The organism is Streptomyces sp. NPDC047042 (assembly GCF_040644035.1).
Taxonomy (GTDB): domain Bacteria; phylum Actinomycetota; class Actinomycetes; order Streptomycetales; family Streptomycetaceae; genus Streptomyces.
Genome location: NZ_JBEYVP010000013.1, coordinates 57,284 through 114,954, shown reverse-complemented (window position 1 = coordinate 114,954; position 57,671 = coordinate 57,284). Strand labels below are relative to the sequence as shown.

Genomic DNA, 57,671 nt, shown 5'->3' with positions numbered 1-57,671 from the left:
GTCCGCGCGGTGAGCGCATCCTGGACGACTCGTTCCTGCTGATGTTCAACGCCTCGTCGAAGACGCTGGAGTTCGTGGTGCCGGTCAACCACGGCAGGCAGTGGGAGGTCGTGGTCGACACCGCCCGCCCGGAGGGCGTGGCGGCGGGCACGGGCGCGAAGGTGAAGGCGGGCGACCGGCTGACCCTGCTGGACCACAGCCTGACGGTACTGCAGCGTCCGACCTAGCCGGAGCGGGCGCGTACGGGAGGCGTGCGGGGGAGCCGCGTGCCGGAGCCGATGACAGGAAAGGCGGCGGGGCGGGTACGTAGGTTCCCATGACACCTGAGCGTCCTGACCCGGTCGTGCCCACGGCCACCTACCGTCTGCAGCTCCAGCCCGCGTTCCCGTTCGGCGAGGCGGCACTCGCCGTGCCCTATCTGGCCTCGCTCGGCGTCTCGCATCTGCATCTGTCGCCGTTCCTGGAGTCCGTCCCGGGGTCGACGCACGGCTACGACGTGGTGGACCACGCGCGCGTGCGCGGTGAACTCGGCGGCGAGGAGGGGCTGCGGGCACTGGCGGGCACCGCGCGGGAGCACGGCCTCGGGCTTGTCGCCGACATCGTGCCGAACCACATGGCGATGTCCCCGCGCCACAACCGCCCTCTGTGGGAGGTGCTCCGGGAGGGTCCCGGGTCACCGTACGCGCGGTGGTTCGACATCGACTGGGAGGCGCAGGGCGGCCGGCTGCTGCTGCCGGTGCTGGGGCAGCCGCTGGGCGCGGAGTGGGACCGGCTGGAGGTCGAGCGGTGGCAGGACGCGCACCTGGGGTACGACGGTCACGTCCTGCGCTATTACGACCATGTCCTGCCCGTGCGTGAGGGCACCGAGAACCTGCCGCTGGCGGAGCTCGTCGACGCGCAGTGGTACCGCCCGGCGTGGTGGCGGCTGGCCCGGACCGAGCTCAACTACCGGCGTTTCTTCAGCATCTCGGAGCTGATCGGGGTGCGGGTCGAGGATCCCGAGGTGTTCGCGGCGACGCACGGGAAGCTGCTGGAACTGCTCGACGACGGGGTGCTGGAGGGGCTGCGGGTCGACCATCCGGACGGTCTGGCGGACCCGGGCGGGTATCTGCGCCGGCTGCACGAGGCGAGCGGGGGCCGCTGGACGGTGGTCGAGAAGATCCTCGCGGACGGCGAGCATCTCCCGGCGGACTGGCCGGTCGCGGGCACCACCGGCTACGACGCCCTGCGGCACCTGGACGGCCTGTTCACGGACCCGGCGGGCGCGGGTGAACTCCTCGGCCAGTACCGGCGCTTCGCCGCCCCTCAGGCCGACCGGGGCGGGCACTGGGAGGCGACGGTACGGCGGGCCGCGTACAAGGTGGTGACGCATGAGCTGGCCACCGAACTGGACCGGCTGACCCGCGTGGCGAACCGTCTCTGCGCCGCCTCCCCCGACCCCGCGCTGCGCGACCGGGCGCCCTGGGCCCTGCGTACGGCGCTGTGCGAGCTGCTGGTCCGGCTGGAGGTCTACCGCCCGTACACGCCCGGGGACACGGCCGCCGTGGTCACCGAGGAGGCCGCCGCGGAGGCCCGGCAGGCCTTCGTCGTGCCGGAGGAGAGCGAGGCCGTGGACGTCGTACGGGACCTGCTGCTCGGGCGGCACGGGGAGGGGCCGGAACAGCGGGAGTTCCGGGACCGGTTCGCGCAGACGTCGTCGGCGTTGCGGGCCAAGTCCGTGGAGGACACGGCGTTCTACCGCTACGTTCCGCTGCTGTCGGCGACCGAGGTGGGCGGCAGTCCGGGCAGCCCCGCGGTGTCCCCGGCGGACTTCCACGCCTACTGCGCGCGCGTGCAGCGCGACTGGCCGGCGACGGGGACGGTGCTGTCGACGCACGACACCAAGCGCAGCGCCGACGTACGCGCGGCCCTGGCCGTGCTCACCGAGTGCCCGCAGCGCTGGGCCGACGTCCTGGCGGAGGTCACGCGCACCGGTGCGGGCGTGCCCGACGCCCAGCTGGCGTGGGCGGCCTGGCAGACGGCGTTCGGCCTGGGCCCGGCGGACGCGGAGCGCCTCCAGGGCGCCCTGCTGAAGCATGTCCGGGAGGCGGGCCTGCACACCGCCTGGACGGAGCAGGAGCCCGCGTACGAGGAGGCGGTGGCGGCGTTCGTGGCCGCGGGCCCGGGCGGGGCGCCCGGCGAGCACGTGGCCGCGCTGCGGGGCGAACTGGAGCCGTACGTCCGGGCGAACGTCCTGGGCGCGGCCCTGGTCCATCTGACGATGCCGGGCGTACCGGACCTCTACCAGGGCACGGAGAGCGAGTACCGGGCGCTGGTCGACCCGGACAACCGTCGCCCGGTCCGCTTCCCTCCCGAGGCGCCCGGCGCGAAGGACGAGCTGACGGCGACCGCGCTGCGGCTGCGTGCCCGGCGCCCGGCGGTGTTCGGCGACACGGCGACGTACACGCCGCTCGTCGCCGAGGGCCCGGCCGCGGCGCACTGTCTGGCGTACGCGCGCTCCGGGGAGGTCGTCACGGCGGTCACCCGGCTTTCCCTGCGGCTGGCGGACGCGGGCGGCTGGCACGACACGCGGCTGGCGCTGCCACCGGGCCGGTGGGCCGATCTGCTGGCTCCGGAGCGGGAGTTCACCGGGCACGCGCGCGTGGCGGAGCTTTTCACGCGGCTGCCGGTGGCGCTGCTGGAACGGGTTGGAGAGGAGTGACGGCAGGGTGTCGGCGGGAGTGGCGGCGGGGGCGCGAATATCTCTCCGCACGCCCCCTGTACGCGCTCCGCGCTGGGCTCGTGGCGGCGTGCACGCCCGGCGCTCGGGCGTGAGCACCGGCGCGTGGTGGTGAGCCGCGTCGCGTTCTTCGCGCCCCGGCGGACGGCCCGCGTACGGGCCTCGAAGGGCGGTGTGCGGCCCGTCCCGCGCAGCCGAGGGCCCTGTTGACCGTTCCTCCGGCCGTGCCCGTCCTCACCCTCGGCGGTGGAGTGCTCCTTGGCGCCCCCTGGAGCCGCCCCCACTACCTTCTTGACAGTTCCTGGACGCCATGGGGTACTGCGGATTGCGACGCAGGGTGGACCAGACGGGGGTGAGTCTCCTGCCGGAGCTGCGCTACCCCAGTGTGAACGAACTCGTCTCGTCCGCCCGGGCGCTGGCGGCTCATCGGCCGGGCCTGTGCGCCTTCAGACAGGTCGGCACCTCCCGCGCGGGACGGCCTCTGCACCTGCTGTCCGTGGGCCACGCGCGACGCGCCGTGCTCGTCGTCGCGGGCGCCCACGCCAACGAACCCACGGGGGGCTCGACGCTCCTGGCGCTCGCGCAACGAGCCGTGGACGACCGTGAGTTGCGTGCCGGTACCTCCTGGCACTTCCTGCTGTGCGCGGACCCGGACGGGGCCAGCCTGCACGTCACACCGGCGCCGCGCAGCCTGCTCGACTACCACCACGGCTTCTACCGGCCCGCCGGGCCCGAGCAGCCGGAGTGGTCGCCCTCCGTGCTGCCGCCCGACCGGCTCCCACCGGAGACCCGTGCCCTGACCCGGGTCATCGACGAGGTGCGGCCCTATCTCCAGGTCACCCTGCACGGCACCGACGTGGGCGGCAGCTGGGTGCAGCTGACCAAGGACGTCCCCGGGCTCGCCGAGCCGTTCGCCAAGTCGGCGGCGGAGCTGCACATCCCGGTGGAGACGGGCGCCTCGGACGCGGCGGGCTGGCCCGCGTCGGGACCGGGCGTGCATGTGATGCCGGCGCCCGGCTCGGACGCCGCGTATCCGAGCATGCCGGACGACGCCCGGCACAGCACCTGGTACCACGCCCACCGGTACGGCGGGCTGACCGCGGTCGTCGAGGTGCCGATGTGGGCGAGCGACCTGGTGGACGACCCTGCCCCGCATCCCGCGCCGGCGGCGGCGATACGGCGACTGGCGGACCGGCTGCTGCGGGACGGGCACGAGGTCGAACGGGTCCTCGACGACGCGCTGCCCCGGCTGGCGGGCGCCGAGGGGCCGCTGCTGCGGGCCGCCCAGTGGGCGCTGGAGCTGGTGCCCGGGCTGGCCGCCGACTGGACGTACACCCCGCCCGCCGACACGACGATGGCCTACGTCGGCAGTGTCGACGCCTTCGGCCGCCGGCTGCCCCTGCGGGCCGCCGCGATGCTGCTGCGCGTCCTGCTGGAGACCGACGACCGTGCGGCGCCGCGCCTCGAACACCTGGTCGCGACCTGGAGCGAGGCCTTCATGGACCGCTTCCGCGCCCGCTGGGTGCCCCTGGAGCATCAGGTCGAGCACCAGGCCCGCACGGTGATCGCGGCGGCGCGGCACGCGCGGTAGGGGCCCCTCGGAGGGACTGGGCGAAGCCGTTCACCTCGTCCCTCCGATGGGCCCCCGGAGTGCGCCTACAGCGCGAAGACCGCGCCGGTCCGCGCTCCCAGTTCGCACGCGTTGGAGAACGTCTTGTCGTACTCCCGCGCTCGGCCGTTCCACTCGCCCCGCGCGTGCACGGTGACGGGTGAGTAGAGCATCGGGCAGAGGATTTTCCGCGGCGGGATGGAGCCGATGTCGCCGTCCGCGCGGGCGAGTTCCGCGCAGGCCCGGGCGGCGTGCGCGTGCCCCTGGGGCGGGTCGCACAGCACGAGTGTGCGGCGGGTGTCCGCGGAGCCCGGCTCACCCTTGGTGACGCTGACGTAGAGCCAGTTGTCCTGGACGTCGTGCTGGGAGAGCGCCTGGGCGGGGGCGGAACCGGCGACGAGGAGGCCGACTGCCAGCAGGGCGCCGCGTACCGCTCGCGCGGTCCTGACGGTCCTGACGACACGTACGGGCTTGGTCGTGCCGGCGGTTGCGATCGTGTGGGTCATTCCCTGTGCATCGGCAGCGCGGCCCCCGCACCGCAGTCCGACTCACCCGAACGGGAGCCCACGCGCGCGCGTGGCTGCCGGTTCGCGCGCTTCCTCACTCCGCCGAGAGCCTGAACGCCATGTGCCCGAAGCTGATCTGGTCGCCGGCCCGGACGACGGCCGCGCCGATCACCCGGCGGCCGTTGACCGTCGTGCCGTTGGTCGAACCGAGGTCGCGCAGCACCCACAGGCTGCCCTGGTGCCGGAGTTCGGCGTGGACACGCGAGACGGTCTCATGGGTGAGCCGCAGGCCGTTGGCGGGGTCGCGCCCTATGCGCAGCGGGTGGCCGTTGCCGGGGTGGGGCAGCAGCAGCTTGGGCAGCCGCTCGGCCTGCCAGGCCCTGCGCAGCCGTACCGTGAAACCGGAGACCGCTTCGACCGTCCCGAACACCAGTCGGGACATCCGGCTCTCGGTGGGCAGGTCGGCGGTGAGGACGGCCAGTTCGTCGGAGCGGCGGGCGACGAGCGCGAGCTCCATGCGCCGGATGAACGTGTCGTGCGAGAGCCGGCCCAGCGCGACCCCGTCCCGGAGTGCCTTCAGCGCCCGGTCGCGCTCCGCGTCGGAGAGGCGAGCCGGATACGTGTGGAACTCGAAGGACGACGTCACGTTCGTGATTGTCGGGCAGCACGCGCGGGGTGTCCAGAAAACGCGGAAACGGCGGCCGGCGGGCCGACCTGACGACACCTCAGGCAAAGATGAAGATTCAAGCACGGAGAGTCGGTGTTTGGAGCACCATGGGACGGGCTACCTCCCGGTGGGCACAGTCACGCAGACGAAGGGGATCCGTCCGTGCACTTCGAGGTGTGGGCTCCGCAGGCCAGTCGTGTGACACTCCGGTGCGACGGCGCCACGCGCGCGTTGGAACGCGATCCGGAGCGTACGGGCTGGTGGTCCGGCGAGGCCGAGGCGGGCGACGGGTCCCGTTACGGCTTCGCCGTGGACGACGGCCCCGTCCTGCCCGACCCGCGCTCACGCCGTCAGCCGGACGGCCCGGACGGGCTGAGCGCCGTCGTCGACCACGGGCGCCACACCTGGCGCACCGACTGGGCGGGCCGCGCGCTGCCGGGCGCGGTCCTGTACGAGCTGCACGTCGGTACGTACACGCCCGAGGGCACGCTGGACGCGGCGGCGGAGCGGCTCGGCCATCTGGTGGAACTGGGTGTCACCCACGTCGAGTTGATGCCGCTGTGCCCGTTCCCGGGGCGGCACGGCTGGGGGTACGAGGGGGTGTCCCTGTGGGCCGTGCACGAGCCGTACGGCGGCCCCGAGGCCCTGAAACGCTTTGTCGACCAGGCGCACGCGCTCGGCCTCGGTGTCGTCCTGGACGTCGTGCACAACCACCTGGGGCCGTCCGGCAACTATCTGCCCGCGTTCGGCCCGTACTTCACGGACACCCATCAGACGCCCTGGGGCTCCGCGGTGAACCTGGACGCGCCCGGTTCGGACGAGGTGCGCGCCTATCTGCTCGGCAGCGCGCTGGCCTGGCTGCGCGACTACCGGATCGACGGTCTGCGGCTGGACGCGGTGCACGCGCTGCGGGACACGCGCGCGTGCCACTTCCTGGAGGAGCTGTCGACGGCCGTGGACGCCCTCGCCGCCGACCTGGGCCGCCCGCTGTCCCTGATCGCCGAGTCCGACCTCAACGACCCGCGGCTCGTCACCCCGCGCGCGGGCGGCGGCCTCGGGCTGCACGCGCAGTGGAGCGACGACTTCCACCACGCGCTGCACACCGCGCTGACCGGCGAGTCGCAGGGCTACTACGAGGACTTCGCGCGGGCCCCCTTCGCCGCGCTCGCCAAGACGCTCACGGGCGGCTACTTCCACGACGGCACGTACTCGAGCTTCCGGGGCCGTCTGCACGGCCGCCCGCTCGACCGCACCGGTGTCGCCGCGCACCGGCTGCTCGGCTACACGCAGACCCACGACCAGATCGGCAACCGCGCCCAGGGCGACCGCCTTTCGGCCTCCCTCTCCCCCGGGCTGCTGGCCTGCGGCGCCGCGCTGATGCTCACCGGGCCGTTCACGCCGATGCTGTTCATGGGCGAGGAGTGGGCCGCGGGCACCCCGTGGCAGTTCTTCACCGACCACACGGACGCGGAGCTCGCCGAGGCCGTACGGCGCGGCCGGCGACGGGAGTTCACCTCGCACGGCTGGGCCGAGGAGGACGTGCCGGACCCACAGGACCCGGCGACGCGCGACCGCTCCTGCCTCGACTGGTCGGAGCCCGGACGTGAGCCCCACGCGCGCGTGCTGTCCTGGTACCGGGACCTGATCGCCCTGCGCCACAGCCAGCCCGACCTCACGGACCCGGATCTCTCGGACATCAAGGTCGCCCACGACGAGGAGGCCCGCTGGATCGGCTTCCGCCGGGGCGACGTACGGGTGGTGGCGAACCTGTCCACGAAGTCGGCGGCCATCCCGCTCGGCCCCCGCCGGGCGCTGGTGCTGGCCGCCTGGGAACCGGTCGAACTGCCGGGCGCGGACGGCCTGTTGCATGTCCCCGGAGAGTCCTGCGTGGTGCTGGAGCAAGGATGAGGTGAGCCAAAGGGGGCCGGACTACTCCTCGTCGCCGTCCTCCCGCAGCTCGGTCACCCGTTCCAGCAGGATCGCCTCCCACGCGCGCCGCAGCTGGACCCTGAGCACCGGCAGGGGGCCTGTCTCGCGGCGCGCGAGGCTCTCGGCCAGCCGGAGAACCGTGTCGCAGCGGGCGAGCCACAGGCCGCGCAGGCAGGGACGGGCCGCGTAGCCGGCGAGGGTGGCGGCCCGTACGGCAGCGGGCGAGCCGACCGCGAGGGCGAGGCCGGCGATGTCCTCGGCCGGGTCACCGACGACCGCGTCGGTCCAGTCGACGACGCCACGCACCCGGCCGTCCGCGCTCACCACGAGGTGGCCGCCCCCGAGGCCGTGGTGCACGAGGACCGGCGTACCGGCCTGCGCTGCGAGCTGCGTGGTGGCGGACGGGGTCAGCTGCTGGAGGAGCGAGGGGTCGAACTCGTCGGCCGCGGCGAGGCGTTCGGCCGCCTGCGCGGCGGCTCGGCGCAGCGCCTCGAGGGAGCGTGGCCCGACCCGCGGCACACCGAGCGTCTCCGCCTGGCGTACGGGGACCTCGCGCAGCCCCGTGAGCAGCGCGGCCAGGTCGGCCTCGCCGACGGCGGAGATGTCGTGCTCCTCGGCCAAGCCGCCGGGCGGCCTCGTGTCCAGCGTGTAGGCCAGCCCTTCGGCCCACTCGCCGTGCGCCACCGCGCCGGGGACCGCGACAGCGATGTGCGGGCGTACGAGGTCACGCAGGCGCAGTTCGCGGCGCAGTCGCGCGGAGGCCTCGCGGTCGGGGGCCAGGCGCAGTGTGTGCCGGGAGCCCACCCACCAGGTGGACGGGTCGCCGGTGGGCCGGATGTCGGGTCCGGTGCCGGTCGGGCTCGGGCCGCCCGGGCCGGCGGTGCCGTCCGCGAGCAGGGAACGGACCAGTCGGCGGACCGTGTCCGCGGTGGGTGTCGGTGCCTGGGTCATCGTCGCGCCGCTGTCGTCCGGGGGTGGGGGCGGAGGGGTCGGGCTGTTCGGTCAGTCCACTATGACCAGCTCGCGGGTCGTGTTGTTGAGGCGCCGGCCGCCGCCGTCGGTCACGGTGACGATGTCCTCGATGCGTACCCCGAAGCGCCCGGGCAGGTAGACGCCGGGTTCCACGGAGAAGCACATGCCGGGGACGAGGGGCAGTTCCTCGCCCTCGATCATGTACGGCGGCTCGTGCGTGGTGACGCCGATGCCGTGACCGGTGCGATGGATGAAGTACTCGCCGTACCCGGCCTCGGCGATGACCGTGCGGGCCGCCCGGTCGACGTCCTGGCACGCGGCGCCGGGCCGCACGGCGCGGAAACCGGCTTCCTGGGCCTCGCGCACGATGTCGTGGACCCTGCGCCGCTCGGCGTCCGGTTCGCCGACGTGGACCGTGCGGGAGGTGTCGGAGCCGTAGCCGTGCAGCAGCCCGCCGAAGTCGAGGACGACCATGTCGCCCCGCTCGATGACACGGTCACCGGCCTCGTGGTGCGGATTGGCGCCGTTGGGGCCGGAGGCGACGATGGTGAAGTCGACCTGGGAGTGCCCGAACCGCCGCAGCAGATCGGCGACGTCACCCGCGACGTCACTCTCCCGGCGTCCGCCGAAGGGAACCTTCCGGATCTCCTCGTACGTTGCGTCGGCAGCCGCGCCCGCGGCTGCCAGGTGGGCCAGTTCCGCCGCGTCCTTCACCGCGCGCAGCATCGGCAGTCCCTCGGTGAGGGAGATGTACGAGGTGTCGGGCAGCGCCCGCTGGAGTGCCAGCAGGTGCAGTGCCCACGCGTTGTCGCTGACCCCGAAGCGGCCTGTCGGCTCGAGGAGGGACGCGGTGGCCGCGTAGGGGTCCTTGCCGTCGGTCCAGTCGCGCAGGGTCAGGGCGGGCGCGCCCACCGCGTGTGCCGCGTCCGGGGCCTCCAGCGCGGGGACCACCAGGACGGGGTCCTGTCCGGCGGCCAGTACGAGCAGGGTGAGGCGCTCGGTGACCGCGGTGGGCGCGTAGCCGGTGAGCCACACGAGGTCCGGTCCCGGCGCCACCAGGAGCCCGGCGAGCCCCGCGTCCTCGGCCGCCCGGGCGGCGCGCCGCATCCGGGCCCGGTAGTCGTCGGCGGTGAAGCGCGCGGGCCTGCTGCCGGTCATCCGGGCCTCCGTGAAAGGGCGCGAGGGGCTACGGGCAGCATCCTGCCCGGATGCGCGGGGCGGCGCGAGCCGGTTGACGACGGTAACCACCTTCCTCCCGCCTTCCTCACCTGCCTCCACCCTCTCAACTAACGGTTGGGAGTTGAGCAACCATTAAATCTAATGCTTAGATCTCCTCGAACCATTAACCGAGGAAGGGAAGGCCATGCTCGTACTCGCCCACATCAGCGATCTGCACCTCGACGGGACCGCACGCTCCACGGCCCGCGCCGAACGGGTGCGCGACCGGCTGTGGGAGCTGCCGGGACGCGTGGACGCCCTGCTGGTGACCGGGGACATCGCGGACCACGGCACGGAGGCCGAGTACGAGGAGGCCGCGCACATCCTCGGCCTGCGCACCGGCGACGCGCCCTTCCCGGTGCTCACCTGCCCGGGCAACCACGACAGCCGCGCGCCCTACCGCAAGGCCCTGCTCGGGCTGCCCGCCGACGACGGACCGGTCAACAGCGCGCACGTCTTCGACGACGGCGCCGTCCTGATGTGCGACTCCAGCGTGCCCGGCAGCGACGCGGGCGCCCTCGACGACCAGACGTACGACTGGATCGAGGGCACCCTCGACGAGCTGGACGACGGCGTCCCGGCACTGCTCGCCTTCCACCATCCGCCGGTCGCCCTGCACCATCCCCTGCCGGACGCCTACCAGCTGGCCCACCCAGGCCGACTGGCCGCCCTGATGGAACGCAGGCCCCGGATCGCCGGGCTGATCACCGGGCATGCGCACACCCCGGCCGCCACGACCTTCGCCGGCCGCCCGCTGCTCGTCGGCCCCGGGGTGACGTGGACACTCCGGCTGCCCTGGGAGGGCGAGCAGATGGCGGACCGGGACGCGCCGGTAGGCCTCGCCTTCCATGTACTGACCGACGAGGGACAGCTGACCAGCCACTTCCGGGTGGTCGTGTGAGGGGTTGCGGTGAGGCGGGGGTCGGTCAGGTCACGGGGGCGGTCAGGTGACGACGCCCGGGACGGCGACCAACTGCTGGTAGCCGCCGCTGCGGTGCTGAACCGTGAGGGTGATCTCCGCCCCGGGCCGGGCGCGGCCGACCGCCCGGGCGAGATCGGCCGCCGAGTCGATCCGGGTCCCGCCGAACGCGAGGATTACGTCACCCCGCACGAGGCCCGCGGTGTAGCCGGGGCCGGGGACATGGACGCCGACGAGCAGGGCTCCCGCCTTCGCGGCGTCGACGGCCTCCAGACCGAGCGTCGCGGTCACGGCGGGCGGCGCGGAGGCCGGGCTCGCGCCGCCCGAGGGCGACTTGGCGGGTCCCGCCCCAGACGCGGACCCGGACCGGGACCCGACGCCCGGCTCGGCGGGCGTTCCGCCGGGCGCGCCCGGCCCCTCCCCCGGCTGGCCGGTCCGCCCGCCCTGCCCGGCCTGACGCTGCAGCTCCGCGAGCTTGCTCAGGCCGATCCCCGTGGCGCCGAGGGTGCCGAGTCCGGCGCCCGCGAGAACCAGGACGGTCCCGATGAACAGGCCGAACAGCAGGGTCGTCAGCCGTCGTCCGCGTCGGCGCGCGGCATGCGGGCGCCGGGACGGGCGGGATGTGGTGCCGTCGGCCGGTTCCCGCCCGGGCATCGGCTTGGGACGCAGCGCAGTCTGTTCCATGGTTCGTTCGCCTCCGGCAGGTGCTCTACCCGGCGCACCGGCGTACGACGAGCCACGAACGAGTGAGACTGACAGGGCGTCGGACATGGGCAGCTCTCATCGCATAGGGCGGAGAAGGTCCGTAAACCGCCGACGGGAGCGGATCATCCCGTTGTCAGTGGGGGCTGTTACGTTCTGCCGCATGACCGATCACGCCCTGCGGCTGCTGCGACAGAGCCGTTCCGCCGCCGAACTGGCCGCGTTCCCGTTCGAGTTCGACCTCGACCGCGCCGATCACGCGGAGGAGGTCCGCCTCGCCTCGGGCGGACCGCTGACGCCAGTGGCGGGTGACGGCACGGGCGGTACCTATTTCCTGTGCGCGGACGGGTCCGTGCTGTACGCCGACTCGGAGGGCTCGGCCGGGATCATCGCCGCCAGTGCCGACGAGGCGCTCGAGACGGTGATCGGCCTGCCCGGCTGGCACGACTACCTGGACCTGTCGCCCGCCGACGGTACGGAGAAGATCCTCGCGCGGATCGCGGAGACGGAGGAGGAGATCCGCGCGGACTACGACATCGACGCCGAACGCGCCGAACTCCGGGCCCAGTTGGGGCTGCCCGAGCGCTCCCCGGTGGAGCTGATAGGCATGCTGCACACGGCTCTGCTGCGCACCGAGCCCGACTTCCTGCTGCTCAACGCGGAGGAGGGCGGTGCGTACGAACGACTCGACCGGCATCCCCGCCCGCCGCTGTGGGAACCGGTACTCGCGCAGGGCCGGGCCGATCTGGCCGCACTGCGGGCGGGCGAGGGCCCTGCGGCGTGGGACGCGGTGGCCCGGGACCCGCTGCGCCGCCGACTCGCCCTGCGCGCGGCGCAGTTCGACCGCGCGGCCGACGACCTGGGCCTGCTGCGGCAGCTGGTGAGGTACGAGGCCCAGGCGTCGATGACGGACGAACTGCGCCTCGGAGCCGTCCTGGTGGGCCTGCACGGCTTGGCCGAGGACCTGCCGCTGCTGCACGAGGTCCGGGACACGGACTTCGACACGGTGTGCGGTCTGAGCGACCTGCCGGGTCCAGGTGACTCGGGCGCCGATCTGCGGCGGTGGGCGCTGGAGACGGACGCCTCGATGTTCGGCACGGACCCGTCGGACGAGCCGGTGTTCACCTGGACGGACCTCGCCCGCGACCAGGGGATGACGGAACTGGCCCGGGTCGCCCTGATCCGACGGCTGGACGAGATCGAGTTGGGGCAGCACCTGCTCCGGCGGCCCGGTGGGGCGGCTGACGCCCTGGACACCTCCCCGCTGCGTGCGCTCGGCCGGGGTTTCGAGGAACTGGGAGACACGTTCCAGGCGTTGCGCGCCCAGCGTCTGTTCGCGGCCCTGCAGGACACGGCGTGGGCCCGGGTGTCGGCCCGGCTGACACAGGCCCGCCTCGAACGGGAACTGGGCCTGCTGTCCCAGGCCACCGCCACGCTGGCGGCCCTGCGCGCGGTCCTCACCGACCCCCGGGACACCTCCCTGCGGCTGTGGCACGGGGTGAACCTCGGCCGTTTCATCGCCGAGGAGCACTACGCCCTGACCCGCGCGCTGGCCGACGCGGACCTCCCGGAGGAGGCCCGCGCCCTGCTGACCGCCTCGGACGCGATACTCGGCGAGCTCTCGGGGAACGCTTCGATGGGCGTCCGGGAGCTCGCCGAGGACACGGCGGAGCGGGTGCGCGACCTCGGCTGACGGGAGACGCCCCGGACATCGCCGGGCGGCCTCCGAGCGGGCGGGCGTGCGAGCGTGCGGGTCAGCCGAGCATCAGTGCCGAGCCGCGGTCCGGGAGGAAGCCGTGGGCCCTGCTTGCCAGGTGGTCGGACTTGTAGCGAGGGACCTGCTGGTGCCAGTTCAGGATGCCGGACAGCCAGTTCCGCAGCTCGGCCACATATCCGTCCATGGTCGCGCGTGCCTCGTCCGTGAGCTTGAAGTCCTCGTACAGGACCGGGAACTCGTGCGCGGCGACATGCTCGAACTGCTGCATGCGCTGGGTCATCAGGTCGTGGATGATGCCGAGCGCGGTCGGGTAGTCGCAGCCGAAGAAGTTCTGGACGACGAGGATGCCGTTGTGGATCTCCCCCTCGTACTGGATCTCCTTCTGGTAGGAGAAGACGTCGTTGATGAGCATCGCGTAGTCGGAGGCGGCCTTCTCCAGCGACTGGACGGGGCCGCTGCGGTAGATCTCCGGCGGCACGGTCCGGCCGTGGCCGATGCGGCACAGGCTCATCGTGAGGTCCGAGCCGAAGGTGGCGCGGCGCATCTCCAGATAGTCGATCGGGTCGGGGATGCGGTTCTGGGACTGGTTGAGCAGTTCCCACACCCAGCTCTCGGTCATCACGTCCACCGCCGCGCGGAAGGTGCGCCGCTGGTCGGGGGTCATCGTGACCGTCGTGCGCCGCCACAGGTCGATGAGGCCGCGTTCCATGGCGTTGACCGGGACGGGGAAGGCGTCGCCCTCGATGGGCATGCAGGCGGAGAGACGCTCGGTACACAGACGGGCCGCGGCCAGATCGCGGCGGTGGCCGAAGACCAGGGGGTAGTAGTCGTCGCCGTAGGTGCCCCAGGCCAGCCAGGCGGAGCTGAGGTCGAGGGCGTCGGCGGTCGCGTCGGGGTGGATGCCGGCCGCGCACAGCGGCAGGTCGGCCGCGGCGAGCTTGTCCTCGTCCCAGACGCCCTCCTGGAGCATGCCCACGCTGTGCGTCCAGCTGGTGAGACGACCGCGGGCGCCGTCCAGGTGCGGACTGAGGTTGAGCCGGAACGGCATGTAGAAATCGGGCAGTTGTGAGGGGCCGACCTGCTGGTAGGGCACGTGCGTGTAGGCGCGCATGCGTTCGGCGCCGGCCGAGGCCAGCAGCGCGCCGATGTTGGCGGCGGACGTACCGAACCCGCCCATCGCGAACGGCCGCGACTCCTCCAGCGCGCCTTCGTTCATGTACCGGCTGGAGCGCAGGTGCCACTCGTGGCCGCCCGACTGCCAGTCCTGCAGTCCGCGCGTGTACGCGGCGACCGCGCCGATCTCGTCCGGCGTGAGTCCCTTCTCCAGGGCCAGCCCGGGCACCTCGGTGAGCGCGGTGTGCTCGAACTGGTGGAGCCGCGAGGTGAGGATGTCGTTGACGGTCTCGGCGGCCTCCTGGGTGGTGCACCCGAAGAAGGTCTCCAGGACGAGCACACCGTTGCTGAGCTCGCCCTCGTCCTCGACCTCCCGCTGGTAGGAGAACAGGTCGTTGCGCAGGTGGACCCCGTCCGAGAAGGTCTCCATCAGTACCCGCAACGGCCTCGACTCCGCGACGGACGCGGGCACTTCGGCCGTCGCGTACTCCACGAGCCCGGCCGACCAGGGCGCGCCGCCGACCTTGCGGCGCATCTCGATGTACTCGACGGGGTTGGAGACACGTCCCTCGTTGATATTGGAAAGTTCCCACATCGACTCGTTCAGCAGATGCTCGGTGGCGACGGAGAACCGCCTGCGCCAGTCCACCGACATCGCCGGAACCGTGCGCGCCCAGAGGTCGGCGAGGCCCGCCTCCACCGGGTTCTGCGGCTCCGGTACGGGCGTCGAGAGGTCGAGCGGCATGAAAAGGGGCAGCCGGTCCAGATAGGCCTTGCCGCCGTCGCGGTCCTGGCTGCGCTTGAACACCTCCAGGAAGTGGTCGTCGAAGAAGAACACCCACACGTACCAGTCGGTGATCAACGAGAGGGCGGGCCCGTCGCAGTCGGGATGCGTGTACGCGCACAACAACCCGTAGTCGTGCGCGTCCAGATCGGACTGCTCCCAGACGCCTGAACCCTCCAGCATTCCCATCTCCCGTGCCCAGACGGTCGAATGGGCGCGCGCCTCGTCCAGATGCGGGTTGAGCCGCGCGGGATACGGCATATAAAAGTGCGGGAGTACGAACGGCTGTGTCATGGGCGGGGCCCTACCCCTGCACCGGACTCACCATCCGCCCAGCCGCACATGATCACACCATCGCGTGAATCAGGACCGATTCCGGGATTCCGGACGGGCGTTGTGAGTTCACTCAACATGCGATCACTACGACGACACCTGAATCACCGCACGGGTTCCGCTCGTGCGCCAGCGCTGCCCCTCCGCGGCGACGAGCGCCGCCTCCGTCCGGGCGTCGAGACCGACGATCACATCCGACTTCAGGGTGCGCAGGGCGGCGACCGGGCCGGGGAAGTACGCGGTCACGTCGGCGAACGGCGTGGTGGGGGGCCTGAGGCGGTCACCGACCAGGCGACGGTAGTTCAGGTCCCCCTTCATCAGGGTGACCGTGGCCGACGCGAACTCCTCGCGAAGATCGTCGGGCATCTCCGTGTACGCCAGCGGGCCGCAGGAGAAGGGGTGGGCGCGCACCACGAGCCGGCCCTCGGCCATCGCGGACCAGAGGCGACGGCCGTACGCGGCGGCCTCCCCCGGCGCGCGGGTCAACCGGCGCAGGGCGTCGACAACATCGGCGGTCGTCGCGTCGGAGACGAAGTACGGGTGTGGTTTGACGTGCAGAACCGCGTGCCCCGCGTACCCCCGGGTGAGCAGGTGGTCCAGGAGCAGCAGGTCGGGGACGAGTTCGCGGCCCGCGTTGTCCGCGACCAGACACACCGTGCCGGCGGCGCGCCGCGCCGGCCCGAGCAGCGACCAGAGGGCCTCGCTGTCGTCGGCGACGAGTCCTGCCGCCTCTTTGCCCTCGTCCGCGCCGGAGAGCCTGAAGCCGAGGTCGGCCCGGTTGCCCCACAGCGACCCGTGGAGCAGGGCGCGCGCCTGCTCCTCCTCGGGCCGGCCCACGAGGTCGTCGAGCGCGGCGAGTTCCTCGTCGGTCTCGGGGGCGTCCAGTTCGGCGAGCTTGAAGGGGCGGAAGGGGTCGATCCCCCGCCACGCGTCCCCGCTTCCCTCGCTCCTCCCGCTTTCGTCTGTCGCCCCGAAGTACCCGACCGCCTGGAGGAGTTGGCGGTAGAAGTAGCCCTCCGCCCACAGCCACGGCACATCGAACCAGGACTGTCCCGCGTACTCCCGGGTGCCCCACTCCTCCCACTGCTCCCGGTCCTCGGCGCCGGCGGGGAGCGGTTCGACGGCGCCCTCGGTGCAGTTCTTGAGGAGCGCGTCGAGCGCGCGGTGCTGCTCGGGGCCGTACGGGAAGGCGTCCCGCACCTTCCGGATGAGCGCGGGGTGCCGCTCGGCCAGCACACTCCAGGGGAACGAGCCCGGCTCGTTGCCGAGGATCACGGGCGGGGACACGGAGTCGGAGGCAGGCATACGCCTCACCGTACCGTCAGCGAAAAACGCGGCCGGGGACATCGACACGCACAGGCTTCACGCACGGGCGTCACGCACGGGCCGCACGCACAGGTTCACTCACGACCCTCACGCGCGCACCGCACACACGAGCCTCACGCGCGGGCAGGCGGCCCGGGACCCCCCGCCCGGCCCGCATGCGGGCGCAAGCCCGCGCACCGGGGTCGGACGGGACCGCCCTTCCCACCCGCCTCACGCCACCGCCCGTATCTCCCGCTCCAGTTGGGCCACCAGGCTCAGATACCGTGCCCGCCTCGGCGTGGGCACCAGTGCCCGGATGGTGAGCCGCCACATGTCCGCCGTCCGCCGGGGCTGGCGCGCCACCGGCTCCACCGCGCGGCTGACCACACGGCTGCCCACGAAGAAGCTGACGAGGGAGTGCGCCATCGCCTCGACATCGACGTCCGGATGCACGTCGGCCTCCCTGACCGCGCCGATGAGTTTGCCGGAGGCCATCTCCGACCACTCCCGGAAGGGGTGTCGCAGCGGCGGCCGTACGGCGACGTCTCCGGCGGCCAGACGCAGACCCGCCCGGGCGATCGGACCCTCGACGGCCATCCGCGTGATCCCGAAGGTGACGCGGATCAACGCTTCGAGCGAGGTGTAGCCGCGGCCGTCGATGTCTCTGGCCATCCGCCGGGAGGTCCGGGACTGGATCTCCAGGATGATGTGGGCCAGGTCCTCCTTCGCCGCGAAGTGGAAGTAGAGGGCGCCCTTGGTGACATGGGCGTGCTCGACTATGTCGCTCAGGCTGGTCGACTCGTAGCCGTGCCGGTCGAACAGGTCGGCCGCCGCCGTGATGATCGTCGCGCGGGTCTGCTCGGCGCGTAATTGCCTCGCCATCGCCGTCCATCCCTCCCCAACGTCCCGGTGCTCCCGAACTCCCCGAAGAAAAACGGGATATGCCGTTTGTTTCTTACTCCCCGTACAAGATAGCCGACCGTTCCGCAGTGCCCACCACACACTCGAAAACCGTGCTTCCCTCCTGCGTTCCCACCACCTTCAGGGTGCCGCCACCCTCGTCCGTCGACTCGATCCAGGTGGGCAGGTCCAGTTCGGCGAACTGGTGGAAGGTCGTGTCGAAGGACACGGGTATCAGGCCGCTGTCGGGGCCCGTCCGGGCCATCGCGGCCTGGCGGGCGGACTCGAGGAGCAGCATGCCCGGTATGTGGTCAAGTGGGTGGTCGAAGAAAACGGCATGACCGGTATCAACTCGCAACTGCCAGTGAGCTTCCGCCTGTTGGGGTGGTGCCAGCACCACATCCGCCGCGGATTCCCGGCCGACGTCGGCGGCGAGGAGGCCCGGCGGCACGGGCAGCGCGGTGACCGTGTCCGCCGTACGGCCGCCGCGCAGCCGGCTGAAAACGGCGCCGCTGGTGCAGGTGAAGGCGACATCGGCGTGCGCGACCCGTCGGCCGTCAAGCCGTACGTCGGCCTCGTAGCGGGCCGAGACAAGACGCTTGCCCCGGTGGCGGATGTCGGAGAAGGTGATGTCGACGACGGGTTCGGCCGGAACCGGCCCGACGCCCAGGTACTCGGGGACGGTGGTGATCCGGAACTCCTGGAGCACGAACTGGTGGTCCAACGGCACCTGGTACTCGGTGTGGTTGAGCAGGGTTCCGGCCTGGCGTACGGTCTCCACGACGAGCAGCGGATCGTATGCCGTCCGATCGGGCGACACGTGTAAACAATGGGCACGCGGCCATTGCGCGGAGACGCTGAACCGGTCGGTCCCTGTTCGGGACCAACTGGTCGGGAACGTCTCGGCGATCGCCGCGCGGTGCACCAGCTGACGCGGAACACCAGCCGTCATGGTCGGGATTTCGGCAGACTGCGGCACTGGAGGCAATGTCTCTCCCTCGGTCCCCTTGTGGCGTGGCAGACGGAAAGGCGCCCGCTTCGGTGAGCGATAGAGTACGAGGCGACCGGTTTGTTTTCAACGAGATGAGCCGGTCCGGCCCTATGATCGGCGGTTCCGGCGCACCTGACCCGCGCCGCACACGCCAGTACGACACCCAATTTCGGCACCGGCACGGACACCGGTCAACTGGGCGCCAGGGAGGGGCTCTTATGGCGAAGCAGGAGCGCGCCATCAGGACGCGCAGGGCGATCCTGGAAGCCGCGGGCGCGGTTTTCGACGAGCACGGCTACACCTCCACGACCATCTCGATGGTGCTGGAGCGGGCCGAGGTGACCAAGGGCGCCCTGTACTTCCACTTCCCTTCCAAGGAATCCCTGGCGCAGGCGGTCCTCGACGAGCAGGTGCCGTTCGGCAGTGTGCCGCCGCAGCCCTGCAAGTTGCAGGAGATCATCGACATGACGTTCGTGGTCGGCCAGCGACTGCGGACCAACTCCCTGCTGCGGGGCAGTGTTCGGCTGGCCGTGGACCAGGAGACGCCGAACCACGTCGATCACTCGCAGCCCTTCAGGCAGTGGTCGGAGCGGCTGACGTCCCTCATGGAACAGGCCCGTGAGCAGGGGGAGTTGCTGCCCACGGTGGATCCGCCGGAGACGGTGGACCTGCTGGTCGGCGGTTTCACCGGCATCCAGCTGATGTCGCGGGCGATGACCGACCGGGCCGATCTCGGCCACCGGCTGTCCGTGCTGTGGGCGCACATCCTGCCGAGCCTGGCGGTGCCGGGGCTGCTGCTCGGCCTCGACAGCAGGGCGGACCGGGGTTCCCGTGTCCTCGCCGTGCCCGACTCGCTCGATCTGAAGGCGTCGTGATCCTGCTGACCGGCGCGACCGGCACCGTCGGCCGGCTGGTCGCCGCGCGCCTTCCCGCCGCCGAGCCCGTACGGCTGCTGGCCCGTGACCCGGCCCGCGCCGCCGCGTTCGCGGGCCCGCACGCCGAGGTGGTGGGCGGTGACTTCGAGGACCCCGCGAGCCTGCGCCGGGCGCTGACCGGCGTACGGTCGGCGCTGCTCGTCACCGCGGATCCGATGACGCACGTACACGACGAGAACTTCCTCCAGGCCGCCCGGGACGCGGGAGTTCACCATGTGGTGAAGCTGACCACCCTGTCGGTGACCGAGCCCGACGCGACCGACCTGGTGACGGAGTGGCAGCGGGAGAACGAGGGGCTGCTGCGCGGGTCCGGCCTGTCCTGGACCCTGCTGCGACCGCGCGCGTTCATGTCCAACACACTGGGCTGGGCCCGTTCGATCCGGGCCGAGGGCGTGGTGCGGGGCGCGAACGGCACGATGGCGACCGCGGCGATCGACCCGCGGGACATCGCGGATGTGGCGGTACGGGCACTCACGGCCCAGGCGGAACACACCGGACGGGCGTACGCGCTGACCGGGCCGGCGGGGATCACTCCAGTGGAACAGACGGAGATCCTGGGCGAGTTGCTGCGCCGCCCGCTGAAGTTCGTGGAACTGACGGACGATCAGATGCTCCGGGGTCTGCTGGCGCGCTGTCCGGAACCGGTGGCCCGCGCCCTCGTGAAGAGTGCCGCCCGGGGCCGGGACGGCTCGAAGGGCCAAGTGGAGCCGGACGTAACGAAGTTGCTGGCCCGCCCGGCACGCTGGTACCGGGACTGGGCAACGGAACACCTGACGGAGTTCGGCGGCCCGGAGCCCGAGTGACGATCTCGCGGGCGCGCTCGCGAAATGGCCCCCCAATGACGACGGGTCGGTCGGCGTCCATCCACGCCGGCCGACCCGCCCGTTCTTGTCACTCCGCCGGGCCGGATCAGAAGGTGAGCGTCCACCCGTTGATCTTGCCGGTGTCCGAGGCGGCGACGTCCTGGACGCGCAGCTTCCAGGTGCCGTTGGCGACCTCGCTGGAGGCGTTCACCGTGTACGTGGTGTTCACGTTGTCGGCGGAGTCCGAGGTGCTCGAGGCCTTCAGCGGGTAGGTCGAGCCGTCGGGAGCCACCAGGGTGATGACCAGGTCACCGCGGTACGTGTGGGTGATGTCCACGCCGACCTGGAGGGCCGAAGGGGCGTTGCCGGTCCGGCCGGTGACGGCGATCGAGGACTCGACGGCGGAGCCGTTGTCCGGGATCGAGACGGCGGTGGAGGAGGAGAAGACGGTACCCGTCGTGCCGCCGGTGCCGCTCACGGCCTGCACGGTCTTGGTCGCGTCGGCCAGACCCGCACCGCAACCGAGCGAGCAACTGACGGGCAGCGCACGGGCGTTGCTCTTGATGGCCGTTTCGATCTGCGCCGGGGTGAGCGAGGAGTTCGCCGACTTCATCAGCGCGACCAGGCCCGCGATGTGCGGGGTGGCCATGCTGGTGCCCTGGTAGTAGGCGTACGACTCGGTGGAGGGGGTCTTCGCGCCGGAGTTCAGCGTGGAGAGGATGCCGTTGGCGGTACCGGTGCTCATCTCGCCGCCGGGGGCCGAGATGTCCACGACGGCGCCGTAGTTGGAGTACGAGGCCCGGGCGCCGGTGCGTCCGGTCGCGCCGACGGTGATGACGTTGTTGCAGTTCGCCGGGCTGGAGGTGGAGGCGTTCGCGTTCTCGTTGCCGGCCGCGACGACCACCGTGGTGCCGCGGTTCACCGCGGCGGTGATGGCGCTCTGGGTGGCCGAGGAGCAGGCGCCGCCCCCGCCGAGGCTCATGTTGATGACCTTGGCGATGTTCTGGTTGGCCGGAACGCCGGAGACCGTGCCGCCCGACGCCCAGGTGATGGCGTCGATGATGTCGGAGTCGTAGCCGCCGCACTTGCCGAGCACCCGGAGCGGGGAGACCTTCGCGTTGTACGCGATGCCCGCGACACCCTTGCTGTTGTTGGTGACGGCGGCGATGGTGCCCGCGACGTGGGTGCCGTGCCAGGAGGAGGAGCTGCCCTCCGGCTGCTCGCACTCGCCGGCCGCGTACCAGTCGCCGGGGTCGGCCGGGTTGCTGTCGCGGCCGTCGCCGTCGACGGAGACCGCGGTGTCGGAGATGAAGTCGTAGCCGGCGACGATGTTCGCGGCGACGTCGGAGTGGGTGACATAGCCGGTGTCGATGACGGCGACGGTCACGCCGGTGCCGGTCGACGTGGTCCAGGCACCCGGGACGCGCATACCCGCGGTCGCCTCGAACAGGTCCCACTGCTTGGTGTACTCGGTGTCGTTCGGGTCCGCCATCGGCTTGTTGAGGCGGTCCGGCACGACATAGGCGACCTGCGGGTCGGCCTGGTACTCGGCGATGACATCGGCGACGTCCGCCTTGCTGAGCTCGTCGCCCAGGTCGACGAGGGCGGCACCGGTGCCGAGGCGGCGCTGGAAGTCCAGGCTCTCGCCGGCCTCCTTGCCCTTGGCGGCGGCGTCGGCGTCGGCGGCCGTGTTCGACGTGGCCTCGGCGGCGCCGGACTTGTAGCCGACGATGAGTCGCTCGGCCGGAACGGCGACCGCCTGCGCGGCGGCGTCCGGGGTGGCGACCTGGGCGGCGGGCTCCTGGGCGACGGCGACCGAGGTGGTGGCCGCAGCCACCAGAGCGGCGGAGACCGCGGCGACGGATATCAGCTTCCGCCCCGTGACACGGGTGGGTGAGGTACGCAAGGGCTTGCCTTTCGGGGCCGTACTCCGAGCCGCGGGGGCAGCGGGGAGTGGCGGGCGAATCGCTTCTTCTTCGAAGCGGCGGGGGGTGCGGTTCGAAAAGCGGCGCAGCGGCCGGCCAAGCGCGAGCGGCCCGTTTCGGGGTTTCCTGTGGGGCGGCTGTGGTGGAACATTAGGCAAAGGGATGGTCATCCGGATACAGAGGAAACCCTCGATCGGCCCGGATCCCCACCCTCGAGAGCCGGAAACCGCCCCTGCATGAAGGCCAGTTGACCGGGTTGGGCGGGTTGCGCGGGATTGCCTGGGCATGGGGTGGGTCGCACCGAGGGGGAGGCGGGACGGTACGGGGACGGTCCCGTCGCGTCGGGGCCGTGGGCCGGTGATTGAACACGGCCCGCCCTTCTCCCGTACTGCCCGAGAGCAGACCCGTCCCGGGTCGGCCCGCTACAGACCTGTTCACCCTCGGTCGAGGAGACGTCCCGGATGACCGCCCACCGCCGCACTCTCCCGGCCGCCGCACTCGCCGGCGGCGCCGCCTTCGTGGCTCCGCTGCTGCTCACGTTGTCGGCGGCGGGTCCCGCTCAGGCCCACGGCGCGCCGACGAATCCGGTCAGCCGCGCCTTCGCCTGCTCCCCCGACGGCGGCAGCCAGGCCGGTACGGCGGCCTGCCGGGCGGCTGTCGCCGCGAACGGCGGGGCGCCCTTCACCTTCTGGGACAACGTGCGGGTCGGCGAGGTGAACGGCCGGGACCGCGCGGTGATTCCCGACGGCCGGCTGTGCAGCGGCGGGCTGTCCGACTACCGGGGGCTCGACCTCGCTCGCGCCGACTGGCCCTCGACGACGCTGTCACCGGGCGCCCGGCTGACGATGACGTACCGCTCGACGATCCCGCACACCGGCACGTTCAAGATGTTCCTGACGAAGCCCGGGTACGACCCGTCCGGCCCGCTGAACTGGTCCGACCTGCCGGACCGGCCGTTCGCCGAGGTCAAGGACCCCGCGATGACGGGCGACGCGTACCGCATCGGGATGACGCTGCCGTCGGACCGGACCGGGCGCCATGTGCTGTACACGATCTGGCAGAACTCCAGCACGGCGGACACGTACTACTCGTGCTCGGACGTGGTGTTCCCGGCAGCGAAGAGCAGTAAGGGCGGCGCCGGGGGTTCCGGCGACACCGGCGCGACCGCGCCGACGGCGTCCCCCGCGGCTCGGGCCGGGTCGACGGCGTCGAGCTCGGCGAGCGTGGCGGCCGAGCAGCCGGCACCCGCCGTGGAGAGTGGGCCGGCGGCTGAAACGGGACGGGCGGCGGAGTCCGCCGACTCCGCCGCCCCACAGGCCGCAGGCACCGTGGCCGGCGCCCCGGTGGCCTCGGCCACCGACGACACCGGGACCCGGCGCCTGATCGCGGGCGGCGCCGCGGCCGTACTGCTGGCCGTGGTCACCGCCCTCGCCCTGCGACTGCGCAACCGGTGAACACCGGTTGCCCAGCCGATCATTGACGGTTCGTCAGTTGACGAAGACCGTGGCGTTGCCCTGCGTCACGTCCTGCACCGGGGCGTACTTCGCGGTGAAGTAGCCGTTGGCGAAGCACAGCGACGAACCGGACGTCTTGGTGAACGCCTGGGCGGTGAAGTTGATGCTGTTGTCGGCCTCGCCGGTCGTACCGGACAGGCTGGGCGCCTGGTAGACGCAGTTGATGGTGCCCAGCAGGGTACGCAGCACCACGGTCGTCTGGATGGTGGAGTTTGCGGCCGGGGTGACGGTGACCGTGCCGTCGGAGCCCACCGCGGTGGTGTACGGCAGGTTGTTGACGGTCACGCTGTTCACGCCGAGCACACCCAGGACGTTGCTGGTACAACTACCGAAGGTGTGCGCGGTGACCGACTCGGTGGCGGTGCCGGGCGCGGCGGGGTTGTCGTTGACAGAGGCGGTGAAGGTGGACGCCGCACACGTGACGCCACTGGTGCCGGTCGCGCTGGAGTAGAGCGTGGCCGTGGTGCCGGTGGCGAGAGAGGCGCTGAGGACGTCGTTCACTGCGACGGCGTCGCCGGCCCCGCTGTTGATGGTGAGCACGGTGTCGGCGGCGGACGCGGGGGTGACCGCGGCGACCGACAGCCCGGCGACAGCAGCGGCGAGGGCGAGGACGGTGCGGGTACGAGTACGCATGATGCGGGTGCCTCTTTCTGAAGCAGGGGGTGTTGGGGGGTGGTGTCTTTGGGGGTGGCTTCGATGTGGTCGGTCCACGCGGCAGTGCGCGTTTCCGGACACATGAAGGGCGCTGAATGACGGCGTCGCCGGCCCGTGACGCCTTCTCCGTACGCGACGGACCGGCAACGACTACCGGCCGGTGACCGGCAGGAAGGCTTGGAGGGAGGCTTCCTGCCGGACCGGGCGGGACAGGGCGAACCGGCGGCGGCCCATGGGGGAAACGGCCATGCCGGTGCCTCGGATGTGGACTGCGGAATGAGCAATGAGTCCGGGAGAGCGGTGACACGCACCGCTGCGGATCCGGCGCCACGGATCCGGGGAAACCAGGTTGAGTTGTAGACCTGAGGGACCGTCAACGTCAAGGCGTCGGACGGAAGTTGGCGGACCGAGTCGCACTTGTCGGGGAATCCGCCGACGTGTCTCCCGGTGAACTCCGGCGTGCTCCGGCGGCCTCGCGACACTCCTCTCAAGGGCGTCCGAGGGCCCGGAAAGGACCCCGAACGGGCCTCGATCCCCCGGAGAAGTCACAGGTGGCGCATAATCCGCACCCTTTTTCCACAACTCCCTTGACCCTCCAAAGTAACCACGGGTAACTTCCTCCCGGCTACTGGGGCGTAACCGTGAAGGTCCTTGCAACCGCCGGGAGTTGTGAAGACGGAGATCGCCGCAGCCGCTGTCCGCGCCAGGACAACGTGCCACTGAAGCTTGACCAGCATTGACGCAGTTTTGACTATGTACTGGGAGCAGCCATGGCCTCGTCCTCGGACGCCTCGTCGTCCGCCGGATCCAACCCCGAGCAGCCAGGAAGCGCCAACGCTTCCGAAGCGGCCGCCGGCACGGGATCCACCAACGTGTCCGAATTCTTCGAAGGTGCCGGAAAAGGCGCCGAGCGACGCGGGCGGGTCCGTCTGCGCCGCGCCGCCGTGATGGCGGTGCCGGCCACCCTGGTCGCCGCCACGCTCGCGGTCCTCACCGCGGAAGGCGCCCTGGGTGTCCAGTTCGCCATCTCCGGCATGCCGTTCACGGTCACCGCGACCGAGATGACCGGCAACGGGTTCGAGCAGTTCGGTGCCCTCGACCACATGATCGAGCACAGCCCGAACGAGGGTGACACCGGCGGCCAGGTTCTGGTCATCACCACCGCGATCAAGAACGCGTCGATCACCAAGCTGTGCCAGAGCGTCGACCTCGGCGGCATCAACCTGCTGATCAAGGCGGGCGGCAACGGCACTCCGGTGACCGCGACCGACCTGACGCTCGACGGCACCGAGCAGTCGGGTGACGCGTCCTTCACCAACATCGAGATCGGCAACGACGCCAGCACGCTCAGCAAGGCGGGCGTCCAGGGTCCGCAGGGTGTCTTCAGCCAGCAGTCGGACACCGTCCGTATCGCCAACCTGCGGTCGACCAACTACGCCACCACGGCGGCCGTGTTCAAGCTGCCCGGCCTGAAGCTCAGCTTCAGCCCGTCGGGTTGCTGATGACCGGCCTCGAGCAAGAGGGGGTGGGGCCCGCCTTCAGAAACTGGCGGGCCCACCGTCCGTTCGTGGGCGGGCTGCTGCTCACCCTGGGCGGCGTGGAGATCCTCATCACGATGAAGGTCTCCCTGAAGATCGTCGTGCACCTGGGTATGCAGGGTCTGGCCGGCTTCATGCTGCCGGCGCTGATGGTGGTGTGCGGTCTGTTGATCCTCTTCAACCCCGCGCAGCGCCTGTTCTACTCGATCGTCGGCATCATGCTGACGCTGGGCACCTGGGTCACCTCGAACCTCGGTGGCTTCTTCGTGGGCCTCGCCCTCGGAGCCGTGGGCAGCTGCATGGCCTTCGGCTGGCTTCCGGACCAGGACCCGCGGGTCAGCCGTCGGCAGCGACGGAAGAACGAGCGACAGGGCAAGGCCGCCATGACGGCCCCGGAGACGACGGAGGCCGCAGCGGCGGACGACGGTCAGACAGAGGGCGAGGGCAGCCTGCGCGGCTCGATCCGCTCCTCCACTGCCGTGTCGCCTTCGCATCTGACGACATAGGCACCCTTGCCCGGCAACTCCGCGACCGCCTCGACGAGTTCGGTTCCTCGGTAGACGAGACCGACCCCGTCGTCCGTGCAGTGCGTGGTGGGCAGGGTGCCGTCGGCAACGAGCCGGTGCACCAGCGGGCGACGCCCCGCGTCACTGTCGTAGTGCACCCCGTTGCCGTACGGAAGGAAGCCCAACGCGTTGGTGAGCGGCCGGAGTTCTGGGCCGAAGGAGTCGGTGGTGCCCCCTCTGAACCAGCAGAGGGAGCCCGCGCTCACCCCGCTGAGCACGACCCCCGCCTCCCAGGCGCGCCGCATGATCCGGTCGAGGCCGTGCACCCGCCACACCGCCAGCAGGTTGGCGACCGAGCCGCCCATGACCCAGACGACGTCCTGGTCGAGCACCGTGCCCTCGATGTCGTCCACGTTGGGCATGGGGAAGAGATGCAGCGGGGTGAGGTCGAAGCCCGCGACCCGGGCCGCCTCACCCATGCGGGCGGTGAAGTGTTCGGCGTCCCCGATGGCCGTACCGACGTACAGGACGCGCGGTCTGCGGCCGTGGACGCCCGAGAGGTCGACCGCGTGATGCACGAGGGCGTCGAACGCCACCATGGTCCGGCCGCCGGTGCGGTGTCCGCCGGAGGTCGCGAGAATGGTCGGTTCGGAAGCGGCCATGCGGATGATCTTACCGATCGGCGACAGGCTCCCGTCGGTCGGCCACGGGCTCGGTCCGGACGGTGTCCACAACCCTCTCCGTAGCGCCCTCCACACCCTCTCCCACCTGCGTGTCCGCCTTCATTGCCTGCGCCTCGCTCTTGAGGATGCGCATCGAGCGGCCCAGGGCGCGGGCCGTGTCCGGCAGCTTCTTCGAGCCGAACATCACGATGAACACGATCGCCACGATCAGCAGGTGCCAGGGTTCCAGTCCATTGCGGAGCACAACCTCACCGCCCTTTCCTTCGTCACACATGACAGTTGCTACTTTGCGCAACTGTAGACCCAGGGTGAGACGTCAGAAGGGCGCCGATGACCACCAGCACCAGCAGGGCCGTACCCCCGCGACACCGGTCCGCCGCGGGCACCCGGCGGCGCAAGCCGGCTCGGCGTGGACGGCTGGCCCTGGCGATCACCCTCTCGCTCCTCCTGCTCGCCGCGGCCGGCGCCGGCTGGGTCTATCTGAAGCTGGACAGCGACATCAACACCTTCGACGGGAGCGGCCTCTCGGACAACCGTCCGGCCGCGGGCTCGTCCAAGGGTGAGAACGTCCTCGTCATCGGCTCGGACGCGCGCAACGACGGCAACGCCGCGCTCGGCGGCGGCGACGTCAACGACATCGGCCGTTCCGACACCGCCTTCCTGCTGCACGTCTACGCCGACCACAAGAACGCCGTCGCCGTCTCCATCCCGCGCGACACCCTGGTCACCATCCCGCCCTGCAAGCTGCCCGACGGGAAGTGGACGACCGCGCAGCCGGACATGTTCAACGCGGCCTACTCGGTCGGTGAGACCCGCACGGGCAATCCCGCCTGCACCCAGAACACGGTCGAGAGCATCACCGGGCTGCGCGTCGACCACACCGTGGTCGTCGACTTCAAGGGCTTCGCCGCGCTGACCGACGTGGTGGGCGGGGTGAAGGTGTGCCTGCCGCAGAACCTGTACGAGCGGGATCTCAACCCCCATCTCGACTCGCGCGGCAAGCTGCTCTTCGAAAAGGGCGAGCAGAAGGTCGAGGGACAGAAGGCGCTGGACTATGTCCGGATCCGGCACGGCATCGGCGACGGCTCCGACATCGGCCGGATCAAGCGCCAACAGGCGTTTGTGGCAAGCCTGTTGAAGGAGGTCAAGGACAACGGGCTGAGCCCGACCAAGCTGCTCCCCCTGGCCGACGCGGCCACCAAGTCCCTGACCGTGGACCCCGGTCTCGGCTCCGCCCAGAAGCTGATCTCCTTCGCGATGTCGCTGAAGGACATCGACCTGCACAACACGAAGTTCGTCACCATCCCCTGGCGGTACCAGGGTTCGCGCGTCGCGATCGTCGAACCCGACGCGAGCGACCTCTGGGCGGCCCTGAAGGCGGACCGCACCCTGGACGGCAAGGACGCAAGCGGCAAGAAGAAGACCACGCCGAGCGCCCGCCCCGCCGCCACCCCGACTCCGACTCCGGTGTCCGGCGAGGGAATCGCGGTCACCGTCTACAACGGCACCACGGTCACGGGCCTGGCCGCGAAGGCCGCCGCCGAGCTGACCGCCGAGGGTTTCACGGTCACCGGCACGGCGACCGCGCGCAGCCAGGACCACGCGACGACGGTCATCGAGTACGGCCCCGACCACAAGACGCAGGCGCAGACAGTGGCCCGTGCCTTCCCCGGCGCGGCCATGCAGCCGGTCCCGGGGGCGGACATCAACGTGGTCGTCGGCCAGTCGTACAAGGGCGGCGCCACGGCCGCCCCGCAGCCGACCTCGGTCCCGAAGGACGTCGTCGAGGGAGCCCGCTCGGCGGACGACAACCCCTGCTCGAACCTGACCTACGGCTGACCGGACCCCCGCCACCGCCGGGCGACGGCGAGCGCACCCCCGTACAGCGCCGGCACGACCGCCACACCCGCGTAGTACGGCCCCGGCAGCCCCGCCGGCCCCAGAGCCGGGCGGAGCGGGGACAGCGGCAGCAGCAGCCCCACGGCCGCGAGCGCGGCGGCCGCCCGCCCGACGGCTCCCGTGCGCCGGCCCCCGCCGCCGCGCAGGAGGACCATCGCCACGGCCTGGGTGAGGAGGTTCTCGGTGAACCAGGCCGAGTGGAGGACGGCCCGGTCGTCCAGGGCGTCGGACGGGCAGCCGGGAGGAAATTCTCAACGACCGCCGCCAGCCGCGCCTTCGCCTCGCCGTCGGTGAGACCGCGCGGGGAACTGTCGAGGCTCCGCAGCGTCCGGAAGTCAGACTCCACGGAGGTGCCGTACGGGGGCGTCCTCGGCGCGGTCGGTCAGCCGGCCGACCAGCAGCCGTACGACGGTCACGATGTCGGGGTCGTCGACGAAGTAGACCTGCCGGCGGCCTTCGCGGCGTGCGCGCACGAGCCCGGCGAGTCTCAGTTTGGTGAGGTGCTGGCTGACGGCGGGCAGGGCGCCGCCGACGCGCTCGGCGAGCCCGGTCACATCGCTCTCGCCCTGGGCCAGCGCCCACATGATGTGCAGCCGGGCGGGCGAGGCGAGCAGCCCGAAGGCCCCGGCGGCCTCCACCAGCACCTTTGCGGGCGGATCGTCGAAACCGGAACTGTCGGTACCTGTCACCACCGGCCCAGTTTAGGCCGGGGCCGGACCTGTGCTGCGGCGCACGATGAGGTGGGCGGGGATGACGGTGACGAGGTCCGTGTCCGTTTCCCTGCCCGCGATACCCGGGTCGGTGCCGCCGTCGATCCGGGCCAGGAGCAGCCGCAGCGAGCGGGTGCCGATCTCCTGGAAGTCGGTGCGGATGGTGGTGAGCGGCGGCAGCAGATGGGCGGCCTCCGGGATGTCGTCGTAGCCGACGAGACTGACGTCGTCCGGGACCCGGCGGCCGGCCTCGTGGAAGGCGCGCAGCGCGCCGAGCGCCATCTGGTCGTTGGAGGCGAAGACGGCGGTGACGTCCGGATCGCGGGCGAGCCGTCTGCCCAGCTCGTACCCGGAGTCCGCGCTCCAGTCGCCGGCGAGCGGCTCGGGCACCTCGGCCCCGGCCTTCTCGAGGGTCTCGCGCCAGCTCGCGGCCCGGCGTTCGGCGGAGGTCCAGCCGGCCGGTCCGGCGATGTGCCGGACCGTTCGGTGGCCCAGGTCCAGCAGGTGTTCGGTGGCCAGGCGGGCTCCGCCCCTGGAGTCGGCGGTGACCATGGGGGTGTCGTCGCCGAGGGCGTTGTCCATCACGACGAGGGGGATGTCGAGGTGGGCCTCGGCGAGCGCCTTGCCGACGCGCCGCTGCGGGGCGATGGCGATGACGCCGTCGGCGCCCTCCGCCGACAGCCGGTCCACGGCCTGGACGACGGTGTCCCGGTCGGCGGTGTCGAGGGCGATGGAACTGACCAGGTAACCGGCGTCCTGGGCCGCGGTGTTGATCGCGGTGAGCGTGGAGGCGGGCCCGTAGCGGGCCGCGTCGAAGGAGATCACCCCGAGCATCCGGGTCCGTCCGCTGGCCAGTGAACGCGCGCTGCGGCTCGGGCGGTACCCGAGCGACCGCATGGCCGCCAGCACCGACTCGCGGGTCTCCGGCCGGACGGCGGGATGGTCGTTGAGCACCCGCGACACGGTCTGCTTGGAGACACCGGCCAGCCGTGCCACGTCGTCCATCACCGGCCGCGTTCCCGCGAAGTTGCGTCGGCTGCGTCCCTTGGGGGCGGCGCCACCACCGGCGCTTCGGGTCATGGGGGTCGCTTCCTTCGGCTTCGTCCGGTGGCGGTCGTGCCCCGCCCGGCTGGCCCACAGGATAGGCCGCCGGACGGCGGTCACCACCGGCCGCAACCTACCCGGTGATCACGTGAGTCCGGACCGTGACCCACTCGACACGCTCGATCCCCGTCTCCCCCACCGGCACGGGCACGGGCAGGTGCACGGGTGCCCCGGCCGCGAACGGCAGCACCTTCACCCGCAACCCGCCGCCGGCCCGCAGGGCGTCGTCCGGCAGCCGGCCGAGGCCGATCTCCCAGACCCGCCCCGAGGAGAACTGGTCGGCGACCAGCGTGTCCCCGGCATACGCGCGGGCCACGTCCCCGGTCCAGTGGACGCGCAACAGCGTTCCGTCGCGCGGGAGTTCGTCCGGCAGCTGGATGAGGTACTCGGCGGCGGCCGTGTCGAAGTGTTCGTCGGCAGGCGCACTGGCCCGGCCCAGTACACCGGTGACGGGGTCGGGCGCGGGCCCGGCGGCCCGGACGAGGGAGACATCGAGGGTGCCGGAGGCGCCGCCGGTGGGCAGCGTGTAGCGCGTGAACACCCCGTCCGACTCCCCCGTCAGGTTCCCGCCGGGAGGGCTTTCGGGCGCGGGCAGCACGGCGAACGACGGCCTTGCCGACGCGCTGTGCAGCCGCACCTCCCCGGCCACCTCGTCGAAGACGAGCCCGTCGCCGACCAAGCCGTGGCTGTCGCCGTCGCCGCACAGGATGATCCGCTCGGCGCCCCAGGCCACACCCCGGTAGGCGGTACGGGCGGTCGCCGCGTCCAGTACGAGCAGGCCGACCTGTCCGCCGTCCAGCGTTCCGACCTCGACGAGGGCGTCGGTGCCGGGCCGCAGACCGGTGACGAGGAAGCGTCCGTCGGCGGAGGCGACCTTCCCCATGGGGGTGTGCACATACCTCAACGTGCCGATGTCCAGGGCGAGTTCGACGGGAATCCCGTCCGTGGCCACCAGCACCAGAACGGTACGTCCGCCGGCGTCGACCGTGCACACCGGCTGGGCGGTGGCCCAGTCGAGCCGCAGGCCGGCCACGTCGAGCCGTAACGGCCAGCAGAAATAGGCACCCTGAGGGACCGTCACCGGCACGCTGGGCAGCGTCAGTTCGGGAGCGTCCGGAAAAGCCACGGTGAACGACGTGTCCGGACGGTCCGGCAGCGGTTCGTGCGGCTGGTGGTTGTTGACGAACAGGAAGCCCGAGCCGCCGTCACCGCGTACCGCCCAGCGCAGTGTCTCCCGGTCGTCCTGTCCGGCCGGCCGCAGCTCGGGCAGCACGGACTCCATGGGCGCGATGCGCTCGCCGAAGTCCGCCAACATCAGGTGCTGCAGGCGCAGTTCGTCGTACGAGGCCCGGTACTGCCCGTACTCGCCGAGCGGTGCCTGGAAGTCGTACGTCAGGACGGGGAGGTCGTTCGGGTAGTCCGTGGCGTGGGACTCCTGGAGGGTGGTCAGCTCGCCCACCGGGTTGGTGCCGCCGTGGAACATGTAGTAGCCCTGCCAGACCGAGCCGCACCCGATCTTCGTGAGCCCGAGCGCGCCGATGTCGTCGGCGTCGACCCGTGGCCTGCGGTGGTAGGCCACGGCCATCCCGCCGCCCAACTCGCAGGTGGCCCACGGGAATCGGTCGGTCGGCACCGGTTCCTGATCTCGTACCCGGGTCGGCCGGAGATCGGCGCCGATGCCCTCGTCGTCGCGCTGGTGGGTGAAGAAGAAGTGCTTGCGGCAGGTGTCGGGCCAGCCGCCGTCCCAGTCGGTCCAGAAGGTCTCGGGGTAGCCGCCGTAGAGCGGAAGCAGTTCGTCGGGCGGGAGTTGGACCCCGCCCCAGGCCGTCGAGGTCCAGAGCGGGGCGCTGAGTCCGGCCTCCCGCGCCATCCGCTTCAGGGTGCGGAGGTGACCGGGCCGGTCGTACAGCTCGTTCTCGATCTGGATGGCGACGATCGGTCCGCCGTGCGCCCGGTCGAGCCCTTTCAGCTGCTCGGCGATCGCGGTGAACCAGCCGCGTACGGGTCCCAGGTAGTCGGGGTCGTCGGTGCGGGGTGCGCCGGTGCGGGTGAGGAGCCAGTCGGGCAGACCGCCGTTGCGCACCTCGGCGTGGCTCCAGGGCCCGATGCGCGGGATGAAGTCGAGGCCGTGTCGGGCGCAGAGTTCCGCGAACCGGCGCAGGTCGCGGTCGCCGTCGAAACGGAGCCGGCCCTCGATCTCCTCGTGGTGGATCCAGATGAGGTAACTGGCGACGGCCGTCACCCCGCCCGCCTTCATCTTCAGGAGTTCCTCCTCCCACTCCCCGGCCGGGTAGCGGCTGTAGTGGAACTCCCCGGAGACGGGGAACCAGGGGCGTCCACCGCGCGTGAACCAGCGGCTGGTCACCTCGATCGGGTCGGCGGCGCCGGGCGCGTCACCGAACGGGAGGTGGCCGGTGAGCGGGGGTCCGGCGGGCGGGGGAAGCCGGAGGGAGTGGTGGGTCACGGCTGCACCGGTCCCAGGTCGGGGGTGTCGGTGAGCAGGGCCTGCGTGGAGGTGGTGGCGTTCAGCTCCAGGAGGAGCAGGTCGTTGGCGCCCGGGCGCAGGACGGGGGCGGGCACGTAGAGGGTGCGCTGCGGGCCGCGGTTCCAGTAGCGGCCGAGGTGGAAGCCGTTGATCCAGGCCTGGCCCTTGGTCCAGCCGGGCAGTGAAAGGAAGGTGTCGGCGGGGGTCTGGACCTCGAACGTGCCCTGGTAGAAGGCGGGTTGAGCGGAAGGGACCGCGCCGGAGGGAGCGAGGGGCAGCGCGCTGAGGTCGTCGAGGGTGAGCGGGTGGCTGTCCCAGCCGCGCAGGGCGGTGCCGTTGAAGCTGACCGTTCCGAGGAGCCCCTTGGGCGAGCCGATGCGCGGCCCGTAGTTGACCCCGCCCATGTTCTCCACGAGCACCTCGACCGCCGCTCCCGCGAAGGGAATCCGCACCGGCAAGGACTCGTCGTGCCGCTCACGCTCGAGTACGCCCACGGGCGCTCCGTCGACGAACACCTGCGCCCGGTCGCCCACACCGCCGGCGAAGTGCAGCAGCCCGTCGCCCGCGAGGGGGGCGATGGTGCGGTAGAGCACGTATCCGGCGCGCAGCCCCAGTTCGTCCATGGTCGCCGGGTCCTCGGTGCGCACGGCCTTGGCGAGGAGCCCGGCATGGGGCAGCAGGGGTGCGCTCTGCCCCAACTCGACGACAGTGGGCGGGAGTTTGACGCTCGGCGCGGGGACCGGCTCGTCGGGGACGGGTGCGTGCCGGGCGATCACCTCACGGAAGGCGTGGTACTTCGGCCCGGGGTCGCCGTTCTCGGTGAGGGCGGCGTCGTAGTCGTAGGACGTGACGATGGGCTGGTAGGCGTGGTCGTGGTTGGCGCCGTTGGTGAAGGCGAAGTTGGTGCCGCCGTGGAACATGTAGATGTTGACGGACGCGCCCGCCGAGAGCAGCCGGTCCAGGTCGGCTGCGGCATCCGCGGCGTCCCGGGTGTGGTGCTCCTCGCCCCAGTGGTCGAACCAGCCGATCCAGAACTCCGCGCACATCAGGGGCCCTTCGGGCTGGTGCGCCCGCAACTGCTCCAGTGACGCGGCGACTTTGCTGCCGAACGTGCCCGTGGTGAGCACACCGGGGAGGCTGCCGGCCGCCAGGTGGGCGGGGTTGGCCTGGTCGCAGGTGAAGAGCAACTCCCTGATCCCGCGCGAGCGCAGAGCCTCCGCGAGATGCTCGAGGTAGGCGGTGTCGTCGCCGTAGGCCCCGTACTCGTTCTCCACCTGGACGGCGATGACGGGACCGCCCGACTCGGCGAGATACGGCAGCAGGGGCGGCAGCAGCAGGTCGAGGTAGCGGTCGATGGCGCCCGTGAACCGGGGGTCGCTGGAGCGCAGCCGGATGTCGGGGTCGGTGGTGAGCCAGGAGGGCAGCCCGCCGCCGTCCCACTCGGCGCAGATGAACGGGCCGGGCCGCAGCAGGACGTGCAACCCCTCCGCCTTGGCGAGCCGCAGATAGCGCGGCAGATCGAGGATGCCGTCGAGGGCGAGGGTGCCCGGTTCGGGCTGGTGGAGGTTCCAGGGGACGTATGTCTCCACGGTGTTGAGGCCCATCAGCCGGGCCTTGCGCAGCCGGTCGGCCCACTGGTCGGGGTGGACGCGGAAGTAGTGCATCGCGCCGGAGATGATCCGGAACGGTTCGCCGTGCAGCAGGAAGCCGTCGGACGTCGTTGTCAGAGCGGGAGCGGGCATGAGGGGAGTTCCCTTCGGTCGGGAGCGGATCTTCAGTGGGGGGCGCGTTCAATGGGGTGGGAGCGGAAATCTTCAGTGCTGGGCGCGTTCAGTCGGTCCGGGTCGCCCGGATCAGCCAGACCGTGGCCGCCAGGCACAGCGCGGAGACTCCGCACAGCAGCAGCGGCACGGCCCGTACGCCGGACCACTCGATGGCCTTGCCGAGCAGTGGTCCGGCGGCCACTCCCCCGGCCATCGACGCGGCGATGACGACGGCGCCGGCTCTCCGCGCCCGTGGCGCGACCCGGTTCAGCCAGGGAAGGCCGGTGGGGAAGATCGGGGCGATGAAGAGACCGACGCCCGCGTAGGCGTAGGGGGCGAGTCCGGGTACGGCGGCCAGGAGCAGACAGCCGGCCATGCCCGCGCAGGAGACGGCGACGATCGACTGGGGTGAGAAGCGCAGGGCGAGCGGGGCCGCCAGGAAACGGCCCACGGTCATCATCAGCCAGTACACGGAGGTGGCCGTGGCGGCGGCTCCGGCGCCGTAGCCGACCGTCTCCAGATGCGTCGGCTCCCAGCCGCCGACGCCCGCCTCGATGCCGACGTGCAGGACGTAGAGGGTGACGAAGACACCGAGTACGGAACCCATGCTGCGGGCGAGCACCTGCCCGCCCGGGCCGCCGGTGGCACCCGCTCCGGGCGCGGGGGCCGGTTGCGGTACGTGTTCCCGTACGCCTCGAAGGCACAGCAGCAGGGGGAGGTTGGCGAGGGAGAAGGCGAGGAAGACGGCCGGGTAGTGCTCCGAGCCGACCGCGCCGATCAGCGCCGGGCCGAGGATGGCGCCGATGCCGAAGTGGGCGTTGAGGATGTTCAGCATCGCCGTCGAACGGTTGCCGAAGCCGACCGCGAACAGCTGGTTGAGGCCGTAGTCGATACCGCCGAAGCCGAGCCCGGCGAGCAGGGCGGCGGCCAGCGCGACGGGCCAGTTGGGCGCGAGCGCGAAGCCCGCGGCGCCGACGGCCATCAGGACGTACGAGCTGCCCAGCACGCGCCGGTTGCCGAGCCGCACGTACAGCCGGTCGAAGAGGAGGACCCCGACGACCCCTCCGGCGAAGTGGGCGCTCAGCCCGAGACCCGCGGCGGACGGGGAGAGCCCGAACTCCTCGCGGAAGGCCGGGATCGACGGCCCGTACAGGGCCTGCACGACCCCGATCAGCACGAACCCGACACAGGAGGCGACCACGGCGACGGGGCTGAAGACCGGGGTGGTCGAAGTCGGGGGTGTCGGCGCGGGCAGGGTGTCCCGTCGCTCGGTGAGAGCCGGGCGCCCGGTGGGTCGATCGGTCACGAGGACTCCCGTCGCCTGTGGTCGAGAACGCGGCTGACTCGCCCTCGCTCCGATGCGGGGACGGCAACGATGTTACCGGTAACATTTGCGGCGTCAAGATTCCCCGGGGCCTTTCGCCCCGGGGAATTCAGAGGGGATTCAGAAGGGAGCCGGCGGAATCAGCCGCCCGCGCCGGGCGACCAGCTGGGATCGCTGCCCGCCAGTCGGCAGGTGAGGACGTAGAGCGGTATCGGCGGGGTGTACGGGGAGTCGCCCTCGGGGCTGTGGAGCAGCCGGGGCCGGACGGACGGCGACACCGGCCGGGTGCCCGTCCAGGAGGGGTCGGCGAGCTGGGCGCCGATGACGTACCGGACACCCGGCGGCCAGGTCACGCCGAGATGCGAACCGGACGGCACGATCCACCACCACCGCTGGTCGTCGGCGAAGACACAGCCGACGCGGGGGAGCGCATCCATGATCCGCCGCCCGTACTCACGGGGCGTGCCCACGGCGTCACACCCGAGCCCGGCGGTCAGACCGGCGGGGAGTACGAGGGGACCGGGGTGAGCGGGCCGCTCCCGCGGGGGCTTGATGGAAGGGGGTGCGTGCAGCGGCGGGGACGGGAGGTGAGCGGTGGCGGCGGCCTGGACGGGGCGGGGGATGAAAGGCGTATGGGGCTGGTGGGTGACCGGGCGGCCGTACGTGCTGTGCGGGCCGCACAGGCTGTGCGGGCGCGGGTCAGGAGCGGGAGTACGGGGGGTGCGGTGCTGGCGTTCCATACGGTCCATGTGAGGCGATTCCTTCGGCCGAGTGGGGGACGGGCCGGATGCGGTGCGGGGCCGACGAGCGCCAGGGAGTGGGGGCGGCGGCCTGTACTGCGGGGGCGGAGGGGGGAGTTGGGGGGAGCGGGGGTCTGAGGGGCGCGGGTGTGGCGGTGGGGGCGGCTGCGGGTAGGGGGCTGACCGGGGTTGGGGGCGTGGGCAGTACGGGGGCGGCTGCGGGTACGGCACTGACCGGGGCCGGGGGCGGTGGCGGCACGGGGGCCTGCGTCGAAGCCGGTACGGGGGCCGATGCCGAGGCGGGTTTCGGTGCCGGGGACGGTATGGGTCTCGGGGCCGATGCCAGGGCCGATTGCGGTGCCGGGGACGGTATGGGTGCCGGGGCCGGTGTCGACGCGGGCGCCGGGGCCGGATCCCACGTCTGGGTCAGGGCTGGCGTCGGAGCCGGGGCCGGTTCCCACGTCGAGGTCGGGGTCGGCGCGGGGACCGGTGCAGGTGCTGACGCTGATGATGAGGCCGGGGCCGGTTCCAGCGGCGGCGTTGGCGTCGAGGTCGGGGGCTGGGCGGGGGCAGGTACCCGGGCCGGGACGGGTGTGGGCGCGGTGGGCTCGGTGGTCGTGCTCGCGGCGGGGGCCGATACCTCGGTGGCGGGCGCCGCCGGGATCAGGGCCGTCGTACCGGCAGGTGTAAGGGAGTCGACCGGAGCCGGGACCGCGACCGATGTCGCCATCGGAGCCGCGGGCAGCGGGGTGGCCTCCGCCGACTCCGCCTCCTCGGTGGCCAGTTCGGCCCAGACCACGCGCCCGGAGCCGTTCGGGGCGTCGTGCACACCCCAGTCGCGGCTCAGCATGCCGACCAGCAGGAGTCCGCGTCCGCACTGTTCGTCGTCGTCGGGTATGCGCTGGGCCGGCAGGGTGCCGCCACGGTTCTCGTCCTCGACCTCGAGGTGCAGCCGCCCGGCGGAGAGGTGCAGCCGGCACACGATCCGCTCGCTGGCGGTGTGGGTGAGGGCGTTGGTGACCAGCTCAGAGGTCACCAGAAGGGCGCTGTCCAGGGTGTCGGGGTCGACGCCCCACGCGTCGAGCAGTTCACGCACCTTCCGGCGGGCCGTGCCGACGGACGCCGGAGTCGCGGTCAGTACGAACATGTCCGACTGCGGAGAGTGACCGGAGGGGGCGGAGTGATCGGGGAGGTCCGGGTGGCCGGCGTGCCGACCCCTGGGCATTCGGCCGAGTGGCTGGGGGAGAGAGGGCGGAGCCATCGCCGTTCGCCTTTCGTTGCCTGTGCACCCTGGCCGGTGCGACACCGACCCGATGTGATCGACGAACCGGTCAACCCACGTCAAAAAGGCGCAGGTTGCGGCCCCTTCTCCCCCAACAGGGCCACACGGACTCGCCGTTCACCGTTTCCGGGAAGGTACGAACACTGTGACACCTGACAACAACGGCTCGCAACCAGCAAGTTGAAATTTGCAATTTGTGGGGTGCATGCTGCTCCCGTCGAAAGATGATCGTGACAGACTGCGACCCTGAGCCCGTCGTGAGGGGGGTAGGTGTGACCGCGGAGACAGACTGGGGCGGCGCCCCCTCCGTACTGCGCATGATCCTCGGCCGACAGCTGGAGGAGCTGCGCACACGCGCCGGTATCTCCTTCGAGGACGCGGGTGTCGCGATCGGGGTCAGCCACTCCACGATCCGCCGGATGGAAGCCGCCAAGGTGGCCCGGCTGCGTCTGCCCGACGTCGAGAAACTCCTGCAGACCTACGGGGTGACGGACCAGCAGGAGATCGACACGTTCCTGAAGTCGGTCCGCGAGGCGAACAAGCGCGGCTGGTGGCACAACTACCGGGATGTACTGCCCGACTGGTTCGCCGCGTATCTGAGCCTGGAACAGGCCGCGTTGCAGATCCGCGCGTACGAGGCGCAGTTCGTGCCTGGCCTGTTCCAGACGGCGGAGTACGCGCGGGCGCTGCTGGGGGCCGGCAATCCGCACGGCTCCTCGGAGGAGACGGACCGGCGGGTGGCACTGCGTCTGCGCCGCCAGGAACTGCTGACCCGCGAGGCACCGCCGCGGGTGTGGATCGTGATGGACGAGACCGTGCTGCGGTGGCCGGTCGGCGGTCCGGAGGTGATGCGCGCGCAGATCGACCATCTGATCGAGATGAACGCGCTGCCCCATGTGACCTTGCAGATCATGCCGTTCGGCAACGGCCCGCATCCCGCGATGCGGGCCGGGGCGTTCCATCTCTTCCGGTTCAGGGCACCCGAGTTGCCGGACATCGTCTATCTGAGCGGTCTGGTCGGCGCGGTGTATCTCGACAAGGGCGACGACGTCGTCGTCTATCGCGAGGCTCTGGACCGGCTGGGCGCGCAGTCTGCGCCCGCCAGAAAGACCGAGGCCCTCCTCGGTGCGATTCGCAAGGAGCTCTGACATGCACCACCCCACGCATCCCCACCTCACGAACACCCACCCGAACCACTCGGGCCACCCCCACCCCGTACGCAACGGCATGCCGGCCCGTGAGCTCGGCTCCCGCGGCTGGTCCAAGCCGTGGAGCGACGACGCGGGCGGCGCCTGCGTCGAGGTGAAGAAGCTTTCCGACGGCCGGGTGGCCGTCCGCCAGTCGACCGACCCCGACAGCCCCGCCCTGGTCTTCACCCCGCACGAGATGACGAGTTTCCTGGCCGGAGTGAAGGCGGGTGACGCAGACTTCCTGCTCTGAACTGGCGCTGAACTGCCTTGTTTCTACTGAGACTTGACTGGCTTGACTCAGACTTACGAACCGAATGGGAGGGACGGCGTGCCCGACAACGGATGGCCGGCCGACCGCATCGACACGGAGAACGCACACTCCGCACGGATCTACGACTACATCCTCGGCGGTAAGGACTACTACCCCGCCGACAAGGAAGCGGGCGACGCCATGTCGCACGAATGGCCCGCCCTGCCGATCCATATGAAGGCCAACCGCGACTGGATGAACCGTGCGGTCGCCTACCTGGCCAAGGAAGCGGGCATCCGCCAGTTCCTCGACATAGGCACCGGCATCCCGACCTCCCCCAACCTGCACGAGATCGCCCAGTCGGTGGCCCCGGAGTCCCGGGTGGTCTACGTCGACAACGATCCGATCGTCCTCACCCTCTCCCAGGGTCTGCTGTCCAGCAGCCCGGAGGGCAGGACGGCGTACATCGAGGCGGACTTCCAGCATCCGGAGGCCATCCTCGACTCCCCGGACTTCCGGGAGACCCTCGACCTGACGAAGCCGGTCGCGCTCACCGTGATCGCGATCGTCCACTTCGTCCTGGACGAGGACGACGCGGTGGGCATCGTCCGCCGTCTCCTCGACCCCCTCCCCTCGGGCAGCTACCTGGCGATGTCCATCGGCACCGCCGAGTTCGCCCCTGAGGAGGTGGGCCGGGTCGCCCGCGAGTACAAGGCACGCAACATGCCGATGCGCCTGCGGACGTTCCCGGAGGCGGAGGAGTTCTTCGAGGGCCTCGACCTGGTCGAGCCGGGCATCGTCCAGGTCCACAAGTGGCACCCCGACGAGACGAGCGGCGAGGGGATCAGGGACGAGGACATCGCGATGTACGGGGCGGTGGCGCGCAAGCCGTAAGCGCGTCGAGGACCGGCGGGGGTGACCGAGGTCTCGCGACCCAGGTCACTCCGGCTGCGGTTCGAAGTCCCAGCTCGGACGTTCACCCTGGCGCACCGCCAGGGTGAACGGGCTGTTCGCCCCCAGCGCCTCGACGAGTTGCTCCAGCGTTTCCCGCTGCAGGCGGTCGGCCGCGTCCGGTTGGCGCAGCGAGCGCAGGTCGGCCGCCAGGGCGGCCTTGCACAGGAGGGTCAGCGGGTGCGCGCTCCCGACGGCCCGCGCCGACCTGTCCATGCAGTCCCGGCTGTAGCCGGCGGCCCCCTCCGCGTCCCCGACGAGGCTGCGCGCACCGGAGACATTCAGTGAACAGCCCAGTGTCCAGGGGTGGTCGGCCCCCATCGCGGCGGTCATCCCGCGCAGGGCACGCTCGGCGATGCGGAGCGCCTCGTCGTGGTCGCCCGTCTCCCAGAGGTTCAGACCGACGTTGCCCGCCGTGCCGACGGAGAACGGGTGTGCGTTGCCCAGAAGGTCCGCGTAGTCGCGGGCGACGCGGTCCGCGAGGGTCCAGGCATGGTCCAGGTCGCGGTGTTCGCGGAGCAGGGAGGCGTAGTCGGCGGCGACGAAGAGGGCCTGGGGGTGGCGGGCACCGTAGAGCTGGCGGGCCAGGTCGACGACCTCGCGCATGATCTGTTCCGCCTGGGGCAACTGGCCGGAGCGGCGCAGGCACAGGGAGAGATTGTGTTCGGCGACCATCGAGCTGATGGCGTAGCGCCCCATGACACTCTGGTAGTCGCTCAGGTTCGCTTCCTGGCGGGCGAGTGCCTGAGGGAAGCGGCCGAGCAGGCGGAGCGTCCAGCAGCATCGCAGCTCGTTGTAGAGCGTCCGGTAGTTCCGCCGGCCTGACTCCTCCCTCAGCCGCGCCACGATCGAGTCGTACATCTCGAACGACTCCTCGTAACGCCCGAGCAGATCAAGGACGTTGGCGAGATTGCCGCGCGCCTGCGCGCTCAGGGTGGCCTCTGCTCCTCTCGCCGCCGTCTCGGCGTGGACGGTGTGCAGATACAGTTCGTGCGCCTCGCGATAGGCGCCGAGCGCCACCAGGGTCCCGCCGAGCCCGTTCTTGGCGCGCAGGAGTTCGGTGTCCTCGGTCGGCCGCCGCTCCGACAGCCTGTCGACGACCGCCCGTCCCACGGCCTCGGCCTCGCGGTAACGCCCCATCCTGCGGAGCATGTTCGCGTGCTGATGCGTGAGGATGAGCATCTCGCTGCTGTCCGGCGGCATCCGGCTGTGCCAGCGTGCGATGGTGAGTTCGCAGAGCCTGAGCCCGGTGCGGGCCTCACCGCGGCCACGGAGGTACTCGAGGCAGTTCAGTATCAGCTGGGACACCTCGGCCCGCGTGCTGTCCAGCGCCCCCGAGATCTCCAGGTGCGGGATCAGTTCGCCGTAACGCGACCAGGTTCGCCCGTCGAGGGGGTCGCCCGGGTCCGCGGCCGCCAGGGTGTCGCAGGCGGCCTGGGCGAACAGATCTCGTTCGTCCTCACCGAGCCCCTCCCGCAACAGGGAGTGGTAGAGGCGGTGCACCTCCGCCCGCTCCACCCCGTCCTGACCGAACAGCAGTCGCACAGCCGAGGTCTCCGCCAGTCGGACCAGTGCGGCGTCCCACGTCTCCCGGTCGACCACGAGAGGCGCGATGGGCGGTGGCACGACGGTGGACCGCTCCTTCCAGAGCAGGCCCACCGGTACGGCGTCCGGCGAGAAGCAGGTGAAGAGCTTCAGCAGTTCGGCGAGGGCGGGCTCGCGTTCCTGGAGCGAGGCGAACGTGATCGACCAGCTCTTCTCCAGCGCCCGGGGGTATTCGGCCGGACTGTCCGCGCCGAGGGGCTGGTCCAGCCGGCCGGGGTGACCGTCGTGGACGAGTTCCAGGTACTCGGTGACCGGCATGGGATAGGCGTCCAGCCAGGCCGCGGTGTGGGAGAGCAGCAGAGGCAGGTCCTGCACCGCGTCGGCGAGGAGGTCGGCCTCGACAGGGTTGAGCCGAGGAGCCCGGCTCCTGATGTACGCGATCGACTCCGCGCGGGAGAAGGGGGGTACGTCGATCCGGTGGACGCGTTCGTTGTCGGCCCAGGCACGGCTGTTGGAGGTGATGAGGACATGCCCGACGCCCTCCGGCAGCAGATCCTCGATCTCGGTGAGGTCCTCGGCGCGGTCCAGCACCAGCAGCCAGCGGTGGTACGGCTGTCCGATGCGCAGCGCGGCCTGCACCGCGCGTATCCGATAACCGATTCCCTGGCCCGCCGCGAGCCTCAACTCAGGTGCCAGGGCGGCGAGTTGTTCGCGCGCCGTGCCCTGGAAGCCGGCACTGATCCACCACACCACGTCGTACTCGTTGCCGTACCGGTGCACGTACTCGATGGCGGTCTGCGTCTTGCCCGTACCGGACGGGCCGAGCAGCACGCAGCGGTGGTGATCCGCCGCGCCGGGTTCCGGTGCGGGTGCGAGCAGGGTCTGCCGGGTCCGGGTGAGCAGGGCTTCGCGACCGGTGAACCGGGGGTTGCGGAGTGGGGCGTTGGAGACGGCCGGAGCGGTGCCGGGAAACCGGAGTTCAGTGCTGCGACGGTCACCGTTCACGGGGGCGGCGGCCGTCATCGGTGTGCCCAGGAGGCTGAACAGGCGGCGCACGGCTTCGCGTTCGTCGACGCCGCGCAGATCGGCCGACGGCAACGCCCTCAGGGCGGCGGGTCGTTCGCCCGCACCGACGAGCACCGCCGCCAGTTTTCCCGGCCAGTCGGCGGCGGCCTCGGGCAGAGCGGCGTTCCACTCGTCGTCACCGCGGCCACCGAGCCGGCAGTCCGTGTCTCCCAGTACGAGCAGGGTCCGGCCGGATCCGCGCAGCAGTTCACCGAGTTCGTCCCACAGCATCCGTCCTGGGTCCGGGTGCCATGCCACCGTCGTCACACCGAAACCGGCGTCCTCCGCCCGGTCGGCGACCCAGGTCCCCCAGGCCTGGCTGGCGCCGGTGTGGGCGACCGTGATCCGCCGGTCGGGTTCGGCGGACCTCCGCACGCGGGCCAGGTGATCGGGTACGGGGCTGGGGGCGGGCAGCGCGTAGACGGCGCCGTCGGCCGCGAGCAGCTGCACGGGCCCCCAGCCGACGCGCTCGGTGACGGTCGCGCCCCGGCCGACCAGCAGGGTCCGGGGCAGCGGGTCGTCGAGCAGGTCCAGCACTCTGGGGTCGGTGTCCGGAACCTCGATGGTGAAGCCGCCCACGCCGTCGGCCCGTTCGCCCAGCAGCAGATCCGGCCCGTATCGGCGGACCGGGAGCGGGACACGGGGCAGTCTGGCCGCGATCAGCCCGACGTCGGTCACGGAAAGGCGTTCCGGCAGCTCGGGACGGAGGCTCACGCCGGACAGGCGGGCGCTGGTGACCGTGGCGAGCTGCCAGGCGGTGGTGGTACGGCGGACCGTGTCGGGCAGCCGTGGCCAGGCACCGGCGAACCACCGGGCGACGCCGTCCCGGCCCTGTTCGACCAGCGCCCGCAGTGCGGGTTTCAGCGCGCGTTCGATGGCCAGGTCGGCGCCGGCGCCGTCCCGGACGGCGAGCCACGTCGCCCGCTCCTCGGCGAACAGCGCGGGCGAACGGTCCTTGTGCAGGCGTTCGACAACGGACCAGAGGCTGTGCACAGGTGCCCCGGACGGGGAACCGGCGAGCCGCTCGGCGAGCTCGGTGCGCAGTGCCGGCAACAGGTCACCGCGGAGCGAGACATAGCCGTACCCGCGCCGCTCCACGAGGTTCCCGAACCACAGGTCGGCCTCGGCCGACACATCGAGCAGCGGCGCCACCGTGATCCGTACCGCACGCATCAGCTCGGGCTCTATCCGGCTCACGACGCTGAGCAGGACGGCCAGTTCATGGCCCTGGCGGGCCGGAGGGCTCACGGGATCCCCCCGGAACCCGTCGTTCCCCGGCCCGGGGTCACCGCAGCCCTCCGACAACCCGGCCCACGGTGGTGCCCCGGTCCCAGGCCACCACCCGTAACCGGGACTGCCACCACGTCGGCCAGAGACGTTCGGGAACCGGAACCAGGGCGACCGTGTCGCAGCCGTGCTGTCTGATCCGCAGCAGGGTCTCCCGCCATTCGCGCTCGGTGCCGCGGTGCGGGTCGAAGATGGGGCCGATCCTGCCCAGCCCGGACAGCAGGAGGACCCGGGTGCCGTGCTGGGGCGGCTGGTAGGGCCGCCAGGTGCCGCGCGGGCCCGCGCCGACGCCTCGGGAAGGGCAGTCGGCGAAGCGCAGCACCCGGGTTCCGGCGACGCCGACGAGGCTGCGGACCTGGTCGATGACGTCCTCGACGTCCCGGGCGAAGGGTTCCATCGAGGCGGAGATGTCGGCGAGGATCTGCACGCCGTACCGCAGGGTCGGCAGCGGACGACGCGGGATCTCCGCGAGGGGCAGCCCGCGCGCCAGATGGTCGGCGGCCCGTTCCACGTCGAGGTCGCCCTCCGCCGTCACCCGGGCGAGCGCCGCGTGGAGCACGGCGGCGGTGGAGCGAGGGGCGAGCAGCGGAAGGTGCGGGAGCGCGCCTGCCTCCGCGGCGGGCGCGGACCGGGGTGCGGGCAGCGGGTCGACGGCCCAGCCGGTGCGGCGCGGCGGCCGGTGGCCCACGGGGACGAGCAGCGTGGACTCCTCCTCGGCCACCGGCTGTCGGGGGACGCCCAGCGGCTCCGCGTACGACGCGGGTTCGCCGTCTCCCGTCGGGCCGGCCCCACCCGGTTCGGTGGGCGGTGCGGGGAGGTCGGTGGGGTCTCCCGGCGGTTCGGCGACGGGCACCTGCCCGACGCCCGGGCCGAGTCCGAGCAGTGCGGCCACCCGTTCCCAGCCCGCCGCGTCGGTCAGTCCGAGCGCGGAGGCGGCCCGGGCCACGTCGCCCAGCCAGATCTCCCGTGTCGCCGGCCCCCCTGCCGTCACCACCCGTCTCCCGTGATCTGCTGACGCTTGATCAGCACACAGTTCTTCAGCCACTCCCAGCGCTCGCTGCCAAGGGTGATGCCAAGGGTGAGACAGGCCCGCAGCGCGTCCAGGAACTCCGCGGTACTGGGCTCCCGCAGGCCGATCGTCATCGCCTGTTCCCGTACCTTGCCCAGTTCCACGGCCAGCGCCTCCGCCAGCCGCAGCTCGGCGTCGCCCGCGCTCCCGTGCCAGGTCTTCATGTGTTCCTCCGCGATCCGCACCAGGCTCCGCACATCGTGGTCGGGGAGCGTCTCCACGACACAGCGACGCAGGAAGGCCTGCGGCAACTCGCGCTCGTCGTTGGTGGTGATGACGACCAGGTGCCGGGCGAACCGTGGGTCGATGTCCCCGGTCGGGGGTTCCAGACCCACTTCGGCACCGGTCTCGACGACGGTGAACCGATGCGAACCCAGCGGTACCAGAAGGCTGTTGGGTACGTCCGGGTCGGCCTTGTCGATCTCGTCGATGAGCACGACGGCGTGGTCGGGGCTGCGACCGGAGTTGATCTCGGCGGAGGGGTCCAGGCACTCGCCCTCGGCGACGGAGTGGCCGCGGGGCCGTCCCCGCCGCCGCGCCGACTGCGGTGCCAGGGCCCACCACAGCACTCCCGGCTCCACGTAGGAGGCGTCGTCGAGCCCGACCGCCCCCTTCTTGTAGGCCTGCGCGTCGGCGAGCCGGCGGACGCTGTCGTAGCGCCACAGCAGTTCGGTCGACCGAGTGCCATACGTGATCACATGATCGTAGTAGCGCCATCCGCGCTGCCGTGCGATGAAGGGCGCCAGCGACGACTTCCCCGACCCGGGCCTGCCGCGCAGCAACAACGGCCGCCCGGTGGCCAGCGCGACCATCACCGCTTCCTCGATCCGCGGTGACATCACATAGATCTCGCCGTCGCCCCGGTCAGGACTGCGGAACCACTCCTCGGGGCTCTGGTGTCCGGCCATCGGGCTCATCCCCTCCCCCTGGTGCGGCCCGGCCTGCCGTCGTCCCCGCCCCGGCCGTGGCCCCAGTCGTTGAGCATCCCGTACGCGACCCTGATCGCTATCCGCTCGTCGTCGGCCCCGAACTCCGGTACCAGCAACGAGGCTTCGGCGAGCCGACCGGGTCTCGGATCGTCGTCGGCCAGTTCGTCCCTCGGTATCAGGAGGATGTGCAGCCAGGGGATCTGCCCGTGCAGCCAGTCGACGACCCGTTCCGCCTCGTCCAGGGAACAGTGCTCGGCGAAGATGACCACATAGGTGTCGCAGTCCGGCAACTGCGGTGCGCTGGCCAGCGGTTCGCGGTCCGTCATACCGAACCGCGCCCGTATGGTCCGCTCGCACAGGTACCGCAGTTCCTCCTCCGGATCCTCCTCGCCCGGAGGCGGCGCCATCACCACGATGGGCGTGTAGCGGCTGTGGTCCATGCAGAAGGCCCGCCCGAGGTAGTACTCCCCGGTATCCGGATTCCGTACGTTGAGAACCACGGTCCGGGGTCCGTCCCCCTCGTCGCCCGGCAGGACACGCCGGGCGGAGGTGGGGTCGATCCAGACGGGCAGCACCAGATGAACGAGCTGGTCGAGGGCGGTGCTGTCCATGTGCCGGGCGATCTCGCCGACGGCGTTGCGCAGCCGTAACGCGTCATGGGTGTGCAGCATCTGCGCGGCGAGGAACCCGCAGCTGACATCGCTCACCGGCGCCCCCGCCAGATGCCGGTCGTGCAGCCCGAGCGCCTTGCCCATCCTGGCGAGCCGGCTCATCGTCCGGACCTGGCTCAACTGCGCGGTGATGTCCTCGGCCCAGCGCTGTACGGGGTCGTCGTCCTCGGACGGCGGCGGCAGGGGCGGAAAGGCCCGCACGATCGCGGCCGCGGCCTCGACGGGATCCGGCAGCTCACCCCCGTCCCCGCCGGTCACCCGCTGCACGAGCTGCAGGGACATCAGGTCCTCGAAACGGGCCCCCTGCATGTCCTCCGGGGTCACGTCTCCGACCGGGGCGGGCAGCACGAAGAACGAACGGTTGAAGTGGTGCCGCCACATCAGGATGTCGACTTCCCGGTGCACCCAGTCCGAGGCCAGCGCCGACCTGTTGAGGAGCACGACAGCGGCCTGGCACTCCAACAGCCACTCGTACAGCCGGGGATACCACTTCTCCCCCGGCAACAGTCCGTCGGCGTCGACCAGAACGTCGTATCCACGCTCCCGCAGACCGTGTACGACCTGTAGGCGCACCTCTGTGGCATAGGTGTCGCCGCGCGCGCTGTGGCTGATGAACACCTTGCTCAATCCCCCGCCCCCTCAGGTCCCCCGTCCTAAGGGGATTCTGACGGCGGTTCAAGCCTCCCGCAATCGTGCGTCACCGACTGCCGAACTGAGGCGCCCGGCAATGTGCCTGATCAGATGTTCGAGATCGGCGCAGTACACGGAAGGGTTGAGGAAGCCGGTGTCCGTGCGGAAACGGTGGGCGTAGTTGCCACCGCCGCACACCTGTACCAGAGCGCACTCCTGGCACTCGGACGAGAGGGTGGCCAGCCCGAGCTGACGGGCGGCGATACCGGGGTGGTCGAGCGCCTGGTCGAAGGCGTGCCGGAACACGTCGAGACCGGTGACGGGCGCGCCGGCATAGGTGGTCTTCAGCGAGTCGACCTGCTCGATGGCCCCGTCTGTGTCGACGACGACCGCCACGACGGGCGAGGTGCCGACCGCTTCCGTACCGCTGGGCAACCCCATGAGCAGTCCGATCACCTCGGTGAACAGCCGGATGCGCGTAGGCACGCGGTCGGCGTCGAACCACTGGTCGAATACGGTCGCGAGCCATTCTCCGTACGGAGCGGGAGCACCCGTACTCGGCGGCGGGGCCGACCAGTTGGCGTGCGGGAGCAGCAGATCCAGACTCGGCGGCGCGAACTCCAGGAGCGACTCGTAGACCTCGAGGGGGTCGGTCGCGCAGTCGATGGTGCAGAGGATCCCGGCGTACGAGTCCGGGTGCCGGGCGAGGACACGTAACCCCCTGGACGCGGCGGGCCAGGCGGGGCGCCCCCGACGGTCGACGCGCCGGCTGTTGTGCCTGGCCAGCCCGCCGTCGAGGCTGACGCCGATCCAGATCCCGGCGTCCGCGAGCTCGGCGACGACCGCGTCGGTGAGAAGGGTCCCGTTCGTCTGCATGGAGACGTGCACCCGGCACGCGTCCTCGCCCGCCTGCTCGGCCACGGCCCGCCGTACGGCGTCGACGTAGCGCACGAGAGGCCCCGGACCGGACATCAGGGGCTCGCCGCCGTGCAGATTGACGTACACGTCACGCAGTCGGTGGGCGGCCGCGTGCTCGGCGATCCGCCGGGCGGCCGCGTCCACCACGCCCTCCGGCACGGCACGGGGGCGTTCGCGCCAGCTCTGGTCGGGGCCTTCGTAGACGTAGCAGTAGGTACAGGCGAGGTTGCAGCGGCTGTGGACCTTCAGCACGAACTGCTGGAACGGAGTGGGGCAGGTACCCGTCGCACGCCGTACCGCCTGGACGTCGAGCCCCTGCACGGGCCACGGCGGCGGGGCCGTCGTCACCGTTGGGAGAACCGGGGCGGTTGGTCCGGCGAGACGTAGGGGGAGTCCTCGTAGAACGCGCACCGGGCCGGTGTCCCGGCCCGCCGCAGCAGTGTCTCCGCGACCGCCGCGAGTACGGGCCGCGTCGCGCCCGTGGCCAACATGGCCAGATCTCGACCAGCGAAAACCGGCAACGACTGCGAATTGCGACGCTGGGCGCTGAGAGAAGGCGCCACGCCCCGAGGAACAGGCAAGCCTTCTCCTGGTGAGATAAATACACGCGGGCGGACCCGCGCGTGTGACGGGCGTGACGCTAGCAGTTTTGGCAACGGTGTGTCACATGACGTGCCCCACATGTGAGTCGGTCAGGTCGGCTGTGGTTCGAAGTCCCAGTACGGGCGGTCGCGCCGTGCGACCGCCTTGGTGTGCGGATGGCCGGATCCATACCTGTCCGTCAGCCGGCGGAGGGCTTCCTGTTCCAGTCGGGCGGCTTCCTGCCCGCGCCGCAGCGCTCGCAGATCGGCCGAAAGGGCCGCCTTGCAGGACAGGGCCATCGGGTGGTCCTCCCCCAGCACGCGCACGGCTCGCTCCAGGGTCTCGCCGCTGAGCAGCGCGGCGCCTTCGGCGTCCTCCGCGAGACTGCGTGCCCCGGAGAGGTTGAGTGCGCAGCCGAGTGTCCAGGGGTGGTCGGCACCGACGGCGTTCGTCATCCCCCTCAGGGCCGCCTCCGCGGTCCGCAGGGCTTCCTCGCGTTCTCCGTACTTCCACAGGACCAGCCCGACGTTGCCTGCCGTGCCGACGGTGAAGGGGTGGTCGGGTCCGACCAGGTCCTCGTAGCCCGCGGCCACCTCGTCCGCGAGTTTGCGGGCCTCGTCCAGGTCACCGTGCTCACGCAGGAAAGCGGCGTAGTCCGCCTGCACATGAAGGGTGTCGGGGTGCCGGAATCCACGCTTGCGCAGGCTCTGTTCCCCGACATGCCGCATGCCCTTCTCGGCCTGCTCCAGGTCCCCGGCGCGGCGGTGGCACAGCGCGAGGTTGTGCTCGGCGAGCAGGGTGTTCGGATGCCATTCGCCCGCGCTCATCCGAAGCAGCCGGAGATTGTGCTCCTGCCGGGACCTGGCCTCCGCGTACTCACCGAGGAGCCGGAGTGTCCAGGCGTAGTACAGCCCCGAGAGCAGCGTCTGTTCGGCGGACGCGCCCAGCCTCTCCTGACGCATCTTCAGGGTGGCCCGGTGCGCCTCGGCCGCCTGTGCGTACTTGCCCAGCAGTGCCAGCGTGGTGTCGAGGTTGGTACGGGAACGGGTGTCCTTGGACGCGCGCGCGGAAAGCTCGAACAGCTGGTACGCCTCCTGGTAGGCGCCCAGCGCGTTCAGCGTGCCGCCCAGCCCGTTCCTCGCCCGCTCCAGTTCCTCGTCGTCGTCGGCCCTGCTCTGGGCCAACCGGTCCACGACAGCGCGCGCCACCGCTTCGGCCTCCCGGAAACGTCCCGTGCGACGCAGCATGTTGGCGTGCTGATGGGTCAGCTTGAGCATGTCGGGGTCGTCCGGGTCCATGCGGCTTCGCCATCGGGCCAGGGTCTGTTCGCACAACGCGAGTCCGTCACGGCCCTCACCGCGTGCCCTGAGGTACTCGACACAGTTCAGGACCAGCCTGCGCACCACCGGCTTGGTGCTGTCGAGGGCTCCGGACGTCTCCAACTGTGCGAGCAGCACGCCGTACTTGGGCCATTCATCGGCGTTCCCGGGGTCCCGCGGGTCAGCGCCCGCCAGCACTTCGCACGCGACGGCGGACATCGCTTCCCGCCGTTCCTCGGGCAGCATGCTGGTCAGGAAACTGTGATAAAGCCGGTGCATGGTCGCGCCTCCCACTAGTGGATCGCCCTCCGAAGAACTCTCGTAGGCGAGTTGTACAGCAGTTGACTCGGACAGCCGCTGCAACGCCGAATACCAGCGGATCGGGTCGACCGCAAGAGAGGCAAGGTGGTCGGGCAGGTCGGACGGGTGAGCATTCTGGATCAGACGTACGGGAATGGCGTCGGGAGAGAAGAGCGAGAAAAGCCTCAGCAGTTCCGACGCCTCCGGATAGTTCACCTCCAGAGTGTTGAGGGTTATCGACCAACTGGTCTGGAACCCCATCGGGTAGTCGTCCGAGATGCGGATGCCGATCTGGTTCGCGCCGCCCTTGCGGATCAGGTCGATGTACTCCCTGGCGGGCATCCTGTTGGCGTCCAGCCAGGCGGCGGTCTGTGCCAGCAGCAGCGGCAGGTCCTGTACCGCCTCCGCGAGTTGGTCCGCTTCCTCCTCGGTGAGCCGCGGTGCGCGGCGACGCACGTAGGCGACCGATTCGTCACGGGCGAACGGCAGGATCGGGATCTCGGAGAGCCTGCCCGACGTGGCCCAGTCCTGGGTCAGCGTGGTGACCAGGACATGCCCATTCCCTTCGGGCAGCAGGTCTTCGACCTGGGACATGTCGTCCGCGCTGTCGAAGATCACCAGCCACCTGCGGTGCGGACTGCCCGTACGCAGCGCCTCGCGCACCGCACGGATCCGCTCCCCCAGTTCGGTGCCGACCGAGAGCTGCAGCCGACGCGCGAGGTCGGCGAACTGTTCGCGGGCGGTGGCCCGGTATCCGGCGTTGACCCACCACACCACGTCGTAGTCGTTGCCGAACCGGTGGGCGTACTCGATCGCGATCTGGCTCTTCCCCACGCCCGAGATGCCGCGCAGCGCGACCCGGGACGCACCTTCCTCGGACCGGTTCAACATGGAGTGCAGTTCGTCGAGCGCCCAGTCCCGGCCGGTGAAGCGCAGGTTTCGCCGAGGAGTGTTGAGCACCGACGGGGGATCGTTGGGGAAGCGTGGGGCGTTGTCGCCGACCTGGGGCGTGTCCGTGGCCGGCAGTCCCAGCCGGACCAGAATGCGGCGTCGGGCCTCACCGGAGTCCAGGTCACGCAGGTCGACGGGTTCCAGGCGCTCGCCACCGGGCGGAATCGCCCTGGTGGCCACGCTCACCGCGGTGAACCGGTCCGCGTACTCCGGGACGACTTCACGCAGAGCCGCGGTCCACTGTTCGTCGCTGCGCGGCCCGAGGTTGAAGTACCAGTCGTCCAGGACGAGCAGTATCCGCCCGGACGCCTCGAGCAGTCCCCGCAGGGCGTCGGCCAACGGCACGCTGACGGGTGGGTCCCAGCGCAACAGTGTCGTCCGGTGGCCCAACTGCTCCAGGTGGTACGCGATCCAGGTGGCCCAGGGCCGGTTGAATCCGGCAAAACTGATCACATAGTGACCATGCGACCCGGCTCCCCCGCGCCCGCCCTCCATGCAATCATCTCCTCGTATTGATAAGTGCAGCAATAAGCCAATCTGACAATATTCTCTAAGGCCGATAAATGCGTGCCCGCGATTCCCGGGCACGGCACCCGAAATCCGGAGTTCATCCGTTTGGCAGCCCTTCCGTCCTGGCGACGGCATCCAATCTCGCCGCGACATGTCTGATCAGTCGCTCAAGATCTCTGCAATAGACCGTCGGATGGCGGAATCCGCTGCCCTCCCGGTAGCGATGCGCGTAATTGCCGCCACCACAGACCTGCATGACCGGGCAGGACCGGCACACGGCCGCGAGGGCCGCCTCACCGAGTTGACGCGCGGCGACACCAGGGTGGTCCAGAGCCTCGTCGAACGAGTTCCGGAACACGTCCAGGCCTGTCACGACCGCGCCTTCGTATGCCTGTTTGAGTGAATCCAGTTGTTCGATCGCGCCGTCCGTCTCCACCACGACAGCACCCGTGGGCGACAGCCCGACCGCCTCCGTGGCGCTGAAGCCGCCCAGCAGAAGGGCGACGATCTCCATGAAGAGCCGGATGCGCGGCGGCCGCTCGGCGCCCCGGCCGTCCCACCACAGGTCGAACACGGCGGACAGCCAGTCGCCGTACGGGGTCGCGCCACGGCTTCCGATCCTGGCGGCCTCCGGCGCGCGCACCGGCAGCCCGGGCGGCGGGGACGACCAGTTCGCATGGGGAAGCAGCAGGTCGAGAGAGGGCGGGCCCAGCGCGACGAGCGACCGGTAGACCTCGCCCGGGTCCTGGTCCAGGTCGATGGTGCACAACAGTCCGGCGTACGACTGAGGATGCCGGGCGAGCAGTCGGGCCGCCCGCTCCACCGCGCGCCAGGACGGACGCCCGGCGTGATCGACGCGACGCCGGTTGAGTTCGGGCGTTCCGCCGTCGAGGCTGAGGCCGACCCGGATCCCGGCCTCCGCAAGCGCGAGCAGAACCCGCTCGGTGAGCAGGGTGCCGTTGGTCTGGACGGTGGCCGGTGTCACGCAGGAGGCGGGGACAGCGGCACGGATCGCCGCGAGGTACTCCACCAGGATGTCCGGACCCGAGAGCAGCGGCTCTCCCCCGTGGAAATCGACCCGGATGTCACTCAGCCCGTGCGCGACCACATGCTCGGCTATCCGCCCAGCGGTGCGGCGCATCACCTGGGAGAGCACGCGGGGCGGGTGGTCGCGCCACGATCCGTCGGAGCCGTGGTAGATGTAACAGTATGAGCATGACAAATTGCAGCGACTGTGCACCTTCAGGGTGAACTGACGCAACGGCACCGGCCGGAACCCCATGTGGCGCAGATGCGTCACATCCAGAATCGCCAGGGGCCAGGGGGCGGGTTCAGGACTGTGGGCGACGCCTGCGGCACACCCCTGCGACAACGTAGGCACGCGTCCCCCTCCCTGCCTGGGTCGTGCATGCCCGCGCGGGGACCACGAAAAACGATCACGGGTACAAGTGACCGGAACCGGACGTCGCGGTCCTCACCGGTCGCGTCGCCGGCCGACCGTGGTCAGGGTGAGTCGTCGTAGTACGCCACCGCGCTCGCGGGCCGCTGAGCCAGCATCGCGCGCACCTCCGCCAGCACGGAATGGCCACTCCCCTCCGGCAGTTCCTCCCACACGACTCGGGTGAGATCCGGAAGAGGCTCATCCCACGCGGTCGGCTCACAGATCGCAGGATTCGACACGCTGCGCTCCTCCCCAGGCACGTCGGCCCTCGGCAATTACCCGTGCGGATGATGCACGGAAACCTTTCTTCTGGGCTCTCCTGCCCAGTGCGGCCGAAAATAACGAGCAATCAGGCCGAACCCCGGGTGGTGTCGGCCGTGCGGGCGGTCAGGGCGCGCATCCGTTCCAGGGTGGCGCGGGCCTGGAGACCCCGGTCGTCGCCCGCGGCCTGCCAGTTGGCCCAGGCCGCGCGATAGGCGAGGAGGGCGCCGGCCGGGCCCGCCGTCCGCTCCAGAACCGTTCCCCTCCGGTGCAGGGCGCGGGCGCAGACGAGGAGTTCGCCCGCCGCCTCGGCGGCCGTCGCGGCTCGGCCGTAGGCCTCGGCCGCCCGGTCCTCGTACGCCGTCGTGGTGTTCTGCGGACGGGCCAGCGCCAGCAGCGCGTCGCCGCGTTCCAACCAGGCGAGGGCCTCCGTGCGGGCGTCCTGGCCGGTCCGGGCTCCCCTGGCCGCGCGGGCCAGGATCCACTCGGCCTCATGGAGGTCCGTGAGCGAGCCGCCCGCCCGGTGGTGCCCGACCAGGGCGCGGCCGAAAAGGAGCCTGCGGGCCGGCAGCCGCGGGTCGCTCTCCGGGGTCTGGGCCAGGGCGGCGCGCAGGACTCGTACGGCATCCGTGGCGACGTCCACGTCATCGCTGTGGCCCGCCCGGCTCAGCAGCGCGCCGCCCCTGGCCGCCAGCAGTTCGGCACGGCGCGGGTCGTCGGTACCGAGCTGGGCCTGTGCCTGGGCGAAAAAGGCATCCGCCGCGTCCAGTTCGGCCGGTTCGGCGGTGCGCGTCCAGCGGGTGGTGTGGGCCTCGGCCAGCCGCCACAGGGCGCGCAGCCTCAGCTCGCCCGTGTTCGCCCCCGTTCCGACCACCCGCACCGCCTCCCCCAACGCCCCCACAACCTCCCGCGCCCCCTCGTCCCCCACCACCACCGCCCGTGCCGCCGCCAGTTCCAGCCAGGCCCGGCAGACGACCCCCCGGGGCTCGCCCGCGCGTTCCGCCAGGCCTGCCGCCGACTCGAAGTCCGCCGATGCCTGTACGGCGAGCGCGCGGGCCTCGTCGGCCGAGTCGCGCTCGCGGGCGTTGGCGCACAGCTCCATCAGCAGCGCGCCGCGGGCCAGCAACGCCGAGCCGGGCAGGGGGTGTTCGCCCGGCCAGCCCTCCAGGAGGGCGTCGAGCCGCACCTGAGCCCCGTACAGGAGGCGTCGGTCGCCCAGGAGCCGGTAGCGGGCGCGGACCACGTCGACGACGCAGAGGAGGACGTCGAGCAGGGGGCGCGGCTCGGAGCGCACCAGGGCGTACGCGCGCTCCAGGCTCTCGGCGGCCTCGGCCAGGACCCGGGCCCTCGTCCCGTCGTCGGGCTCGGTCGCGGCCCTGGCCCGGAGCACCTTGCCGAGGACGAGGTGGGCGTGGGCCGGCGGCGTACCGGCGGGGTCCGCCGCCGCGCGGACGGTGTCCTCCGCCTCGCGCAACACCGCGCGGTCCCGGTGGATGTCCCAGAGCCCGAGCAGGCACTCGGCGAGCAGCGCCCTCGTGGCCGGGGTGGGTGTGGTCGCCCGCAGCAGACGTACGGCGTCCCAGAGGTCGCGGATGCCGCCCTGGCGTTCGTAGCGGGCGAGGCGGCTGCGGGCCAGCCAGAGGGCCAGGGATTGCGAATGCGACCGGTTGATGACCAGGTTCGCGGCGCCTTCGACCTCCCTCGGCTGGAATCTGCGCAGCACCCTGCGGGGTACGTCGGCGAAGGGCTGCGGGACCGGGCGCCCGCCCGTCTCCTCGGACCCGTCCGTTTCCACCACGGTGTGGACCGCCGCCCCCGAGAGGTGGGCGACCACCGTCGCGGGGAAGTTCTGGGCCTTTTCGCCCCACACCCTTTCCAGATAGCGCGAGCACTGTTCCAGCACCGCGCGGGCCTCGTCCAGTTCCAGTCGCCGCAGCAGCAAATCCCTTACACCCGGGGCGAATTCGTACCAGGGTCCGGGACCGTCGCGTTCCTCAGCCACCTCCACCAGCAGGTCGCTGAAGAGCACTTCGGCCAGTTCTACCGGGCCGGTCGCGGGGAGCAGGGCACGCTGGACGAGCTGCATCACGGGGTACGCCAGCGGTGCCGCCGAGAAGCAGACCGCGAGGCGACGGGCGGCGGGAGAGGCGACCGTGCGGAAGTCCTCGACCAGCTGGGCCGGGGTGCGGTCGGGGCGTGGGCCGGGTGGTGTCCCCTCGTCCGCCGGCCCGACCATGGCCACCGAGGCCGCCGGCGCGCCCGCAGACCGTTCCGACAGCAAACGTGCCCAGTCGCCGAGCGCGACGGGCGTCGGCGGCAGCACGGGGACGGGCAGGGCCTCGTCGTGGCGGGGACGCGGGGCGCGGAACGGCTCGAAGCCGAGCATTCCGCCGGGGTCCGTCGTGCGTCGCAGGGTGCCGGGTTCGGTGGCCAGCAGGGTCCCCGGCCACAGCCGCGCGGGCAGCGGCTGTACGACGGCCAGCGGGCCCGCGCGCAGTCGCCGGTGGAGGAACCGCTGGCCGGCGCCGTGTCGCCACAGCGGGCCCGAGCAGTCGCTGAGCAGGAGGGTGAGCGTTTGGCCGCTCGGGTCGCGCAGCCCTTCCGCCGGGGCGAGCCACTGGCTTCCGCCGGCCCGGCACAGCACTCCGACCCCGCCGTCGGGATGCGGGCGCAGCCGATGGACGGTCACCGAGCGGAAGGCACCGGACTGTTCGCAGGCGAGGCGCAGTTCCTCCAGGGTGCGGTCCCAGGCGCCCATCGACGGCGAGTCGTCGACGAGCAGCTGCATCCGGGCCCGTCGGCGCCGGTCGGCCCGGAAGACCGGCAGGGCGCAGTTCCCGGCGGCGCTCGCCTGGGCGGTGAGGGACTCGTCCAGCAGGTCGTCGCTGCGGGGTCGTGGTGGTCCCGTCGGCCGCTGCCAGTCCCGGAGGGGGCGCAGGGCGCGCGCCAGGGACAACAGGTCGGGGAAGGCGGACGCCGTCGGTACGAGGATCTCGGCGCCCGGTGCGTCGTAGGTCTCCGCCGCTCCCGCAGGCTCCTCGGGGTCCTGCGGCCCTTCCCTCCTTTCCGTCCCTTCCTGGCTCACCTGCCTCTCCGGCCGTCCTGTCCGCTCCGGCCCTCCTGCCTGTTCAGCGTCCTCTTCCCGCCGGTCTCCCGGTTGGCGCGGTCCTCCGCGTTCCCTGACCACCGCGAGGAGTCGCGGGGGCGCCGGGTGGTCCGCCGGGTCCACGGAGACGCCCTCTTCCCCGGGCGGGGTGCCGTTCCCGACTCCGGCACCCGGGCCGTTTCCGGTGCCGGTGTCCGCGTCGGTCTCCGCCTCCGCCATCCGCCCCGCCAGCCAGAGCGCGTCGGCGAGTTCGGTGGCGTTCGGCCTGACCCCGGCCTCCCCCAGGCGCCGGATCAGTGCGCCCAGCGGATCCGGCGGCCCCGCGTCCCCGCTCACCTCGTCGGCCGGTTCAGGGGGCGCATGAGCTGTTCGGCGAGGTGGGCGCGGGTGCCGGGTTCCTCGTCCTGGGCGTGGCGGGTGAGGTAGACGGCGTTGAGGAGTTGGTCG

The 57,671-nt window shown here is 71.5% G+C and carries 46 protein-coding genes and 1 pseudogene (2 of these 47 running past the window's edge); 15 read left to right on the top strand and 32 right to left on the bottom strand.

Features of this window, described 5'->3' with window-relative positions:
- The 3 genes from glgX to ABZ855_RS17160 form a co-directional block, all read left to right on the top strand.
- A protein-coding gene (gene glgX / locus ABZ855_RS17170) for a glycogen debranching protein GlgX (RefSeq protein ID WP_360807511.1) crosses the window boundary here: on the top strand, positions 1-227 show its 3' portion. Its footprint begins 1,927 nt before the window's first position; 227 of the gene's 2,154 nt are visible here — the last part of the coding sequence; its start codon lies beyond the left edge, outside the window; its stop codon occupies positions 225-227.
- Between the two features lie 89 nt (positions 228-316).
- The gene (gene treY, locus ABZ855_RS17165) at positions 317-2,701 is read left to right on the top strand and encodes a malto-oligosyltrehalose synthase (protein WP_360807509.1); all 2,385 of its coding nucleotides are present in this window, start codon (positions 317-319) and stop codon (positions 2,699-2,701) included.
- Between the two features lie 370 nt (positions 2,702-3,071).
- Entirely contained in the window at positions 3,072-4,310 is a 1,239-nt protein-coding gene (locus ABZ855_RS17160) for a M14 family zinc carboxypeptidase (RefSeq protein ID WP_360807507.1), read from the top strand.
- Between the two features lie 65 nt (positions 4,311-4,375).
- On the opposite strand, the gene ABZ855_RS17155 is transcribed toward ABZ855_RS17160, so the two are convergent.
- Complete coding sequence (locus tag ABZ855_RS17155; protein ID WP_360807505.1) at positions 4,376-4,834, bottom strand: SSI family serine proteinase inhibitor; 459 nt, start codon at positions 4,832-4,834, stop codon at positions 4,376-4,378.
- Between the two features lie 94 nt (positions 4,835-4,928).
- Positions 4,929-5,480: a DUF1707 and FHA domain-containing protein gene (locus ABZ855_RS17150; protein ID WP_360807503.1), complete on the bottom strand. Its 552-nt coding sequence runs from the start codon at positions 5,478-5,480 to the stop codon at positions 4,929-4,931.
- 183 nt (positions 5,481-5,663) lie between these two features.
- Here ABZ855_RS17150 and treZ point away from each other — a divergent pair, with 183 nt between their 5' ends.
- Complete coding sequence (gene treZ, locus ABZ855_RS17145) at positions 5,664-7,409, top strand: malto-oligosyltrehalose trehalohydrolase (RefSeq protein ID WP_360807501.1); 1,746 nt, start codon at positions 5,664-5,666, stop codon at positions 7,407-7,409.
- Positions 7,410-7,430: 21 nt separating this feature from the next.
- On the opposite strand, the gene ABZ855_RS17140 is transcribed toward treZ, so the two are convergent.
- Both ABZ855_RS17140 and ABZ855_RS17135 read right to left on the bottom strand, forming a co-directional pair.
- Positions 7,431-8,381, bottom strand: a complete 951-nt coding sequence (locus ABZ855_RS17140) for an aminoglycoside phosphotransferase family protein (RefSeq protein WP_360807499.1) — start codon at positions 8,379-8,381, stop codon at positions 7,431-7,433.
- A gap of 51 nt (positions 8,382-8,432) precedes the next feature.
- The gene (locus ABZ855_RS17135; RefSeq protein ID WP_360807497.1) at positions 8,433-9,560 is read right to left on the bottom strand and encodes an aminopeptidase P family protein; all 1,128 of its coding nucleotides are present in this window, start codon (positions 9,558-9,560) and stop codon (positions 8,433-8,435) included.
- 205 nt (positions 9,561-9,765) lie between these two features.
- On the opposite strand from ABZ855_RS17135, the gene ABZ855_RS17130 reads away from it, so the two are divergent.
- Positions 9,766-10,521 (top strand): phosphodiesterase, encoded by a 756-nt coding sequence (locus ABZ855_RS17130; RefSeq protein ID WP_360807495.1) that lies wholly within the window; start codon positions 9,766-9,768, stop codon positions 10,519-10,521.
- A 42-nt stretch (positions 10,522-10,563) separates the two neighbouring features.
- On the opposite strand, the gene ABZ855_RS17125 is transcribed toward ABZ855_RS17130, so the two are convergent.
- Entirely contained in the window at positions 10,564-11,223 is a 660-nt protein-coding gene (locus tag ABZ855_RS17125; protein WP_360807493.1) for a PDZ domain-containing protein, read from the bottom strand.
- Between the two features lie 181 nt (positions 11,224-11,404).
- Between ABZ855_RS17125 and ABZ855_RS17120 the strand changes: the two genes are divergently transcribed.
- Positions 11,405-12,934: a hypothetical protein gene (locus ABZ855_RS17120; RefSeq protein ID WP_360807491.1), complete on the top strand. Its 1,530-nt coding sequence runs from the start codon at positions 11,405-11,407 to the stop codon at positions 12,932-12,934.
- A 61-nt stretch (positions 12,935-12,995) separates the two neighbouring features.
- Here the strand turns inward: ABZ855_RS17120 and cyc2 are convergent, their stop codons facing one another.
- The 4 genes from cyc2 to ABZ855_RS17100 form a co-directional block, all read right to left on the bottom strand.
- Positions 12,996-15,149 (bottom strand): germacradienol/geosmin synthase Cyc2, encoded by a 2,154-nt coding sequence (gene cyc2 / locus ABZ855_RS17115; RefSeq protein ID WP_360807489.1) that lies wholly within the window; start codon positions 15,147-15,149, stop codon positions 12,996-12,998.
- A 126-nt stretch (positions 15,150-15,275) separates the two neighbouring features.
- Complete coding sequence (locus tag ABZ855_RS17110) at positions 15,276-16,493, bottom strand: damage-control phosphatase ARMT1 family protein (protein ID WP_360807487.1); 1,218 nt, start codon at positions 16,491-16,493, stop codon at positions 15,276-15,278.
- Positions 16,494-16,724: 231 nt separating this feature from the next.
- Positions 16,725-17,375 (bottom strand): ScbR family autoregulator-binding transcription factor, encoded by a 651-nt coding sequence (locus ABZ855_RS17105; RefSeq protein WP_360807485.1) that lies wholly within the window; start codon positions 17,373-17,375, stop codon positions 16,725-16,727.
- A 73-nt stretch (positions 17,376-17,448) separates the two neighbouring features.
- A complete protein-coding gene (locus tag ABZ855_RS17100) occupies positions 17,449-18,345 on the bottom strand; it encodes a ScbA/BarX family gamma-butyrolactone biosynthesis protein (RefSeq protein ID WP_360807483.1) in 897 nt (298 codons plus the stop codon).
- A gap of 257 nt (positions 18,346-18,602) precedes the next feature.
- Here ABZ855_RS17100 and ABZ855_RS17095 point away from each other — a divergent pair, with 257 nt between their 5' ends.
- Positions 18,603-19,259, top strand: a complete 657-nt coding sequence (locus ABZ855_RS17095; protein ID WP_360807481.1) for a ScbR family autoregulator-binding transcription factor — start codon at positions 18,603-18,605, stop codon at positions 19,257-19,259.
- A complete protein-coding gene (locus tag ABZ855_RS17090; RefSeq protein WP_360807479.1) occupies positions 19,256-20,122 on the top strand; it encodes an NAD(P)H-binding protein in 867 nt (288 codons plus the stop codon). The genes ABZ855_RS17095 and ABZ855_RS17090 overlap by 4 nt, the downstream gene beginning before the upstream one ends.
- A 106-nt stretch (positions 20,123-20,228) precedes the next feature.
- Here the strand turns inward: ABZ855_RS17090 and ABZ855_RS17085 are convergent, their stop codons facing one another.
- Entirely contained in the window at positions 20,229-22,028 is a 1,800-nt protein-coding gene (locus ABZ855_RS17085) for a S8 family serine peptidase (RefSeq protein ID WP_360807477.1), read from the bottom strand.
- Positions 22,029-22,508: 480 nt separating this feature from the next.
- On the opposite strand from ABZ855_RS17085, the gene ABZ855_RS17080 reads away from it, so the two are divergent.
- On the top strand, positions 22,509-23,501 hold the full coding sequence (locus tag ABZ855_RS17080; protein WP_360807475.1) for a lytic polysaccharide monooxygenase: 993 nt from the start codon (positions 22,509-22,511) through the stop codon (positions 23,499-23,501).
- A gap of 33 nt (positions 23,502-23,534) precedes the next feature.
- Here the strand turns inward: ABZ855_RS17080 and ABZ855_RS17075 are convergent, their stop codons facing one another.
- Positions 23,535-24,194, bottom strand: coding sequence for a Tat pathway signal sequence domain protein (locus tag ABZ855_RS17075; RefSeq protein WP_360807473.1), 660 nt, complete (start codon positions 24,192-24,194; stop codon positions 23,535-23,537).
- Between the two features lie 791 nt (positions 24,195-24,985).
- Between ABZ855_RS17075 and ABZ855_RS17070 the strand changes: the two genes are divergently transcribed.
- On the top strand, positions 24,986-25,717 hold the full coding sequence (locus ABZ855_RS17070) for a DUF6230 family protein (RefSeq protein WP_360807471.1): 732 nt from the start codon (positions 24,986-24,988) through the stop codon (positions 25,715-25,717).
- Positions 25,717-26,259, top strand: a complete 543-nt coding sequence (locus tag ABZ855_RS17065; protein WP_360807469.1) for a DUF6114 domain-containing protein — start codon at positions 25,717-25,719, stop codon at positions 26,257-26,259. The genes ABZ855_RS17070 and ABZ855_RS17065 overlap by 1 nt, the downstream gene beginning before the upstream one ends.
- Here the strand turns inward: ABZ855_RS17065 and ABZ855_RS17060 are convergent.
- Positions 26,181-26,921 carry a peptidase E gene (locus tag ABZ855_RS17060; protein WP_360807467.1) on the bottom strand — a complete coding sequence of 247 codons (741 nt, stop codon included), beginning with the start codon at positions 26,919-26,921 and terminating at the stop codon, positions 26,181-26,183. The genes ABZ855_RS17065 and ABZ855_RS17060 overlap by 79 nt on opposite strands.
- A 10-nt stretch (positions 26,922-26,931) precedes the next feature.
- Entirely contained in the window at positions 26,932-27,186 is a 255-nt protein-coding gene (gene tatA, locus ABZ855_RS17055) for a Sec-independent protein translocase subunit TatA (protein WP_360807682.1), read from the bottom strand.
- 86 nt (positions 27,187-27,272) lie between these two features.
- On the opposite strand from tatA, the gene ABZ855_RS17050 reads away from it, so the two are divergent.
- Positions 27,273-28,781, top strand: coding sequence for an LCP family protein (locus ABZ855_RS17050; protein ID WP_360807465.1), 1,509 nt, complete (start codon positions 27,273-27,275; stop codon positions 28,779-28,781).
- On the opposite strand, the pseudogene ABZ855_RS17045 reads toward ABZ855_RS17050, so the two are convergent.
- The 8 genes and pseudogenes from ABZ855_RS17045 to ABZ855_RS17010 form a co-directional block, all read right to left on the bottom strand.
- A pseudogene (locus ABZ855_RS17045) lies at positions 28,772-29,041 on the bottom strand (magnesium-translocating P-type ATPase); the annotation flags it as partial. The gene ABZ855_RS17050 and the pseudogene ABZ855_RS17045 sit on opposite strands and share 10 nt — an antisense overlap.
- 135 nt (positions 29,042-29,176) lie before the next feature.
- Positions 29,177-29,533, bottom strand: coding sequence for a metalloregulator ArsR/SmtB family transcription factor (locus ABZ855_RS17040; RefSeq protein WP_360807463.1), 357 nt, complete (start codon positions 29,531-29,533; stop codon positions 29,177-29,179).
- 9 nt (positions 29,534-29,542) lie between these two features.
- Complete coding sequence (locus tag ABZ855_RS17035; protein ID WP_360807459.1) at positions 29,543-30,631, bottom strand: LacI family DNA-binding transcriptional regulator; 1,089 nt, start codon at positions 30,629-30,631, stop codon at positions 29,543-29,545.
- Positions 30,632-30,728: 97 nt separating this feature from the next.
- Entirely contained in the window at positions 30,729-33,119 is a 2,391-nt protein-coding gene (locus ABZ855_RS17030; protein ID WP_360807457.1) for a beta-galactosidase, read from the bottom strand.
- A complete protein-coding gene (locus tag ABZ855_RS17025) occupies positions 33,116-34,882 on the bottom strand; it encodes a beta-galactosidase family protein (RefSeq protein ID WP_360807455.1) in 1,767 nt (588 codons plus the stop codon). Before ABZ855_RS17025 ends, ABZ855_RS17030 begins: the two co-directional genes overlap by 4 nt.
- Before the next feature lie 88 nt (positions 34,883-34,970).
- On the bottom strand, positions 34,971-36,158 hold the full coding sequence (locus ABZ855_RS17020; protein ID WP_360807680.1) for an MFS transporter: 1,188 nt from the start codon (positions 36,156-36,158) through the stop codon (positions 34,971-34,973).
- Between the two features lie 209 nt (positions 36,159-36,367).
- On the bottom strand, positions 36,368-36,976 hold the full coding sequence (locus ABZ855_RS17015) for a hypothetical protein (protein ID WP_360807453.1): 609 nt from the start codon (positions 36,974-36,976) through the stop codon (positions 36,368-36,370).
- Entirely contained in the window at positions 36,927-38,114 is a 1,188-nt protein-coding gene (locus ABZ855_RS17010) for an ATP-binding protein (protein WP_360807451.1), read from the bottom strand. Before ABZ855_RS17010 ends, ABZ855_RS17015 begins: the two co-directional genes overlap by 50 nt.
- 407 nt (positions 38,115-38,521) lie before the next feature.
- Between ABZ855_RS17010 and ABZ855_RS17005 the strand changes: the two genes are divergently transcribed.
- The 3 genes from ABZ855_RS17005 (at position 38,522) to ABZ855_RS16995 (ending at position 40,583) form a co-directional block, all read left to right on the top strand.
- Complete coding sequence (locus ABZ855_RS17005) at positions 38,522-39,397, top strand: helix-turn-helix transcriptional regulator (protein ID WP_319200155.1); 876 nt, start codon at positions 38,522-38,524, stop codon at positions 39,395-39,397.
- 79 nt (positions 39,398-39,476) lie between these two features.
- Positions 39,477-39,689: a DUF397 domain-containing protein gene (locus ABZ855_RS17000; RefSeq protein ID WP_319200649.1), complete on the top strand. Its 213-nt coding sequence runs from the start codon at positions 39,477-39,479 to the stop codon at positions 39,687-39,689.
- A gap of 78 nt (positions 39,690-39,767) precedes the next feature.
- Positions 39,768-40,583 carry an SAM-dependent methyltransferase gene (locus ABZ855_RS16995; RefSeq protein ID WP_319200153.1) on the top strand — a complete coding sequence of 272 codons (816 nt, stop codon included), beginning with the start codon at positions 39,768-39,770 and terminating at the stop codon, positions 40,581-40,583.
- Positions 40,584-40,628: 45 nt separating this feature from the next.
- Here the strand turns inward: ABZ855_RS16995 and fxsT (ABZ855_RS16990) are convergent, their stop codons facing one another.
- The 11 genes from fxsT (ABZ855_RS16990) to ABZ855_RS16940 all read right to left on the bottom strand — a co-directional run.
- Positions 40,629-44,498, bottom strand: coding sequence for an FxSxx-COOH system tetratricopeptide repeat protein (fxsT, locus tag ABZ855_RS16990; RefSeq protein WP_360807448.1), 3,870 nt, complete (start codon positions 44,496-44,498; stop codon positions 40,629-40,631).
- Positions 44,499-44,535: 37 nt separating this feature from the next.
- A complete protein-coding gene (locus tag ABZ855_RS16985) occupies positions 44,536-45,528 on the bottom strand; it encodes a hypothetical protein (RefSeq protein ID WP_360807446.1) in 993 nt (330 codons plus the stop codon).
- Positions 45,525-46,514, bottom strand: a complete 990-nt coding sequence (locus tag ABZ855_RS16980) for a MoxR family ATPase (RefSeq protein ID WP_360807444.1) — start codon at positions 46,512-46,514, stop codon at positions 45,525-45,527. The genes ABZ855_RS16985 and ABZ855_RS16980 overlap by 4 nt, the downstream gene beginning before the upstream one ends.
- A gap of 5 nt (positions 46,515-46,519) precedes the next feature.
- Positions 46,520-47,824, bottom strand: a complete 1,305-nt coding sequence (locus ABZ855_RS16975; protein WP_360807678.1) for a toll/interleukin-1 receptor domain-containing protein — start codon at positions 47,822-47,824, stop codon at positions 46,520-46,522.
- Positions 47,825-47,881: 57 nt separating this feature from the next.
- Entirely contained in the window at positions 47,882-49,102 is a 1,221-nt protein-coding gene (locus ABZ855_RS16970; protein ID WP_360807442.1) for an FxsB family cyclophane-forming radical SAM/SPASM peptide maturase, read from the bottom strand.
- Positions 49,099-49,245, bottom strand: coding sequence for a hypothetical protein (locus tag ABZ855_RS16965; protein ID WP_360807440.1), 147 nt, complete (start codon positions 49,243-49,245; stop codon positions 49,099-49,101). Before ABZ855_RS16965 ends, ABZ855_RS16970 begins: the two co-directional genes overlap by 4 nt.
- Before the next feature lie 201 nt (positions 49,246-49,446).
- A complete protein-coding gene (gene fxsT / locus ABZ855_RS16960) occupies positions 49,447-52,359 on the bottom strand; it encodes an FxSxx-COOH system tetratricopeptide repeat protein (protein ID WP_360807438.1) in 2,913 nt (970 codons plus the stop codon).
- A gap of 154 nt (positions 52,360-52,513) precedes the next feature.
- Positions 52,514-53,698, bottom strand: coding sequence for an FxsB family cyclophane-forming radical SAM/SPASM peptide maturase (locus ABZ855_RS16955; RefSeq protein WP_360807676.1), 1,185 nt, complete (start codon positions 53,696-53,698; stop codon positions 52,514-52,516).
- Between the two features lie 221 nt (positions 53,699-53,919).
- On the bottom strand, positions 53,920-54,096 hold the full coding sequence (locus ABZ855_RS16950) for a hypothetical protein (RefSeq protein WP_360807436.1): 177 nt from the start codon (positions 54,094-54,096) through the stop codon (positions 53,920-53,922).
- Positions 54,097-54,206: 110 nt separating this feature from the next.
- A complete protein-coding gene (locus ABZ855_RS16945; RefSeq protein ID WP_360807434.1) occupies positions 54,207-57,560 on the bottom strand; it encodes an SAV_2336 N-terminal domain-related protein in 3,354 nt (1,117 codons plus the stop codon).
- Positions 57,557-57,671 carry the 3' portion of a MoxR family ATPase gene (locus ABZ855_RS16940; protein ID WP_360807433.1) on the bottom strand. It continues 974 nt past the right edge of the window, so 115 of the gene's 1,089 nt are visible here — the last part of the coding sequence; its start codon lies off the right edge, out of view; the stop codon is at positions 57,557-57,559. Before ABZ855_RS16940 ends, ABZ855_RS16945 begins: the two co-directional genes overlap by 4 nt.

Excerpts from the sequence above, each read along its gene's own strand:
- ABZ855_RS16955 (WP_360807676.1), bottom strand. The coding sequence starts at position 53,698 with ATGGGGTTCCGGCCGGTGCCGTTGCGTCAGTTCACCCTGAAGGTGCAC.
- ABZ855_RS17095 (WP_360807481.1), top strand. The coding sequence starts at position 18,603 with ATGGCGAAGCAGGAGCGCGCCATCAGGACGCGCAGGGCGATCCTGGAA.
- ABZ855_RS16980 (WP_360807444.1), bottom strand. The coding sequence starts at position 46,514 with ATGGCCGGACACCAGAGCCCCGAGGAGTGGTTCCGCAGTCCTGACCGG.
- ABZ855_RS17065 (WP_360807469.1), top strand. The coding sequence starts at position 25,717 with ATGACCGGCCTCGAGCAAGAGGGGGTGGGGCCCGCCTTCAGAAACTGG.
- ABZ855_RS17110 (WP_360807487.1), bottom strand. The coding sequence starts at position 16,493 with ATGCCTGCCTCCGACTCCGTGTCCCCGCCCGTGATCCTCGGCAACGAG.
- ABZ855_RS16965 (WP_360807440.1), bottom strand. The coding sequence starts at position 49,245 with ATGTTGGCCACGGGCGCGACGCGGCCCGTACTCGCGGCGGTCGCGGAG.
- ABZ855_RS17035 (WP_360807459.1), bottom strand. The coding sequence starts at position 30,631 with ATGACCCGAAGCGCCGGTGGTGGCGCCGCCCCCAAGGGACGCAGCCGA.
- ABZ855_RS17070 (WP_360807471.1), top strand. The coding sequence starts at position 24,986 with ATGGCCTCGTCCTCGGACGCCTCGTCGTCCGCCGGATCCAACCCCGAG.
- ABZ855_RS17100 (WP_360807483.1), bottom strand. The coding sequence starts at position 18,345 with ATGACGGCTGGTGTTCCGCGTCAGCTGGTGCACCGCGCGGCGATCGCC.
- ABZ855_RS17025 (WP_360807455.1), bottom strand. The coding sequence starts at position 34,882 with ATGCCCGCTCCCGCTCTGACAACGACGTCCGACGGCTTCCTGCTGCAC.
- treY (WP_360807509.1), top strand. The coding sequence starts at position 317 with ATGACACCTGAGCGTCCTGACCCGGTCGTGCCCACGGCCACCTACCGT.
- ABZ855_RS17125 (WP_360807493.1), bottom strand. The coding sequence starts at position 11,223 with ATGGAACAGACTGCGCTGCGTCCCAAGCCGATGCCCGGGCGGGAACCG.
- ABZ855_RS17130 (WP_360807495.1), top strand. The coding sequence starts at position 9,766 with ATGCTCGTACTCGCCCACATCAGCGATCTGCACCTCGACGGGACCGCA.
- ABZ855_RS17140 (WP_360807499.1), bottom strand. The coding sequence starts at position 8,381 with ATGACCCAGGCACCGACACCCACCGCGGACACGGTCCGCCGACTGGTC.
- ABZ855_RS17135 (WP_360807497.1), bottom strand. The coding sequence starts at position 9,560 with ATGACCGGCAGCAGGCCCGCGCGCTTCACCGCCGACGACTACCGGGCC.
- ABZ855_RS17120 (WP_360807491.1), top strand. The coding sequence starts at position 11,405 with ATGACCGATCACGCCCTGCGGCTGCTGCGACAGAGCCGTTCCGCCGCC.
- ABZ855_RS17010 (WP_360807451.1), bottom strand. The coding sequence starts at position 38,114 with ATGTTCGTACTGACCGCGACTCCGGCGTCCGTCGGCACGGCCCGCCGG.
- ABZ855_RS17155 (WP_360807505.1), bottom strand. The coding sequence starts at position 4,834 with ATGACCCACACGATCGCAACCGCCGGCACGACCAAGCCCGTACGTGTC.
- ABZ855_RS17105 (WP_360807485.1), bottom strand. The coding sequence starts at position 17,375 with ATGGCGAGGCAATTACGCGCCGAGCAGACCCGCGCGACGATCATCACG.
- ABZ855_RS17060 (WP_360807467.1), bottom strand. The coding sequence starts at position 26,921 with ATGGCCGCTTCCGAACCGACCATTCTCGCGACCTCCGGCGGACACCGC.
- ABZ855_RS17050 (WP_360807465.1), top strand. The coding sequence starts at position 27,273 with ATGACCACCAGCACCAGCAGGGCCGTACCCCCGCGACACCGGTCCGCC.
- ABZ855_RS17075 (WP_360807473.1), bottom strand. The coding sequence starts at position 24,194 with ATGCGTACTCGTACCCGCACCGTCCTCGCCCTCGCCGCTGCTGTCGCC.
- ABZ855_RS17000 (WP_319200649.1), top strand. The coding sequence starts at position 39,477 with ATGCCGGCCCGTGAGCTCGGCTCCCGCGGCTGGTCCAAGCCGTGGAGC.
- cyc2 (WP_360807489.1), bottom strand. The coding sequence starts at position 15,149 with ATGACACAGCCGTTCGTACTCCCGCACTTTTATATGCCGTATCCCGCG.
- ABZ855_RS17080 (WP_360807475.1), top strand. The coding sequence starts at position 22,509 with ATGACCGCCCACCGCCGCACTCTCCCGGCCGCCGCACTCGCCGGCGGC.
- ABZ855_RS17015 (WP_360807453.1), bottom strand. The coding sequence starts at position 36,976 with ATGGACCGTATGGAACGCCAGCACCGCACCCCCCGTACTCCCGCTCCT.